The sequence below is a fragment of the Bradyrhizobium sp. WSM2254 genome, from assembly GCF_000472645.1.
Lineage (GTDB): Bacteria > Pseudomonadota > Alphaproteobacteria > Rhizobiales > Xanthobacteraceae > Bradyrhizobium > Bradyrhizobium niftali.
Genome location: NZ_AXAB01000047.1, coordinates 1 through 57,671, shown reverse-complemented (window position 1 = coordinate 57,671; position 57,671 = coordinate 1). Strand labels below are relative to the sequence as shown.

Genomic DNA, 57,671 nt, shown 5'->3' with positions numbered 1-57,671 from the left:
ATGCGCCGCGACCATGATGTCGTGCCAGGTCTGCGCCGGCAGCGAGCCGCCGGTCATGCGGTTGGTCGGCGAATAGTCGTCATTGCCGTACCAGACCGCGCAGGTGAAATTGCCGGTGTAGCCGACGAACCAGGCATCGCGATACGCATTGGTCGTGCCGGTCTTGCCCGCGGTCGGAATGCCGTCGAGCGCGGCGCGGCGCGCGGTGCCTTCGCTGACGACGTGGCTCATCATGCCGGCCATGTCGGCGGCGATGTTCGGCGGAATGGCCTGCTTCGGCTTCGGGCCGTCGCGGTCCCAGCGCCAGACGAGATCACCGGCGCCGGTGCGCACCTCCAGCACCGAATGCGGCGTCACCGACTTGCCGCGATTGGGGAAGGTCGCGTAGGCGACGGCGTGCTCGAGCACGGTGACTTCGTCCGAGCCGATCGGCAGCGACGGCGTGTCGGGCAGCGGCGCCTTGAGGCCGAAGCGGCGGGCGACCTCGACGATCTTGGCGCGGCCGATCTTGGCCGGGTTCGGCGCCTTCGGCTGTTCCTTCTGCCCGATCGCGATCGACAGTTTTACGGGAACGACGTTGATCGAGCGCGTGATCGCCTGCGTCAGCGTCACCGCGCCGGAATAGGAATGGCCATAGTTCTGCGGACACCAATTGCCGATGCAGACCGGGCCGTCGACCACGATCGAGTTCGGCGTGAAGCCGTTCAGAAGCGCGGTGGTGTAGACGTAAGGCTTGAACGAGGAGCCGGGCTGGCGGTAGGCGTCGGTGGCGCGGTTGAACTGGCTGGCGCCGTAGTCGCGGCCGCCGACCATGGCGCGGATGCCGCCGTCGAGATCGGACACGACGGTCGCGGCCTGCGTCGCGTGATAGTCGCGGCCGAATTGGCGCAGCTGGTTCTCGATCGCGTCTTCCGCGGCCTTCTGCACGTTGGCGTCCATCGCGAGGCGCACCACGAAGACGCGCTCGGTGTACGACTTCGGGAAGGTGTCGACCAGCTTGCGCATCTCGTCGAAGGCGTAGTCGAGATAGTAGTTCGGCGAAGCCTCGTCGCGGCGGTCGACGGCGAAGGCGGGGTTGCGGCGGGCGCCGAACACCTGGCCCTCGGTCATGAAGCCGGCATCGACGAGGTTGTCGAGGACGACGTTGGCGCGGGCACGCGCGGCGGGCAGGTTGATGTGGGGGGCGTATTTGGTCGGCGCCTTGAACAGGCCGGCGAGCATCGCCGCTTCCGCCAGCGTCACGTCGCGCGCGGATTTGTTGAAGTAGAAATGCGCCGCGCCGTCGACGCCGAAGGTGCCGCCGCCCATATAGGCGCGGTCGAGATAGAGCTTGAGGATCTCGTTCTTGGTCAGGCGCCATTCCAGCCAGACCGCGAGGAACGCCTCGTTGACCTTGCGCTCGATGGTGCGCTCGTTGCTCAGGAACAGGTTCTTGGCGAGCTGCTGCGTGATCGAGGAGCCGCCCTGGCGGACGCCGCCCGCCTGGGCGTTGGTGACGAGCGCGCGCGCGGTGCCGGCGATGTCGATGCCGAAATGCTCGTAGAAGCGGCGGTCCTCGGTCGCCAGCGTCGCCTTGATCAGCACATCGGGAAAATCTTCCAGCGGGATCGAGTCGTTGTGCTTGATGCCGCGGCTGCCGATCGGGTTGCCGTAGCGGTCGAGGAAGCTCACCGCGAGATCGGACTTCTTCAGCCAGTCCTCGTCCGCGGTCTCGCGGAAGGCGGGGATGGCGAGCGTGAGCATGACGACGAGGCCGCCGAGGCCGAGGGTCGCGGCCTCCGACAGCGGCTCGATGAACACCCAGCGCTTCCACCGCCCGACATAGAAGCGGTCCATGAAGGTCGAGTAGCGCTCGTAGAGCTCGCGGATGCCCTTGGCCGAGGAGAACAGCGAGGAGTCGATGCGCGCATCGAGATCCAGGAAGAAAATCCGGACCCTGGCCTTCCAATGCGGTGGTATGATCTGGCGCACCTAGAACCCTTGAGGCTCGGTTCGAAAGCGTTCAAGCACCCGGCCGGGGCGGCATCGAGACGTCTTGAGGGAATGTTGCGGCAAACCCAAGGCGCCCGGTTCGCGTCCGAGGGGACTTGCTGTTCCTTCTAGCCGAGCAGGGCCTATAAACCAATGGTCAGGCTCGCGATTTTGAACAACAGGCCTAATTGACCCCGGTTCATTACGGGCCTCTCGGAGGGGTTGCTTGCAGCATCGCAGGCACACGCCCTAGATGGGGTCAGCCGTAGCTCTTTCGAACCCTTGTTGAGGCGCATGACCGCAGCTCCCAAACGACCTTCAGGCCAGGAAGGATTCTTCTGGAAAACCAAGACGTTGGAAGAGATGTCGGGGGACGAATGGGAGAGCCTGTGCGATGGCTGCGGCCGCTGCTGCCTGAACAAGCTCGAGGACGAGGACACCGGCGACATCTATTTCACCCACGTCGGCTGCAAGCTGCTCGATGCCGGGACCTGCGGCTGCAAGGACTACCCGAATCGTTCCGACAAGGTTCCGGACTGCGTCCGCCTGACCCCGGCCAATGTCCGCACCCTGAACTGGCTGCCGCCGAGCTGCGGCTACAAGCTCGTCGCCGAGGGGCGCGATCTCTATTGGTGGCATCCGCTGGTATCCGGTGATCCCAACACCGTGCATGAAGCCGGCGTCTCCGTGCGCGGCCGGGTCGAGGGCAGCGAGGAGGAGATCCCGGACGCTGATCTCGAGGACCACATCGTGCAATGGCCGGCCCTGCTGCCGAAACGGGCGCGCCTGAAGCGACGTCCGAAGGACTGACCCGCCGTACGGATCACGTGTTCGGGATGACCCGGCGGCGGGATGCACCCATGCGCCGCGGTGCCTGCCTGGGAAGAACTTTGCTGTCTACATTGGGCTGCATAGAACGAATCCCTCGCGGCGTTGCGCCGCCCCACGGCTTCCGATCGAGATGAACAAGTTCGACCGGCAGAGCAGTTCTGCCGACATCCAGGCGTTGCCCGACGACATTGCCGAAGAGCTGTCCCGCCTTCCGAGCGAGGTCATCAGCGTCGATGACGCGCCGTCCATCGCGCCGCCGGTGCCGCTGACCTCCGACGAGGTCCGCACCATCGTCATCAGCCTGATGCTGACGATGTTCCTGGCGGCCCTCGACCAGACCATCGTCGCGACCGCACTGCCGACCATCGGGCGCCAGTTCCAGGACGTCTCGAACCTGTCCTGGGTGATCACGGCCTATCTGCTCGCCTCGACCGCGGTCGCGCCGGTGTTCGGCACGCTCAGCGACATCTACGGCCGCCGCGTCATGATCATCATCTCGCTCAGCCTGTTCGTGGCGGGCTCGGTGCTGTGCGCGATCGCGCCGAACATGCCGATGCTGATTCTCGCGCGCGGCCTCCAGGGGCTTGGCGGCGGCGGCATCATGCCGGTGGTGCAGACGGTGATCTCCGACGTCGTGAGCCCGCGCGAGCGCGGCCAGTACCAGGCCTATTTCTCCAGCGTCTGGATGGTCGGCGGCATCCTCGGCCCGGTCATCGGCGGCGTGTTCGCCGAGCATCTGCACTGGTCGATGATCTTCTGGATCAATCTGCCGCTCGCCGCCGCGGCGATCGCGATGCTGCTGCCGAAGATGAAGAAGATTCCGGTGTTCCATCGCAAGCGCAAGGTCGACTGGCTCGGCGGCGTCCTGCTGATGGCCTCCGCCGTCGTCTTCATGCTGGTGCTGACCTGGGGTGGCACGCGCTACGCATGGCTCTCGCCGACCGTGCTTGCGATGGTGGGCGGCGCTGTCGCGCTCGCGGTCACCTTCGTCTGGCACGCGCGCCGCGCCGACGAGCCGTTCCTGCCGCTGAAGCTGCTGACGGGATCGGTGGCGCCGTTCGCGCTGACGGCCGGCGGCTGCGGGCTCGGCGCGATCACGGGCCTCACCGTGCAGCTCCCGCTTTATTACGAGTCGGTCTATCATCTCAGCGCCAGCGAGGCGGGGCTTGCGCTGATTCCGCTCGCGGCGGTCTCGACCTGCGGCGCGGCGATTGCCGGCCGCACCATGGCGCGCGCCAGGCATTACAAGCGCGTCGCCATTGTCGGCACGTCCTGGGCGGCGATTTGCGCGCTGGGCCTGACGCTCACCACCTTGCCGCTCTGGGGCCTGCTGACGCTGATGGCTGCGTTCGCGCTCGGGCTCGGCACCACCTTCCCGGTCTGCGTGGTCTCGCTGCAGAATTCGGTCGCGCGTCCGCAAGTCGGCACCATCACCGGCGCGATGAACTTCTTCCGCTCGCTGATGTCCTCGTTCACGGTCGCGGCCTTCGCCGCCATCCTGCTGATCGCGCTCGGCACCGACATTCCGCTCGCCGGTGAGCATCACGCGGCAGGCAGCATCCCTGCGATCCCCACTGAGGACATGCGGCACGCGTTCCGCTACGTCTTCGGCGCCGCCACCGCGCTGATGGCCACCGCCGCGCTCTGCCTGATCATGATGGAGGAGCGGCCGCTGGCAGGCCCGACCGTCGCAACGCAGGTGGAGATGGCGGAGTAGCAGTTAGCCGCCGCGATCGGGATCATCGTCGGCATTGCCTGCGCCCGTCTTCCGTGCTTTCGCAGCGAGCTGCTGCTTGAGCTGCGCCAGCGCGTCGGCAGACCAATCACGGACATCGGTAACCGCGACCCAGGCATCGACGTAATGCTCGGGTGCGTAGACATGGCCAAAGCCCATCGGTGTGCCGTTCGCGACCGCCATGTCGACGGCGAGCTGCAGCATCGTGACGATGGGATACCATCGCAACTCGGGTGATACGTCGGGCCCACGCGGCGCCCTCATCCAGGCCGGAGCCTGATAGGCGTCGCGGTAGGCGAAGAACGTGATCGCGTCACTGGCATATTGCAGATAGACGACGCGCATCGGGCCCCAGGGCGCATCTGCCGGCACCGTCGGCCCGTTCTGGCTCATGAAGCGGACGACGCGGCCGTCGCGGAATTCCGGCAGCCAGGCCGGCGAGCCCTGATTGCGGTTCGCGGTGACCGAGCGCCAGATGCGGCTTTCGAACGGTGGCCCGCTCCATAGCGCGCCAGCGATGGGATCGCCGATCGTCTCGAACAGTTCTGCGGATTTCTCCGAGTTCATGGCGCCGAGGCTAAGCCCGTGCAGATACAGTTTTGGCCGCTTGTCCTTCGGCAGTGTCGTCCAGTAGCCGTAGATTTCCGCGAACAGGGCGCGCGCCGCCTCCGCGCCGTATTCGGGCTGAAACATCAATGACAGCGGGCTGTTGAGATAGGAATACTGCACCGCGACGCTGGCGACATCGCCATGATGGAGATATTCGACCGTATCCATCGCGGCCGGATCGATCCAGCCGGTGCCGGTCGGTGTAATGACGATCAGGATCTTTCGCTCGAAACCGTGCTGGCGCTTGAGCTCATCAAGCGCGAGCCGGGCGCGCGCTTGCGCGCTGTCGCGGCTGCCGAGGCCTACATAGACGCGCACAGGATTCTGCGCGAGCCCTCCCGCAACGGCGCCGATTTCCCTCGCGGTCGGGCCTGAGGCAATGAACCGGCGCCCCATGCGCCCGAGCTCCGTCCACTTCACCAGCGACGCAGAACTTCCTGTTTGATCGGGGGCGGCCGGTTGCGGCCGCTCGGGCTCCTGCAAGGCGTCGAGCTCGCGGAAGGAGGAGTCGAGCGCGTTGAACGCCGAGCGGACCAGGACATTGCTGGCGATCGACCAGAACAGCAGGCCTGCGACCAGCACGCCGAGGACGTTGGCGACCTTCCGCGGAATCACGAGCCTCGCGCGCGTAGCGAGGAAGCGGACCACAACCGCGAACAGTCGCCCCAGCACCAGCAGCACTGCGAACGTGATCAGTGCGATGACGCAGACCTTGAGTGGATGTGCGGTCTCGACCGGAGCCATCTTCATCACAGTGCGGATCGAGTTCTGCCATTCGGCGGCGCGCCAGAGGAAGACGATGACGATGAGCAGGCAGATTGCTGCCGCCAACGCATTCGCAATCGATCTCGCGCGCGCCGAAGGCTCGGGCAGCTCGAGATAGTGCCACAGCCGGCGCCACAGGATTCCGGCGAAATAGCCGATCGCAAAGCAGCCACCGGCGAGGGCACCTTGCGTGAGATAGCTGCGCGGGATCAGCGTCGGCGTCAGCGCGGCCGCGAAGAACAGCGCGCCCAGCATGAGGCCGATACCTGATAGCGAGAGGAGTTGTCGCCGAATGAACCACGCGAGACTCTTCAAGGCATCCTCCGGAGTGATGCTATCCCCTGTTGTTCTCCGCAAAGCTGCTCTTCCGCGGCAGCAGGATCGTGAATTCCGTGAACTTGCCCGGCTCTGTCGTGACGTCGATCGTGCCGCCGTGCTGCTTCACGATGATGTCGTGGCTCATCGACAGCCCGAGGCCGGTGCCTTCGCCGGCCGGCTTGGTGGTGAAGAACGGATTGAACATCTTCTCCCTGACCTCGTCTGCAATGCCGGTGCCGTTGTCGCGGATGCGAATCTCGATGGTGTCGCCGCGGTCGCGCGTCGCCGCGATCACCACCGGCTCGTAACCGGATGCACCGCCATCGGCCTTGCGCTTGGTGACGGCGTGGAAGCCGTTCGAGATCAGGTTCAAGAGCACCCGGGTGATCTCCTGCGGAAACACTTCGGCCTGCCCGGCCGCCGGATCGAGCTCGCTCCTGAGCGTCACGTCGAACTGCGGCGTCTCGGCGCGAGCGCCGTGATAGGCGAGGTTGAGGCTCTCCTCGACCAGAGCGTTGATGTCGCTGAGCCGGTGCTCGCCGCCGCCCTCGCGCGAATGCAGCAGCATGTTCTTGACGATGGAATCGGCGCGCCGACCGTGCTGCACGACCTTCTCCAGATTGTCCTTCAGGAGCGCGGTCAGTTCGTCAACCTCGGCACGGACGTCGCCGGCGAGCGGAACCGGCGCGAGCACCTCGTTCAGCTCGTCCGTCAGCTCGGCGGAGAGCGAGGCAAAATTGTTGACGAAGTTGAGCGGGTTCTTGATCTCATGTGCAATGCCGGCGGTGAGCTGACCGAGGGAGGCAAGCTTCTCGGTCTGGATCAGCCGGTCCTGCGCTGCGCGCAAATCGTCGAGCGATTTGGCGAGCTCCCGCGTGCGGTCCTGCACCTCATTGAACAGGCGTGTGTTCTCGATGGCGATCACGGCCTGGTCGGCAAAGGTCTTGAGCAGGTTGATCGCCTTGTCCGGGAAATGGCCGGCCTCCGGCCGCGTCACGGCGATGGTGCCGATCGCAGCGCCGTCGCGCAGCATCGGCGCCACCAGAATGCTGCGATAGCCCCTGGTCCGCGCCAGCTCCTTCATGGCGTCCGTGAGGCCGGTTTCGTTCTGCATGTCGCTGCGGAACGCATATTCCCCGCTTGCCGCCACCCGGCTGTGGATGCCCGATGCCGACAGCGGCACCGGGAAGGAGCTGAGCAGATCGGCGTTGCCCGCTTCGTTGTCGGTGGTGAACGCGGCCAGATGCAGCATGCCGTCGATAAGGCGGGTGACGGTGGAGGAATGTCCTCCGATGAGCGCCTTGGCACTGTCGGAGATCGCCTGGAACACCGGCGTGACGTCCGCCGGCGAGGCCGCGATCACCTTCAGGATGTCGGCGGTCGCGGTCTGCCGTTCCAGCGCTTCCCGGGTCGCGTTGAACAGGCTGACATTCTTGATCGCGATCACCGCCTGGTCGGCGAAGGTCTGAAGCAGTCCGACATGGTGCTCGCCGAACGCGCCGGTCTCCCGGCGCGTGGCGATGATGACGCCGATGGCCTCGCCCTCGCTCATCAGGGGGGCGAACAGCATGCTGCGGTAGCCGCGGGCGCGCGCGATGTCGCGTGCGGCCGGCTCGAGCTCGGTGTCGGGCAATTGCGCCGCCGCACCATTGGCCACAAGCTGGTAAGGCGGAAACCGTGCGAACGGCACCGGGAACGAGGCCTGGAGCACACGATCGCCGGCCGGATCGGTCGGCGTGAACGCTGCAAGGTGCGCGGAACCGTCGACATAGCGCAGCACCGCGGTGGAGAAGCCACCGATCAGCCGGTTGGCGTTGGCGGCGATGGCGTCGAACACCGGTTGCACGTCGGACGGCGAGGCGGCCATCACCTTCAGGATGTCGGCGGTGGCGGTCTGGCGCTCCAGCGTTTCCTTCGTCTCGTTGAACAGCCGCGCATTCTCGATCGCGATCACGGCCTGGTCGGCGAAGGTCTGGAGTAGCTGTACGAGATCGGGCGCGAACGCGCCGGGCTCGGCGCGTGTGACACTGATCATGCCGACCGCCGTGCCCCGGCTCATCAGCGGCATGAAGAGCACGCTGCGGAAGCCGCGCAGCCGCGCCAGATTGCGGTTCAGCTCCGGGACGTGCTCGGCCTCGCTGTCGGGAAACTGGATCGTCTCGCCGCCGCGAACGAGGGCAAAGGTCGGAAAATCCTCGATCCGGCGCGGGAACGATGCCTTCAGCCCTTCGTCCCCGTCCGGGCTGGTCGGCGTGAACGCCACGAGGTGCAGCTCGTCGCCGATGAACTGAAGCACGGTGGCGGAGAAGCCGTCGAGCAGGCGCTTCGAGCTGGACGCGATCGCAGCGAACACCGGCCGGGCATCCGAGGGAGATGCCGCGATTGTGCGCAAGATCTCGGCACTGGCGTTTTGCCGATCGCGCAGCCGCGTGTTCTCGGCGGCGGCCGACTGCAATTGCCGTTTGAGCTCGTCGATCCCGGCGACATCGTTGGAAGGGGTGGTCATTCGCAATCCGGCTTGGTGCCGCGACGGGCGCGGCACCGGGCCGGATTATCACATCTTCTGCGGCCGGAGCCAGCGCCCGCCGCCCAGCCGCCGAGACCCGGCTGCCTCACGTGCCCGGCCGCGACACCTCGGTCTCCTTGCTGGTGATGAACTCCAGCAGCACCGGGGTGCCTTCCTTCGTCTTCTGGATGCCGCGCCTGATCGCCGGGATGATGTCCTCGGGCTTCAACACCCGCTCGCCATAGCCTCCGAAGGCGCGCGCCATCGCGGCATAGTCGCCGGAAATGTCGGTCGAGCGATATTTCTCGGTCGAGACCGGCATCACCTTCAACTCGATCGCCATCGAGAAATTGTTGAGCAGGATCGACATGATCGGGATGCGCTCGCGCACCGCGGTCTCGAAATCCATGCCGGTGAAGCCGATCGCGGCATCGCCCCAGACATTGATGCAGAGCTTGTCGGGCCTTGCGAGCTTGGCGCCCATCGCGAGGCCAAGACCGTAGCCGAGCTGCGTCGTCTTGCCCCAGCCGAGATAGGAGAGGGGTTCCACCGCCTTCCAGAATGGCGACAGCTGGTCGCGCGGGCTGCCGGCATCATGGGTGATGATGGTGTTGTTGATGTCGACGGTGTGTTGGAGGTCCCACAGCACCCGATAAGGGCTCAACGGCGCGTCGTTGCTGGTCAGCTTCGGTATCCACTTTGCCAGCCACTCCTTGTGCGAGGCGGCGATTTCCGCCGCGACGGCCGAGGCGTCGCGATCCTTCGTGACGGTCCTGCCGATTTCCTCCAGCAGCGCATCGAGCACGAGGCCGGCATCGCCGACGAGGCCGATCCTCGCCTCCACATCCTTGTTGAGGTGGTTGGGATCAAGCGTGGAGTGGATGATGGTCTTGCCCTTCGGCATCGCGATGCCGAAACTGGTCTCGGTGAAGGAGCAGCCGACGCCGAAAATCACATCGGCCTCGCTGAGGAACTTCGTCACCGCGCGCGGCACCGCAAGACCGCCGGAGCCGAGCGACAGCGGGTGTGTCTCCGGAAACGACGACTTGCCTCCCAGGCTGGTGGTGACGGGAATGGCGAGACGTTCCGCAAGACGTTTCAGTTGCGGCCACGCCTGCGCATAGTGCACGCCCTGGCCGGCATAGATCACCGGCCGTTTGGCGTTGACGAGCAGGGCGGCTGCTTCCTTCACATGCACGGGATCGGCGCCGTAGCGGGTGCGCAGCACCGGCGTGTAGTTCAGCGGTTCCGGCACCTCCTCGTTCCACATGTCGGAGGGGATTTCGACGATCACGGGCCCGCCGCGGCCGTTCTTGAGTTTCGTGAAGGCACGGCGGAAGATGTTGGCGACTTCCGCGGCGAGGATGATCGGCTCCGAGGACTTTGCAAACGGCTTCATCGCCTCGCTGGAATTGAAGTTCGGCTCGATGTGCGCGAGCCGGCGCTGATAGCCCATCGGCAGCACCAGCACGGGCACGGATTCGCCGAAGCACTGCGCGACGCCGCCCATCGCGTTCTCCGCGCCCGGCCCATGCTGCATGCAGAACGCGCCGATCGTTCGTCCCGACGTCACGCGCGAGATCGCGTCCGCCATGTGGATGCCGACGCGCTCCTGCCGCACCATGACGGGGCGGATCTCGGCCTGCGCCGCATGCTCGATCAGATGGTTGACGGGATAGCCGCAGAGGATCTCGATGCCTTCGCGCCTCATGATTTCCGCAATGGCGGTGCCGAGCTTCATGACGTCTCTCTCCCTGGCGAGGCCGGTTGCTCCGGCTGGTTGGGGAGAGAGGATCAGGAATTTGGGGAAGGGTAAAGCGCGGGGGTGCGAAGGAGGCGGTAGGTCAGGTATGCAGCGCCGGCGTCCATCCGCACGGACCCGCCAGCCATTGCATCAACGCTTCGCGGCCTCCTACTTGCAGCTTTTGCAGATCGTCAGCTTACGCTTTAACGCTTCATCTTCTTGATCGATCAATTGCTGCGCCGTATCCGGATTGTGCTGCGCCGTATCCGGATTGGGCTTGGAACCCTTTGCTGCGCGCGACGTCATGGGGCGCGTCGTCTGCTCCGGAGTATCATTGTCGTCGACGGCGTTAAAGCCGTCATAGTCAGCGGCTGGATTCGGCGATTGTGGAGGTCCGCCAGTCGCTGGTGTCGACGACACCCTGTCGGACGCTGCCGGGGAATTCTTGGCGCTCGCCCGTGGCGGCGATGCCTTGGGCGGAGCAAGCGAAACCGGCGGCGCGGCCGAAGTCTGGCCTCTCGCGCTGTCGTGCGACCATGCGCCCACAAACATGAGGCCGAGAGCCAAGAGCGTCACGCTTCTCATCCGCATCCTCTCGGCAGTTCTGGTTCAACGATCGATGGCATGGCCCGCCGAGCCGCGACGGCGTTCAGAGTATCAGGACTCACATGGCCGTCAAAGCGCCGTAGCCCGGATGGTGAGCGGCCTAATCCGGGACGGTCGCATCGATTCGCGGGCCCGCGATTGCCTGCCGCGCCATCCGGGCTGCGCCCGACAGGCAAGACACACGATCGCCGGGCGACCGCGATCGTCGGCCTCAGATCAACGTCCCCGAGTGGACGCTCGCATGGGCGAGCAACGACTGGATCACGATGTTGTCGCCGGGACCTCCGTCCAGCACGTCGACGCCGCCGCCGCCGATCAGCACGTCATCGCCGAGCCCACCGAGCAGCGTATCGTTGCCCGCGCTGCCGATGAGCACGTCGTCGCCGGCGCCGCCGTCGAAAACGAGGTGCGGCCCGCCGGGACCGACGCCCGACGCCTCGATCACGTCGTCGCCGCCGAGTCCGTTGATGGTGATGGTGTCGTTGAAGTCGAAGTTCTCGATCACGATCTGGCTGGCGAGACCGTCAATCACCAGCGCGCCATTGCTGTTGAGCGATAGCGAGATGACGTCGTCCCCGCCCGTGCCGTTGATCACGATCTTGTCGGCCGCGCCGTCGCCGCCTGCGGTGCCGGGAACGCCGCCCAGATCGATCTTGACCTCCGTCACGTCGGTGCCGCTCATGTCACCGACATTGATCGTGTCGGCGCCGCCGCGGGCATTGAACGCGATCGTTTCGACGCCGTGCGTGTCCATCGTGATCGAGGCGACGTCCCGCGTCAGCTCGGCACGCCCTCCATTCGCGAAGATGTTGATGGTTTCGGCGATGTTGGCGCCGTTGAACAGCAGCGTGTCGGTGCCGCCCTGGCCCTCGATCGTGTCGTTGTCGTCGCCCGGATTCCAGACGAAGGTGTCGTTGCCCGCGCCCATCAGCGCGACGTCGTTTCCGTCGCCGCCATTGATCAAGTCGTCGCCCTGACTGCCGCGGATGGTGTCGTTGCCGAGTCCGCCGTTGATCGTGAGTTGCAGCACGCCGGCCGCAAGCCCGCTCGCATCGATCACGTCGTCGCCGCCGAGGCCATTGAGTGTCAGCTGGTCGGTCGCATCCATGAAGGTCAGGTTGGTGGTCGCATGGAGGCCGAAGACGGTCACGCCGCCGGCATTGCCGGTGACGCCGAACGTGTCGGCGCCCTGGGTGGCATCGACCGTGACGGTGTCGACGGCGCCGTCGGGCGTTCCGGCCGAACCGCCGAGGTCGATGTTCACCCGCGTCACATCCGTCCCGGTCAGGTCGCCCACCACGACATGGTCGGCGCCGCCCAGCGCGTGGATATCGACATGCTCGACCCCGTGCAGGTCCATCGTGATGTTGCCGACGTCGCGCGTGAGCAGGGCGTGATCGCCGTTCGCCGTTATGGTGAGGTTCTCGGCGATGTTGGCACCGGAGAACCGCAGCGTGTCGACGCCGGCGCCGCCTTCGATGGTGTCGCTGCCATCGCCCGGATTCCACTCGAACACGTCGTGGCCGGCGCCGAGCTGCACGAGGTCGTCGCCGCGGCCGCCGACGACGGAATCATTGCCGTCGCCGCCGATCAGCGTATCGTTGCCGGCGCTGCCGACGATCGTATCGTTGCCGGCGCCGCCGTCGATCGTCAGGTGTACGATTCCCGCGGCAAGCATGGCCGCCGAGATCGTGTCGTTGCCGCCGAGGCCGTCGATGACGAGCGCGTCGTTTGCGCCTTCCGCGTTGGTAATGGCAAGAGCGGCGGGCAATCCTGTGACCGAAACTGACGCGCCCGAGCCAGCCACCTGGATCGTATCGGCTGCGCCCGTGCCGTTGAGCGTCACCGTATCGGCCGCGCCGTCCCCGGTCCCGTTCGATCCGAGATCGACATTGACCTGCTTGACATCGGTTCCCGCGAGATTGTTGACAACGATGTTGTCGCTGCCGCCGCGCGCATTGATCGTGATGGTCTCGATGCCGTCCAGGTCCATCGTGATGTTGCCGACATCGCGGGTCAGCAGCGTGCGTCCGCCATTTGCAGCGGAAACAACGATGTTCTCGCCGATGTTCGAACCATTGAACAACAGCGTGTCGGCTCCGGCCTGTCCTTCGACCTTGTCGCTGCCGTCGCCCGGGTCCCACTGGAAGGTATCGTTGCCGGCGCCGAGCAAGGCGGTGTCGTTGCCCTGGTTGCCGTCGATGAAATCGTTGCCGTCGCCGCCCAGCAGGCGGTCCGCACCATTGCCGCCGAGGATCGTGTCATTGCCGGCACCGCCGTCGATCGTCAGATTGATGAGCGCGGCGAGATTGCCGGTGGCGGTGATGACATCGTCGCCGCCATTGGCATGGACCACGAGATTTTCTGTGGTGCCGATGTCCAGCGAGAACGGCGCGGGGTCGACGCGGTCGAAGCGCACGCGCGTGCCATTGGCCGTGATGGCGAAGGTCTCGCTGCCGTTGCCGCCGTTCACCTCGGCGGTGTCGATGCCTTCGCCGCCTTCCATCAGGTCGCTGTCGTCGCCGGGGTTCCAGATCATGCGGTCGTTGCCGGCCTCACCGAACATCTGGTCGTTGCCGTCGCCGCCGATCAGCACGTCATTGCCGGCGCCCCCGAACAGCAGATCGTTGCCGCCTTTGCCGAGCAGCGTGTCGTTGCCGGACTGCCCGAACAGCATGTCGCCGCCGGACCCGCCCGTCAGCGTATCGTTGCCGGCACCGCCGAACAGATTCGCCGCGGGCATCGCGCCGTTACTCTCGTCGATCGTGATGGTGTCGTTGCCGTCCTGGCCGAAGGCCTGGATCAACTTGGTGTTGGCGACCGTCGCGGGGCCGCCTTTGATCGCGACCGCGCCGCCGTTGACGACGATCGTTCCGGCCGCATTGCGGCCCAACGCGATCGTGTTGTTCTGGCCGTTGCCAAAGGTTGTGAGAATTCCGGCGGAAAAGTTTGCTGTGACAGCCATGTGCGCTTCTCGCTCGCGTCATCCTCGGAACGGACCGTATGGCAGGATCGTGACGCGTTTCGCGATGCCACCGGGGGTGAACGGCAAACGACAAGGGCTGTAGGCCGAGATGCAAGTTCTTGCTTGGCCGAATCCTCCGGAAGGGCTTCTGTTTGTCTTGAGAACAGCTTGATTTTCCGGAGAGCGCCGCATGCCCGGCTGATGGATCTTCGCGGCGGGAAGGATGCGTCCGCCCAGCGTCAGGAACATGGTTCACAAACGGTAACCAGCCCGCCCTGCGCTCGGCCAAGCGCGGTGAACCTCGAAGAAGAATTTAACGCTTGCGCCTTAACTTGCGCTCGCCATGAGTGAGCAGGTCGTGCACAGCGAGGTTCAACCGTTTTCAGCGCGTGCGGCGCTCCCCTGGCTGGTGAGCCTTGGCGTCTATGCCGTGGTGCTGATCCTTGGACAGCGGCTGCTCAACGATCCCGACAGCTATTCTCATATCGAGGTCGGCCGCTGGATCATGGCGCATGGCGCCCTGCCGGCGAGCGACCCTTTTTCCTTTTCGATGCACGGCGCGCCCTGGATCACTTTCGAATGGCTCTCGGAGATCGTCTACGCCGGAGTCTACGCGCTTGCCGGCTGGCCGGGCGTCCTCGTCGTCGCCGCGGCGGCGATCGCGCTCGCCTTCGGCCTGTTGACGTTCTTCCTGCAGCGCGAGCTTTCGCCCACCCTGACGCTGCTCATGGTGATCGCGGCCGTCATCTTGTTGGCGCCGCATATGCTGGCGCGGCCACACGTGCTGGTGCTGCCGGTGATGGTGATTTGGGCGGCCGCTCTGGTGCGCTGCATGGATCGTGGGGGGCCGCCGCCCTACTGGGCCCTGCCGCTGCTGGTCCTATGGGCCAATCTGCATGGCAGCGTGGTGCTGGCGCTTGGGTTGATCGGCCCTATTGTGCTCGAGGCGCTGCTGCGTGAGGGGCGAAGCGGATGGTCGCGCGTGCTGTTGCGATGGTTGCCATTCACGGCGCTTGCACTCGCAGCGTCCTGCCTGACGCCCTACGGGCCGGAACCGCTGCTGATGCCGCTGACGACACTCGGCCTCGGCCCCGCGCTCGCCTGGATCTCGGAATGGCGGCCGCAGGATTTCAGCCGCATCGGTGGCTTCGAGTTACTGCTGCTGGCCGGCATCTTTGCGCTGTCGCGCGGTGTGACGCTGCCGCTCGTGCGGGCCCTGGTGGTGATCGGCCTGCTCCATTTCGCGCTGGCGCAAGTACGCAATGCGGATCTGCTGGCCATGCTGGCGCCGCTTTACCTAGCGGCTCCGCTGGGTCGGATGTTCGGCGGACCGACCGGGGACGATGCGGCCGGCTCGTCGCGCGGCCTGACTCTGGCCGCGTTCGCCGGGTTGATCGCGGTGAGCGGGGCGGCCCTGGCGCGTGACATCCGGCCGGCTCCGATCATCACCCCTCACGCTGCCATTGCTCAAGCCGACCTCGCCAAGGCGGGGCCCGTGCTCAACGATTATTCCTTCGGCGGCTATTTGATCTTCGCCGGCATTCCGACCTTTATCGATGGTCGCGGCGAGCTGTACGGGGGACCGTTCATCGACCGCTACAACCGCGCCGTAGCGCTGGTCGACCTCGGAGATTTTCTCAAGTTGCTCGATGAGTACAACATCGGCGCGACGCTGCTCGCACCGCGGACACCGGCGGTCGCGATGCTCGACCGGCTGCCCCAGTGGCAGCGCGTCTACAGCGACGATGTGGCGGTCGTGCACAAGCGGCGAGATGCGCCGCAGAGATAAGTCAGGCGGTCCCGAAGGCCGCGTATTGGCCTCCGAGCGACACGCCGTTCAAGGCACCTTCCAGGCGCCGCGCCGGTTTGGTGTCCCAGGGGAGCAACAGGAAATGGCGCGAGCCGACCTCGCGTAATCCGTCCGCAGCCATCAACTTCCGGGTCGTGCCGGCGCTGAGCAGGACGGCGTCCCGGTCGAACTCACAGCGCGCAACGGCGAGGCGTGTCAGCGGGTTGTACGGATTGTGCTCGATCACGCAGACGAGCCCCCCGGGGCGCGTCACGCGCCGCATCTCGGCGATGAACTGCGCCCATTCGGCCGGCACGATATGGTGCATCACGCAGACGGCCGTGACCAGATCGAAGCTGGCGTCGTCAAAAGGAAAGGTGCGGCCGTCGAATTCACGGTAGTCGACCCCGCGGTTGTCGGCGCGAGCCTGCACCAGGCTGGCCGAAGACACGTCGATACCGCTCAAGCGGCCGACCATGCCGTGCAGCAGGGGATGAAGGCTGCCGACGCCGCAGCCGACGTCCAGCATTTCGGGCCGCTCTGCGTCCAGCCGCTGCGCGATCAGATCGCGCAGGAGATCGGCCTTGGCGCGCATGAAGAAATGATGCGGCAAGCCCGAAAAGTCGATCGATGACTGGACCACGTCACGGTAGTTGTCGTGATAATCGTCGAAGAGTTCGGTCATGCGCCGATCACTCGTTAACAGCGTGGATCGCGGGTGCCGCGGCCGCGGCCTCGCTGCGATCGAAGCCGGCGCGCGTCTGCACCACGTAGAGCGGACGGCGTTTCACCTCGGCATGGATGCGGCCGACATAAAGCCCCACGATGCCCGTCATCAGCATGTTGATTCCGCACAGCAGGGACACGACGACGATCGTCGAGGACCAGCCGGTCACGAGATGGCTGTCCTTGCTGAGCCACAACAGGATCACCCAGCCGCCGTAGAGGAGTGCGAGTCCCGAGACCGTCAATCCGCACCAGACTGCCAGCCGCAAGGGCAGATCCGAAAAACCGAGCGCGGCGTTCATCGCGAGCCGCACCATCTTGAACAGCGGGTATTTGGTTTCGCCCGCTGCGCGCTCGAGGCGGTGGAAGGTGACCTCGGTCTGCCGGAAGCCGAGCCAGGCGATCATGCCGCGGACGTAGCGGTCCTGCTCCGGCATCTGCCGCAGGGCGTCGAGCACCTTGCGGTCGATCAGGCGGAAATCGCCGACATCGGCGGGGATGCCGACAGAGGACATCCTGCCGAGAAGCCGGTAGAAGAGATGCGCCGTCGCGCGCTTGAATCGGCTTTCGCCGTCGCGCGACAGGCGGCGGGCGTGGACGATGTCGTTGCCTTCCTGCCATTTTGCGATCAATTGCTCGATCACTTCGGGAGGATCCTGCAAATCGGCATCCATGACGATGATCGCTTCACCTTGCGCGGCGTCCATGCCGGCGGTGATGGCGACCTGATGGCCGAAATTGCGCGACAAGCCGATGTAGCGAAAGCGCGGGTCGCGCGTGGCGAGCGCCCGCAGCACGATCGAGCTGGAATCGCTGCTGCCGTCGTCGACGAAGATCGCTTCTGCCGGCCCGTCGAGCCGGGACAAGACCAGGTCTAGCCGGCGCAGTAGGATCGGCAGCACGGCTTCCTCGTTGAACACGGGGATGACGAGGCTGTAGCGGATCGATTTGAAACTGGCCGCCATGCGAGGGTGTCCAACTCGGTTGCAGGGGCGCAAGTCTAATTCGCCGGTGGTTAAGGTGGCCTTGCCGCAACTGTTAAGGATCTAGGGCTCCCGGGCGATGCGGCCGGCCCGGGGGCGGCCGGGGCCGGGAGGGAGCGGGGATGTTGATGCCCGATTAACCACGCTGTGCAGCTGTGGCTTCGGCCTAGGACCTGTGGCGGATCTTGTAGAGAACAAATCGTTCCGAGGTGTCCAGCTCGTCCAGCAGATCAGGCAGCGGGTTGGGCCCGGGCGGTCCAAGCACATAGAGATAGTCGAAATCCTGGTACCAGGAGCGGACGAACGGCGGAACGTCCGCCCGCGGCTGGCTTGTCGCAATCGCCGTCAGCAGGCTTGACGGCACCGGCCCTCCGTAGGGAATGGCAAGACGGCGCACGGCCCCGCGTGGCCGCACCGGCTGCTTGCCCTCTTCCGTGAATAAATTGGGCACGAAGGCGTTGGCATAGTGCACGGCCAGCGTCGGCGCATAGAACATTGGATAGGACGTGAGGTCGGCGAAGGGCGGGTCTCCGGGATCGCCCGTGCTGCCAACGAGGACGCGTGAGCCGCGATCGATCTTTTCGAACGACCTGATGATGGCCGCATAGTTAGTGCGGTAAGGCAGCCACACCGCGAGGACGACGGCGAGATTGATCAGGATGATGCCGCTGATCGCAGCGAGCGCGGCCATTCTCCAGGTACGGTTGGGCAGGGACAGCGAGCAGAAGGCCGGCAGGATCAGAGCCGCGGCGGGAATCACGCGGAGGTCGACAAACGATGTTCCGAACAGCTTCGATGGAATGACGAGGTACAAGAGCGCAAAGCCGATCGCGAGCCAGATTCCGGCCGGGTCGAGCTTGAGCACGCCGCGTCTTGCGGCGAAGAGCAACGAGATCATCAGCGCCAGCCCGGTCATTGCCGATAGCGTCAAATTGTAGCCGTTCATGATGCGCAGCGGCCAGATCGGCTTGAATCCGAGGAACCAGCTCGTACCTTCGCTTCCGATCGAGCCTGCAGTCATATGCATGATCCCGAGCAGGATCAGCGCCGGCATGGCCAGCGCGCCAAGCCGCGCGGCCGCGACCCGGTACGATATTCCGTGGTGGCGGATGCGCCAGAGCTCGTAAAGGCCCAGCGTCGCGCCGTAGATGCCGAGGGAGAAGAAATGCGCCGCATACAGCGCAGCGACGAAGACCGTGTTGACGACGAAGCGCCGTGGCCATGGGCCGTCTGCCAGCATCAGATAGACGGCAATGCCCCAGAGGGCGAGGCCCAGTCCGAACTCGAAATTCACGAAGCCCCAGCTGAACGGCAGACAGTAGAGGAAAGCGAGCGCCGCAAAGCCGGCGAGATGGACACGTCCCTTGCGGGCCCATTCGAGCAGAAGCGCGCCCCCTACGATCAACAATTGGCTCAGGAGCAGAAACAGCCGTGTGGCGTTCTCGACGCTCATCAGCCGCGCTATCTGCGGGACCAGCAGGTCCATTCCAAGGTTGGGATAGAATGCCCAGGCCACCTCGTAATGCGGATTGGCGTTGGGAGTGCCGCTCTGGCTCAAAATATACATGCGGGCGAGGTGATTGGGATAATCGACCATCGCGGGAATAGGGGTCAGCAGCACCGGAAGAAACGAGACGGCCGCCAGCATTGCAAGAACGGTGATCGTCACCGATCGATCCGAGCCAAGATGAGCCCGGATCGTCAAGGTCGGCCTGTCGGAAGATGCCATGTGATCGGGCCGCTGGAGTTTGAGCCTGCGCTCTGCAAAGGTGCAATTGCACGACACAACGTGCATAGCGCGAACATCGTAAAGATCAAAACGTCACGCAGCAGCAGGGCACCGTTGCCGTATGCACAGCGCTAATGAAAAGGAAATTCTGTGATGTTCGTGTTGTTGCATTAACGGAGGCTCAATACCACCGCGCGCGCGACGATGCGGCCGTGGCAACCAGGGCCGTCCGTCGGGTGCGCCACTGCCGCACTACCGCCCATTCTCCTGCAATGCGCGCCGCAGCCTGCGGATGATGACGTCGCGGGCGCGGTCGTCGGCGGCGGCTGCGACCTTGTCGCTGATGTCGAGCATCAGCTCCGACATCTCGTTGTGCCAGTCGAGGCGCGTCACGGCCTCGGGCGCCAGCCGGCGGCGATGGTCGACGTCGAGCACGCGCGGCTCGGGCGCCTCGAGCTCGTAGATATCGTCGAGCACCGGCTGATAGATCTTCGCGGCCGGAAGGATGCGTTCGCCCAGCTGCTCGGCAAGACCGGCGATCGCATCCTGCTCGCCGTGGGTGAGGAACAGGCCGCGGGCGATCGGGCGGCGCGCCGCGATCCAGCCGGCGAGGCCGGCGGCGTCGGCATGTCCGGAATATTCGTCGATCATCCGGATGCGTGATGCGACCCTGATCTCCTCACCCTGGATCCGCACGGCGCTGGCGCCGTCCTGGAGAAAGCGGCCGAGCGTGCCGTGCGCCTGGAAGCCGGAGAGGAGCACGGTCGCGCGCTCGTTCCACAGCCAGCGCTTGAGGTGATGGCGGATGCGGCCCGCATCGCACATTCCGCTGGCGGCGATGATGATGTGAAAGCCGCTCAGGCGCATGATCGCCTTGCTCTCGGCAACCGTCTCGGTGAATTTGAGGTGCGGCGAGTTGAGGAGGCGGTCGACGTCGACGCCGGGATCGAGGCTGGCGGCATGCTGGCGGAAGACCTCGGTCGCATGGATCGCGAGCGGGGAATCCAGGAAGATCGGCGCCGCCGGAACTTCGCCGCGCTCCATCAGGTGGACGATGTCGACGATCAGCTCCTGGGTCCGCTCGACCGCGAAGGCGGGGATGAGCAGGGCGCCTTTGGCCGCGGCGGCATCGCGGATCTCGCTTGCGAGATGCTGCCGGCGTTGCTCGGGCGTGGTGGCGGCCCGCACGCGGTCGCCATAGGTGGACTCGCAGATGACGTAGTCGAGGTCCACCGGCGCCTCGGGATCGGGCTGGAGCAGTTTTGCTTCCGGCCCGACGTCGCCCGACAGCAGGACGCGCAACGGGCGTTCCCGGCCGTCTTGGTCGAATTCCAGCTCGATCGAGGCGGAGCCGAGCAGATGGCCGGCATTCCAGTAGCGCGCGCGAACGCCGGGGATCACGTCGGTCCAGTGCTCGTAGTCGACCGGGCGGAACGATTGCAGCGATGCCGTCGCGTCGGCCTGCGTGTAGATCGGCGTGACCTCCTTCCATCGCCGCGCCGCGTTGCGCCGGTTGAGCTGCGCGACCTCCGACTCCTGGATGCTGCCGGCGTCAGGCAGCATCCAGGAGCAGAGGTCGATGGTGCCGCGCGTCGCCAGGATCGGTCCGTCAAAACCCTCGCGCACGAGCTTCGGCAGCAATCCGCTGTGGTCGATATGGGCGTGCGTCAGCAGCACCGCCTGGATGTCGGCGGGGCGGAAGGGAAAGGCGCCGTAATTGAGTGCCTTGAGCGTCTTCTGTCCCTGGAACAGGCCGCAATCGATCAGGAAGCGCCCCTTTGCGGTCTGGAACAGGTAGCTCGAGCCGGTCACGGTGCGGGCGGCGCCGCAGAATCGAACAGTCACGCTCATGTCGTCGTCTCCGGCGGAAGTGTCGGGTTGAGCTCGCGCTTGAGGGCGGCGGCTAGAATTTCGTCGAGCGCGATCGCGTTGGTCGGATGTGGCACGCTGTCGCTCGATCGAATGGAGCGGATGCCTGCATCGGCGAATGCGGTGAGCATCGCGGGTGGAAACAGCGCATGCGTCACGACGGAATCGACGGCGCTTGCGCCCGCTGCCTTCAACGTCCTTGCCGCGACCGTCAGCGTCGTCCCGGAGGAGACGATGTCGTCGACCATCAGCGCCGGCCGACCCGCGAGCAGGGCGGCATCGGCAAAGTCGATCTCGACGGAGCGATCGCCGCGCCGTTGCTTTCGCGCGACCGTGTGCTGCAAGCCCAACCGCCCCGCGAGGTCTCTCACCCATGGCTCGGATTCGGCATCGGGGCCGATCACGACGGTTGCCGGATCGATGCCGGCCACCGCAAGCGCGTTCGCGATCGCCGGCATCGCGGACAGGTTCTCCGCCTCGATGCCGGGAAACACGGCGGCGATGTCGCGGGTGCGATGCAGGTGCGCATCCACGGTGATGACGCGGTCCACGATCGTCGCAACGAGGCCACCCATGGTGCGCTGGCTGATGGCCTCACCCGCATGAAACGCAATGTCCTGCCGCATGTAGCAGAGATAGGGCGCGACCAGCACCAGCCGCTTGGCGCCGCCGCGTCGCAGCGCCTCTGCGGCGAACAGCAGGGCGATCAGCTTGTCGTTGGGTTGGTCGAGCGCGGCATAGAGGATGGTGGTGTCGGCGGCCGGCGCGACCGTGACGCGCAGCTCGCCATCCGGGAAGCGGTGCAGGATGATCTCGTCGCAGGCAAGCCCAAGCCGCGCTGCGAGACGCTGCGCCGCTTCGGTGCCGAACGGCAGGCTCTGGAACGCGACCGTGCTCACGGCGCTGCCTTGCCCGGGAGGGCGTCCTGACCATTGACGGCGTAACCGTTCTCCGCAGCGGCGGCGGAGGCCACGAGATCATGCTCGGGCCGGTCGAAGGCGTAGACGCGGTAGAGCGGCTCGCCCTGCTCGACGCGGTCGCCGATCTTCTTGAACAGGCGGATGCCGGCGCCCTTGTCGAGCGGCGCGCCGGCGGAGCGGGCGAGCCGGTTCAGCCGCAGACAGTCGATCGCGGACACCGTGCCGTCATGCGCCGCCTTGACGTCGAAGCTGAGCGATCCCAGTTCGGTGCTGCATGTCGAGGGGCCCTGGGCGTCGATGATCTTCTGCATCTGCTTCAGCGCCGCGCCGCTATCGAGCAGTTCGCGCGCCCGCGCATAGCCGGCGCCACCGCGCAGCTTCGGATCGTATTCCAGCAGATGGGCGGCGAGCCGCAGCGACTTCTCGCGCAGGTCGCGCGGCGCATCCTTATCGTTGCCGAGCACCGCCATCACGTCGTTGGCCTCGAGCACCGGCCCGATGCCGTTGCCGATCGGCTGGCGGCCGTCGGTCGTGATCACTTCGACCGTGCGGCCGAACCGGTCGCCGACGAATTCGAACAGCTTTCGCAGCCGCATCGCCTCGACGGCGCCGGTGACCTTCGCGGTCGGCCCGACCGGAATGTCGATCAGCAGATGCGTCGAGCCCGCCGCGATCTTCTTGGACATGATGGAGGCGACCATCTGCTCGCGGGTATCGAGGCTCAGCGGGCGCTCGACCGAGATCAGGACGTCGTCGGCCGGCGACAGGTTCACGTGGCCGCCCCAGATCAGGCAGCCGCTGCAGGCCGAGACGATCGCCTTCATCTCCTCGACGCCGACATTCACCCGCGCCAGAACCTCCATGGTGTCGGCGGTGCCGGCGGGCGAGGTGATGGCGCGCGAGGAGGTCTTGGGGATCGGCAGGCCGTGCGCGGCGACGATCGGCACCACCACCATCGAGGTGCGATTGCCGGGAATGCCGCCGATGCAGTGCTTGTCGACGACGACAGCGTCCGGCCACACCAGCTGCGTGCCGGCCTGGGCCATCGCCCCGGTGAGGGCCAGGAGCTCGTCGCTGGTGATGAAGCTCGCCGAACCGATCAGGAAGGCGGCGATCTCCATGTCGGAGTAGCGATAATGCGCGAGGTCGTTGATGATCGCGCCGATCTCCGCCTGGCTCAGGGTTCGCCCGCGGATCTTCGCGCGCACCGCTTCAAGGCTCTCCGGTGGCGTGGCGGGCGTCACCGAGACCAGCGTGCCGACCGGTTCGGCGAAACGGCGGAATGCGGGCTCGGAGAGGCCGATCTCGTCCTGGGCCGCCAAGGTGTCGTCGTCCGTGATCAGCAGCGTCGCCAGCAGCACCTTGCCATTGAGTCGGAGCTCGACGCGGCTGAAGCCGCGAAAGATCTCCGCGCGCAGCGCCTTCGATTGCCTGGAGATGACCACGACGTTCTCGCGGCCGGTATCGAGGCGAACGCGACGGATCTTCAGTTGGGAGTGCGGGAGGTCTGGGTGCATGGACGGGCCGGCAGGGAGGAAGCTCGGCCTCCATGCTGAGCCATCGCGGTCCTGGTGCTGTTGACCCAGATCATGGTCTGCCACGCCGGCAGGCCTGCGCGCCGTCGCGGTCTCGCCGATGTCGGAAGGTTACCTCGGGCCGGGATATGCCGCCTACTTCGTGGCCGTTTCGATCGACTTGAACTTGTTGTTCAGAAGCGCGCTGCCCGTGTTGTTCACGACCGTGACGATCGCGAGCGCGATGCCGGCGGCAATCAGGCAATACTCGATAGCGGTAGCTGCACTTTCATCGGCAAGAAAGGACCTGAGCAATGCCATCGTCAACTCCCGTTCATCCGACCAACCTAGGCTGGCGCCGTTTTCGGAATGGTAAATTGATTCACTAACTTTTGCAGGGGGCGCGTTAAATTGCAGGCGGGGGCGGACCGCGACCTCAGGCCTTATATGCTGGCATTTATTGACTTAAGGTTTCGTCACCCAATTCGGGTGGATTTGACGGCGTCGTCGCTTTCAGGACTCGATCGCGCGCCCAGGTGCGGCCTTGCCGGGGCGTCTCAGCACCGCTGCGAGGCGCCCGACCAGATTGCGCATGACGCGCGGCTGTGACCGCGCCGCGCTGTCTGCGCGGCGCTTGTCCTCGCACGTGTCGTTCACGAGGCCGATGTAGTTCTTTCTGGCGTCCTGCTGCTGCACGGCGTGCAAACCCTGGTTCGATCGACGGCGCGACCTTGTGGCGCGCAACGGGAATCGACGGTTAATTTTGTCTACCGTAGGATTACTTGCTGCCTCGCTGGCGGGCGCCGAAAGCGATGGCACCGCTTAACGGATTGTTGAGGCTATGTCTCAGCAGGGCAAAGGCTGCAAGGCGACGCCGCGCCAGGGAGGGCCTACTTGCGACCGATGTCCGCGTTCAGCGCCCGCAACATCGCGATGCGGGCGAACATCATCCAGCCGCCGCCCGTCTCGGCCGCATGGATCAGGGTCTCGATCGCGGTCTGCCAGTGGCTCGCGTGCTGCGCGTCCTCGGGCAGCTGCATGATGTGATCGGCCGCCTGTTGCAGCGTCCGCAGCTTGCGCCCGTTGCGCAACGGGATCGGATCGTCGAACGCCGTCGACCAGGGCATGTCAGGCCAGCCGACCGGCGAGGGGAGACATCACGGCGCGATCGTAAGGTGCGTGCAGCTAGCCGGCCTTCTTCGCCCGCGCCGGCGCGCGCACCGGCTTGTCGGCCTTCTTCGCAGCTTCCTTGGGGGCCGGCTTCGCCGCAGCCTCCTTGCCGCCCTTGCCTGATATCGGCAGCAGCATCTCGCGCTGGCCTTCGGCGCGCTTCTTCGGCTTCTTGCCCTTGACGGCCTCCCTGACGGTCTCCTTGGCGACCTTCGCGGCCGGAGCTGCGTCCTTCTCGCTCGCGAGGCTCTTCTTCAGCGCGTCCATCAGGTTGATGACGTTGCCGCCCGTCTTCGGCGCCGCCTTGGCCGCGATCGGGGCGCCCGCGCGCTTCTTGTTGATGAGATCGATCAGCGCGGCCTCGTAATGGTCCTCGAACAGCTCGGGCTCGAACGCGCCGGACTTCTTCTCGACGATGTGCTTTGCAAGGTCGAGCATGTCCTTCGTCAGCTTCACGTCCTGGATGTCGTCGAAATATTCCTTCTCGCTGCGGACCTCGTAGGGGTAGCGCAGCAGCGTGCCCATCAGGCCGCTCTCGAGCGGCTCCAGCGCGATGATGTGCTCGCGGTTGGTCAGCACCACGCGGCCGATCGCGACCTTGTCCATGCTGCGGATGGTCTCGCGGATCACCGCAAAGGCGTCGTGGCCGACCTTGCCGTCCGGCACGAGATAATAGGGGCGGATCAGATAGCGGTTGTCGATGTCGGCCTTCGGCACGAACTCGTCGATCTCGATCGTGTGCGTGGAGTCGAGCGCGATCTCGTCGAGCTCGTCCTTGGTGACCTCGATATAGGTGTCGGTGTCGACCTTGTAGCCCTTGACGATGTCCTCGGAGGTCACCTCGTCACCCGTCTCGGCGTCGACCTTGAGGTACTTGATCCGGTGGCCGGTCTTGCGGTTGATCTGGTTGAAGGAAACCTTCTCAGTATCCGAAGTGGCCGGATACAGCGCGACCGGGCAGGTCACGAGCGACAAACGCAAAAAACCCTTCCAATTGGCGCGGGGGGCCATGGGCTACTCCAAACGCAACGGGGACCGACTTACGAGGATACCATCGGGGAACACCGAATCATACACGGCTCGGCGCGGAATCTTGCAACTGCGTTAACCGGCCGCCCCGCATGCGGTTGCTGCCTGGGCCCAGGGCAAAAGCCGGAACATCGCATCGGATCGGGCGTTGGCTCAGGACACAGGGCCGTGAGGAGGTTGCGGTCATCGGAGGCGAGACGCAGGGGCGGAGATTGAGGGCATCATGGCAACCACGCGAGACCAGCATCAGATCGTCGAAACTGCAACCGAGGCGCGCCAGGGCGAGCCCGGGCCGTCGGTGGCCGCGCTGCTCGCCATCTCGACCGGGCTCGCGATCCTGATTCTCGCCGTCATCTGGTTCGTATTCTTCCGGACCTGACGGCCGGATCCGAAGGTCCCGGGCCTTCCGACTCGCCGCGTAACGCGGCACATTGCGCCCGCCATGCCGCCGGCTCGTCCGGCTGCCTGGCGGGCGCAGTCGCGTCGGCGCGTGACAGGGCGTATATGACCAAAAAGTAACGCAGGCAGTTCCCCGCGTTCATATTCAGTTCACGCCGGAATTGTTCATCTGAGGCTGTCATTCATGCGGCCTATCTTTGGAGAGAAGCGTGCGCCTGCTCGTTGTTGAGGACGACCCCGATCTCAATCGCCAGCTTACCAAGGCGCTGACGGACGCCGGCTATGTCGTCGACCGCGCCTTCGACGGGGAGGAGGGGCACTATCTCGGCGACAACGAGCCGTACGATGCCGTCGTGCTCGACATCGGCCTGCCGAAGAAGGACGGCATCTCGGTGCTGGAGGCCTGGCGCCGCAACGGCCGCACCATGCCGGTGCTGATCCTGACCGCGCGCGACCGCTGGAGCGACAAGGTCCAGGGCTTCGATGCCGGCGCCGACGACTACGTCGCAAAGCCGTTCCATCTGGAGGAGGTGCTGGCGCGCATCCGTGCGCTGCTGCGCCGCTCCACCGGCCATGCCCAGAGCGAACTCAGCTGCGGCCCGGTCACGCTCGACACCAGGACCGGGCGGGTCAGCGTCTCCGGCAATCCCGTCAAGATGACCTCGCACGAATATCGGCTTCTGGCCTACCTGATGCATCATTCCGGGCGCGTCGTGTCCCGCACCGAGCTGGTCGAGCATCTCTACGACCAGGACTTCGACCGCGACTCCAACACCATCGAGGTCTTCGTCGGCCGCATCCGCAAGAAGCTCGACGTCGACATCATCCAGACCGTCCGCGGCCTCGGCTATCTCCTGACCCCGCCGCCCGCTCCGGGCGCTTGAGGCCTTCTCGGACTTGACGGGAGGCCGAACAGGGGGCCTTGGTCCGGTCATGACGTTCGACACCCTTCCATCCTGCGCCTCCCGGGATCGTTCCGATGGCCGCTAGCTCGCTTGCGACCCGCCTGTTCCTGTCGGCGACGGCATGGCTCGTGGTGATCCTGGCCATCACCGGCGTGGTGCTGTCGTCGGTCTACAAGAACGCGACCGAGCGTGCCTTCGACCGCCGGCTCAATCTCTACCTCCGCACGCTGATCGCGGAGGTCGCGACCCCGGACGAGCCGCCGGACCGCCAGTTCCAGTCGCTCGGCGAGCCCCTGTTCGAACTGCCGCTGTCCGGCTGGTATTGGCAGATCACGCGCACCGACACCGAAAAGCCGGAGGTGCGCTCCTCGCGCTCGCTCTGGGATAAGAAGCTGCCGAAGCTGGAGGAGCAGGGCGCAGACCTCACCGCCGCCGGCATCCGGCTCGGCTATGTCGACGGTCCCGAGGGGCAGAACCTGCGGATGGTGGAACGACCGGTCGATCTCGGCGCCGACGGCAAATATCTGGTCAGCGTCGCCGGCGACGACACCGAGATTTTCGACGAGACGCGCAGCTTCGACTATTATCTCGGCGGCACCTTCACCGCGCTCGGCGTCGTGCTGCTCCTGACCACGGTATTCCAGGTCCGCTTCGGCCTCGCGCCGCTCAAGCGCATCTCGGAATCGATCGCCGACATCCGCTCCGGGCGGGCGGAACGGCTCGAAGGCGAATTCCCGGTCGAGATCGCGCCGCTCGCGCGCGAGACCAACGCGCTGATCGACGCCAATCGCGAGATCGTCGAGCGCGCGCGCACCCATGTCGGCAATCTCGCCCATGCGATCAAGACGCCGCTTTCGGTCATCGTCAACGAGGCCGGCGTACACGCCGCCGATCCCTTCGCGGTCAAGGTGATGGAGCAGGCGGACGTGATGCGCGACCAGGTTGCCCATCACCTGGAGCGGGCGCGCATCGCCGCGCGCGTCTCGGTCGTCGCGACCGTGACCGAGGTGGCGCCCGCCATCGAGGCGCTGCGGCGGACGATGGAGAAGATCCACCGTGACCGCAGCATCATCGTCGAGGCCAAGGCCGATCCGTCGGCGAAATTCCGGGGCGAGCGGCAGGATCTGGAGGAGATGGTCGGCAATCTCGTCGACAATGCCTGCAAATGGGCCGCCTCCCGGGTCTTCATCGAGGTGCTGGTGGAAGCGCCGCACCAGGCAGGCGCGGGCCCGCGCCTGCGGATCATCGTCGATGACGATGGCCGTGGCCTGTCGGAGGCGGAGCGCACCCAGGTCTCCCGGCGTGGCCAGCGGCTCGACGAGTCCAAGCCCGGCTCGGGGCTCGGGCTTTCCATTGTGGTCGACCTTGCCGCGCTCTATGGCGGCAACCTCTCCCTCGGCGGCGCGCCGATTGGCGGCTTGCGGGCCGAGTTGGTCCTCCCCGGAATATAATCCTTTGTTGCAACGGGATTTTCTGGCTCCGGAACCACCGATCCGCAAGCAAACGGGAGGATTCGGGCCAACGTCCTCAACGGCTTCTTAAGGCGCAGCCTCCTATGATCGCGCCCCGGACGCATCCCATGTCCGCCACTTTACCGTGCATTATCCCGGGCGCATGAGCCAGACATCGATCGAGCGGCTGAGGGAATATCTCGCGCAGCTCCCGCCGCAGTCGCAGGCGCTGCTGATGCGGGAGTTCGAGCGCGCGCTCGAGCGTGGCCAGGACACGGCTGTGGCGACCCTCGTGCTCGAGCAGCTGCGCAAGATTGTCCGCAAGACGGAAGCCGACGAAACCCCGCCACCGCGCACGGACGACCTGTCGCGGCTCCTGTTCCAGGTGCTGGAACCGTTCCTCGTCGAGGCGGGCGCCCCGATCCGGGTCGGACAGATCCGCCGCTCCTCGCTGCATCCGATCTGGCAATGGCTCGGCCGTGACGGCGCGCCGGACAAGGTGAACGAATTCGAGGCGACGCTGGCGCGCATGCCGGCTGCCGACAGCGCGGGGCAGGTCGAAGCGCTCGCCCAGAAGCTCCAGACGGTGGCGGCGGACGCCATCGTCCAGCTGACCGGACCGGGCGGCGGCGACAAGTCGCGTGCGCTGGCCCGCGTCGGCCCGCCCAACGTGATCGAGGACCTCTATTCGGTCGGGGCGGTGCTCCAGGTCCGGGACGCCATCGCCACCCTGAACGAGAAGCTGCCGCGCTTCCTGCGCGCCTTCGGCGACTCCCAGATCGCCTCGGTGTCGTCAGCGCTCAACATCCCCGTCCTCCAGACGCCGCAGATGCTGCCCTTCGCGCTGTCGATCGTCGTGCAGCGCATGACCGCGCCGTGGCAGATCATCCGCCTCGCCATCAAGATTGCCGCATCGGACGACGAGATCCGCGTGGCGGCAACGCCCTATGGCGTCGCCGTCACGATCGCGCTGCACGATCTGTCCTGCGTGGCCGCGATCCTGCGCATGGACATCAAGCGCGGCCATTTCGACAACGTCGCCGACAATCTCAAGGCGCTGCATGACGGCGTGCGCGGCCTGCGCACCGAACTCGACCTGCGCAACGATTCCGCGTGGGGCAAGCAGCTGACCTCGATCCGGGCCGATATCTCCAATGCCCTGCAATCCGAGATCGACAGCGTTCCCGGCCGCGTTCGCCGCATCCTGCGCCAGCGCCCCGAGAAGGACATTCCGCCGGGCGCGCGGATCGACAGCACCGAGGTGGAGGAAACCGCGGCGCTGATCGATTTCGTCGCGACCTGCCGCAACTACGCCAGCGAGCTCGCGATCAACGAGGTGACACTGCGCACCTATTCCGACCTGCAGCAATATGTCGAGCGCTCGACCGAGCAACTGGTGCAGGCGCTGCGCGCCGCCGATCACAAGGTCCGCGCCTATCGGCAGCAGCAGGTGCAGGCCGCGATTCGCTTCTGCCAGGTGCTGTTCGGCGATGACTACGCGTCGCTGATGAGCCGCGCCGCGGAGAACGCACTCACGGGCGAGCGCAAATCGTCGCGCGCAAGCTGATCCAAGCGCATATTTTGCAACCACAATTTGTAGTTGACGCTACCGGTGACGAGCCCTACGGTCCCGGTGCAAGTCCGGGGAATTTCTATTTGTGGGCGCATGAAACCCGTTATCAGCTCCATCGAAATCGAGAACCGCGTCATTGTTGCCAAATATCAAAGACTGATGGTCGGCGCGAAGGTGGTGCTGGTCGAGAAGGTAAGCGGTCGGCAACTGTCTGAAACGGTCACGAGGGTTGCGTCTCCGGTTCCGGTCGGAGCATTGCGCATCAGATTGCCTGACGCCATCGAGCCGGGAACATACTTCCTGAAGGCCTTCAACGGTCACGGCGAGGACGCCGCTCGGAGCGCGGACTTCGAGATCGGCTAAGCCGTTGGATTTTCGCCGTTTCGGGGCTGTGGCCGGTCGCGCCAGATTGATAATTGTCAATTGCCGCATCGTCCGGCCGTGGTGTAAAGCGACCTATGGGCGCGGATAGCGCTGCCGGAAGCTTGCCAGATGACGTTATGGTTCGTGTTCGCGCTGATGACGGTCGCGGCGATTTTCGCCGTGCTCTGGCCGCTCGGCCGCAGCGCGCGCGCGCAAAATCAGGGCAGCGAGGTCGTCGTCTACAAGGACCAGTTGACCGAGATCGAGCGTGACCTTGCCTCGGGACTGATCGCTGCGCCTGAAGCCGAGGCTGCGCGTGTCGAGATCAGCCGCAGGCTGCTCGCTGCCGCCGGCAGCGAGACCGTGTCAGAGCCGACATCGAGCCTCAAATGGCGCCGCACGGCAGCCGTATTGGCGCTTGTCGGTCTGCCGCTTGTTGCGATCGGCGTCTACATGCCGCTCGGCTCACCCCGGCTTCAGGACTTTCCGCTGGCGCAGCGGGAGCGCGGGTCCGGTTCCGGCATGGCGCGATCGCTGGAGAACCTCGTCGTGCAGGTCGAGCAACATCTGGAAAAGAATCCGGCCGACGGACGCGGCTGGAACGTGCTCGCGCCGGTGCTGCAGCGGCTCGGCCGCTTCGACGATGCCGTGCGGGCCTATCGCAACTCGCTCACCTACAATGGTGAGAGCCCGGAGCGCAGATCCGATCTCGGCGAAGCAATCTCGGCCGCTGCGGGCGGCGTGGTGACCGCCGAGGCCAAGACCGAGTTCGAGCGCGCGCATGCCCTGGACGCGGACGATCCCAAGGCGAACTACTTCCTCGGTCTCGCCGCCGAGCAGGACGGCCGCAAGGACGAGGCCGCCACCATCTGGCGCGCGCTGCTGGCCAAGGCCCCGGCGGATGCGCCGTGGCGGCCCCTGGTGCAGTCCTCGCTGGCGCGGGTCGGCGGCGGCACGATGCCGGCACTGTCGGACGAGACCATTGCAGCCTCCAAGGACATGAGCGAGGGCGATCGCGGCGCCATGGTCCGCGGCATGGTCGAACGTCTGGCGACGCGCTTGAAGCAGAACGGCGACGATGTCGAGGGTTGGTTGCGCCTGGTGCGCGCCTATCTCGTGATGGGCGATCGCGACAAGGCGGTCGGCGCATCGAGCGATGCCCGTCAAGCGGTCGCCAAGGATGGCGAACGGCTCCGCCAGCTCAACGAAGGCCTCAAAACTCTCGGGCTCGACGGATGACGATGTCAGGACGAGACGAGCGGAGAACGGATACGCCATGACCCGCAAGCAGCGACGCATGACCATCATCGGCGGCTCGCTCGCCGTGCTCGCGCTCGCCGCCGCGCTGGTGCTCAACGCACTTCGCGACTCCATCGTGTTCTTCTCGACCCCGACCATGGTCGCCGAGAAGCACGTTCAGGCCGGCAAGAGGTTTCGTCTCGGCGGCCTGGTGCAGCCGGGCTCGCTCCAACGTGGCGACAATCTCGCAGTGAGCTTCGAGGTCGCCGACGGCAACGCCAAGCTGCCGGTCGCCTATAAGGGCATACTGCCCGACCTGTTCCGCGAAGGGCAGGGCGTTGTCGCCGAAGGCGCGCTCGATGCCAACGGCGTGTTCAGAGCCGATACCGTGCTCGCCAAGCACGACGAGACCTACATGCCCAAGGACGTCGCAGATGCCCTGAAGAAGCAGGGGCACTGGAAGGACGATTACGGCGGCAAGGCTTCTGATGGCGTCAAGCCTGCAGCCACGACAGCGCAGGGCAACCCGCAAGGAGCAGTGCGTTGATCGCGGAATCCGGGCATTATGCGCTGGTGCTGGCGCTCGGGCTGGCGCTGATCCAATCCATCGTGCCGCTGATCGGCGCGCGGCTGCGCGACGATGCGCTGATGAACGTGGCGCGCTCCACCGCGCTGGCGCAGCTGCTGTTCGTCGGCGCCTCGTTCGTGGCGCTGGTGATGCTGCATGTGAATTCGGATTTCTCCGTCGCCAACGTCTACGAGAATTCCCACTCCATGAAGCCGCTGCTCTACAAGATCACCGGCGTGTGGGGAAACCATGAAGGCTCGATGCTGCTGTGGGTGTCGATTCTGGCGCTGTTCGGCGGATTGGTCGCTGCGTTCGGCAACAATTTGCCGCTGTCGCTGCGAGCGCATGTGCTCGCCGTGCAGGCCTGGATCGCCAGCGCCTTCTATCTCTTCATCCTGGTGACCTCGAACCCGTTCCTGCGTATCGCCAGCCCGCCGATCGAGGGACGCGATCTCAATCCGGTGCTGCAGGACATCGGTCTCGCCGTGCATCCGCCGATGCTCTATCTCGGCTATGTCGGCTTCTCGATCTCGTTCTCCTTTGCCATCGCGGCGCTGATGGAGGGACGGATCGACGCCGCCTGGGCGCGCTGGGTGCGGCCGTGGACGCTGGTTGCCTGGATCTTCCTGACGCTCGGTATCGCGATGGGCTCCTACTGGGCCTATTACGAACTCGGCTGGGGCGGCTGGTGGTTCTGGGATCCGGTCGAGAACGCCTCGCTGATGCCGTGGCTTGCCGGCACCGCGCTGCTGCATTCGGCGCTGGTGATGGAGAAGCGCAACGCGCTGAAGGTCTGGACCATCCTGTTGTCGATCCTGACCTTCTCGCTGTCGCTGCTCGGCACCTTCCTGGTGCGGTCCGGCGTCATCACCTCCGTGCATGCCTTTGCCACCGATCCGACCCGCGGCGTGTTCATCCTGCTGATCCTCTGCCTGTTCATCGGCGGCAGCCTGTCGTTGTTCGCGGGCCGCGCGACGTCGTTGAAGCAGGGCGGCCTGTTCGCGCCGATCTCGCGCGAGGGCGCGCTGGTGCTGAACAATCTGCTGCTGACCGTCGCCTGCGCGGTCGTGCTGTTCGGCACGCTCTATCCGCTGGCGATGGAGATGCTCGCCGACTTCAAGATGTCGGTCGGCGCGCCGTTCTACAACCTCACCTTCGCACCGTTGTTTACGCTGCTGCTGCTCGCCGTGCCGTTCGGGCCGATGCTGGCGTGGAAGCGCGGCGATCTGCTCGGCGTCACCCAGCGCCTGCTCGCGGCTGGCGTTGCCGGGCTCGTCGTCGTTGCGATCGTCTGGGCCTGGACGCGTGGTGGCAGCGCGCTGGCGCCGCTCGCGATCGGGCTTGGCGTCTTCGTCATCGCCGGCGCCGTCACCGATCTGGTCGAGCGGACGGGCCTGGTTCGTCTGCCGCTCGCAACGGCGCTGCAGCGGGCGCGCGGCCTGCCACGTTCGGCCTGGGGCGCGGCTTTGGCGCATGCCGGCCTCGGCGTCGCGCTGATCGGGATCGTCTGCGAGACCACCTGGAACAGCGAATACATCGCGACGATGAAGCAGAGCGACGTCGCCCATGTCGCCGGCTATGACGTGAAGCTCGACGGATTGTTTCAGCGTCAGGGCCCGAACTACCGCGAGATGATCGCCGAGTTCAACGTCAGCCGCGACGGTGAGGCGCTGAGCGTCATGACGCCGTCCAAGCGCAGCTTCACCACCCGCGGCTCCTCCACCACGGAGGCAGCGCTGCTGACCCGTGGTGCGAGCCAGCTCTACATCTCGCTGGGCGATGCCAACGCCGAGGGCGCGATTGCCGTGCGCATCTATCACAAGCCGCTGGTGCTGCTGATCTGGTGGGGTCCGGTGCTGATGGCCTTCGGCGGCGTGCTGTCGCTGTCCGACCGCCGCTTGCGGGTCGGCGCGCCAAAACCGGCGCGGGCCAAGCAGCGCCTGCAGCCGGCGGAGTGATCCGATGCGCTGGATGATGGCCGCGTTCGTCGCGCTTGCGCTGCTGGCTTCGCCTGCGGTGCATGCCGTGCAGCCCGACGAGATCATGTCGGATCCGGCGAAAGAGGCGCGCGCGCGCGACCTGTCGCGCGAGCTGCGCTGCATGGTCTGCCAGAACCAGTCGATCGACGATTCCGATGCGCCGCTGGCGCGCGACCTGCGGCTCCTGGTGCGCGAGCGCATCGCGGCCGGCGACAGCAACTCGCAGGTGCTCGACTTCCTGGTCGCGCGATATGGCGAGTTCGTGCTGCTCAAGCCGCGCTTCGAGCGGCAGACCATGCTGCTGTGGTTGCTCGGGCCGTTGCTGCTGACGGGTGGCGGCCTTGCGCTGTGGCTGCAAATCCGGCGCCGCGCGCGGAGCGGTGCAGACCTACCTGCGCCGCCGCTCACGCCGGATGAAGAGGCGAGGCTCGCGGCATTGATGTCGGACGAGGCCAAATCGTCCTAGCTGCTTTCAAGTCGTCCCGGCTTACGTAATGATACGTAGGCCGTCTGGCGTTGCGTGTTTCATGCTCTGTTGACCTTTGTCTGGAAGCTTGTCGCGAAATTCGATTCCAGACGTTTGAGTCCTCAGCGATGTTCACGAACAGCAATCTGACGATCCGCTTCCTGGTCGGCGCCGTCGTCGCTGCATTATTGTTCCTGCTGGGAGTCGGCGGCGGCACCGGATTCGTCGCGGTGCTCTATCTCAACAACGAGATCACCAGCCTGTCGTCGGACTTTGCTGCGCTGAGCGGACCCGCGCGCGATCACGCGATGCAGATCTACCAGCAGGCGCAGGCCGCATTCTCCTATTTCCTGATCGCCTGCGGCGTGATCGCGGTCGTCGCCTGCGCGATCTGCCTCACGACCTGGTTTGCCGTGCGCAACGGCATCCTCAGTCCCTTGGCGGCGATCGTGCATGCCATGCGCGAGGTCGCCGACCAGAAGTTCGAAACGCCCGTGCCCGGGCTCGGCGGCACCAACGAGATCGGCCTGCTCGCCGGCGCGCTGGAGGTCTTCAAGACCAATGGGCTCGAACGGCGCCGCCTCACGGAGCGGCAATTGCATGAAGCGCAGCACCAGGCCGAGCGGTCGACATTCCTCGACGACCGGATCAAGCGCTTCAACGATCTCGTCGCCAGCGTCGTCGACAGCGTGGCCTCGTCGGCCGTGCATCTGAAGAGCAATGCCGAGACGCTGTCGCGGACGGCCAACGACACCAGCACCAAGGCGAGTGCGGTGGCGAGCGGAGCGAGCCAGGCCAGCGCCAGCGTCCAGACGGTCGCGGGCTCCGCCGAGGAGATGACGAATTCGATCGGCACGATCAGCCGCCGCGTCACCGATGCGACCCAGCGCGCCGAGGGCGCGGCGGCGCAAGCCGAGAAGAGCCGCGACACCATTCACACGCTGTCGGATGCCGCCGACAAGATCGGCGAGGTCGTGCAGCTCGTGCAGGCGATCGCATCGCAGACCAACCTGCTGGCGCTCAACGCCACCATCGAGGCGGCGCGTGCAGGGGACGCCGGCAAGGGGTTTGCCGTCGTCGCTTCCGAGGTGAAGAGCCTCGCGCACCAGACCAGCAAGGCGACCGAGGAGATCACCTCCCATGTCGCCAGCATCCAGGGCATCACCGCAGAGACGCGCGGGGCGATCGACGGCATCTCGAAGACGCTGTCGGAGATCTCATCGATCATGTCCGGCATCGAGGTCGACACCGCCCAGCAGCGCAACGCCACCCAGGATATCTCGCGCAGCGTCCAGGACGCCGCGCGCGGCACGCGCGAGGTGTCCAATCACATCGTCCAGATCACCTCCACCTCCGCCGAGACCGGTCGCATGGCGGCCGAGGCCCGGGATTCCGCCGTCGATCTGTCGCAGCAGGCCGAGACCCTGAAGCGTGAAGTCGACGAGTTCATCGTCAGCGTCAGGGCGAGCTAAGGTCGCCAAAAACCTCGCCCCGGGGCCGGTCACCGGAACTCGAATAAGTTCCTGTAAGACCACAACTTTCGGTCTGCGCTAAACTGCCGCATCGGCATCGCCCCTTCATTACGAAAGTTTAACCCAGCCGCCAGCGCGCGGTAAGGCGGGAGTCCCCATCTTCAGGTCCGCAAGGTGCTGGCATCCGGCACCAAATCGATTTCAAGGCCCTGGAGATCTCTGCATGACCGAACGTCCCGACCTCTCGAACCTCCCGTCCTACCGGCAGCCGCGCCGGTCGGTCTTTTCCGCGCACAAGATCGCGCTGATGGCCTCGGTCGTCGCCGGCCTCGGCGCCGCCGTCTACGGCTTCAGCCCGTCGGTGTCGCCGGCCGACCTGTTCTCCAGCCCGGCGCATGCGCAGGTCAACAACGAGGTCCGGAAGGTCGAGCGCCCGGTCGGTTTCGCCGACATCGTCGAGCGCGTGAAGCCGTCGGTGATCTCGGTGAAGGTCAACATCAAGGAGAAGACCGCGAGCAACGATGACGGCGATGATTCCTCCTCGCCGTTCCAGCCGGGCTCGCCGATGGAGCGCTTCTTCCGCCGCTTCGGCGGTCCGGACGGCATCCCCGGTCTGAAGGGCGGCGGCCGTGGCCGCGTCGTGCAGGGCCAGGGCTCCGGCTTCTTCATCTCGGCCGACGGCTTTGCCGTGACCAATAACCACGTGGTCGACGGCGCCGACAAGGTCGAGGTCACCACCGACGACGGCAAGACCTATACCGCCAAGGTGATCGGCACCGATCAGCGCACCGACCTTGCCCTGATCAAGGTCGAGGGCGGCTCGAACTTCCCGTTCGCCAAGCTTGCCGACGCCAAGCCGCGGATCGGCGACTGGGTGCTCGCGGTCGGCAATCCGTTCGGCCTCGGCGGCACCGTGACCGCCGGCATCGTCTCGGCCAGCGGCCGCGACATCGGCAACGGTCCCTATGACGATTTCATCCAGATCGACGCGCCCGTGAACAAGGGCAATTCCGGCGGTCCCGCCTTCGACACCAATGGCGAAGTGATGGGCGTCAACACCGCGATCTACTCGCCCTCCGGCGGCAGCGTCGGCATCGCGTTCTCGATCCCGGCCTCCACCGTGAAGACGGTCGTTGCCCAGCTCAAGGACAAGGGCTCGGTCAGCCGCGGCTGGATCGGTGTGCAGATCCAGCCGGTGACGTCCGACATCGCCGACAGCCTCGGCATGAAGAAGGCCGAAGGCGCGCTGGTGGCGGAGCCGCAGGCGAACGGTCCGGCCGCTAAGGCCGGCATTGAGTCCGGCGACGTGATCACCTCGGTCAACGGCGAATCCGTCAAGGATGCCCGCGAGCTCGCCCGCACCATTGGCGGCTTGGCCCCCGGCGCGACCGTGAAGCTCAACGTGCTGCACAAGGGCCAGGACAAGGTCGTGAACCTCACCCTGGGCCAGCTGCCGAACACGGTCGAGGCCAAGGCCGACACCGACAATGACAGCGGCAAGGGTGCGAGCAAGGGCACCGACGTGCCCAAGCTCGGCATGACGGTTGCGCCCGCCAATTCCGTGGCCGGCGCCGGCAAGGAAGGCGTCGTGGTCACCGAAGTCGATCCGAAGAGCGCCGCGGCCGAACGCGGCTTCAAGGAAGGCGACGTGATTCTCGAAGTCGGTGGCAAGAGCGTGAGCACCGCCGGCGATGTCCGCGACGCCATCAACACGGCGCGGTCCGACAGCAAGAACAGCGTCCTGATGCGTGTGAAGAGCGGCGGCCAGTCGCGCTTCGTCGCGATTCCCCTCGCCAAGGGGTAACCCTCAGGAGGCCTACGCAATGAAGGGTGTCGCCCGGCATCAGTCGCCCCAGCCGCCGGCGCCCTTCGGGGGAGCAGCGTAACATTCGCTTCCCCAGTCTACCTTCCGGTGGAATTACGCCCCCCTCCGTCGGAAGGCCTAGGGCGGTGAGGTCCCCCCAGCTTCACCGCCCGCCTTTTTCTCGACCCGAGACTCTCCCACTCGGCTTGCATGCGATTGCCGCTCGCGCCATGTTTAGAGAAGGTGACCTCCTTGACCGCCGCCGAACGCACGATGCGCCTCCTCATCATTGAAGACGACCGCGAATCCGCCGACTACCTCGTGAAGGCATTTCGCGAAGTCGGACACATTGCCGACCACGCCGCCGACGGCGAGGAAGGCCTCGCCATGGCCGAGAGCGGCGATTACGACGTGCTGGTGGTTGATCGCATGCTGCCCAAGCGCGACGGCCTGTCGCTGATCGGCGCGCTGCGCGACAAGGGCAACACCGCGCCGGTGCTGATTCTCTCCGCGCTCGGGCAGGTCGACGACCGCATCAAGGGCCTGCGCGCCGGCGGCGACGATTACCTGCCAAAGCCCTATTCCTTCGCCGAGCTCCTGGCGCGGGTCGAGGTGCTGTCGCGCCGCCGCGGCGGCCCGGCCGAGGACACGCTCTATCGTGTCGGCGATCTCGAGCTCGACCGGCTCTCCCATCGCGTCGCCCGCGGCAAGGACGAGTTGACGCTTCAGCCGCGCGAATTCCGTCTGCTCGAATACCTCATGAAGCATGCCGGCCAGGTGGTGACGCGCACCATGCTGCTGGAGAACGTCTGGGACTATCATTTCGATCCGCAGACCAACGTGATCGACGTGCACATTTCGCGGCTGCGCTCCAAGATCGACAAGGGATTCGAGCGGCCGCTGCTGCACACGATCCGCGGCGCCGGGTACATGATCCGTGACGGCATTCGGTAAACTCGTCCGCACCACGGCGTTCCGGCTGACGCTGGTCTATCTGCTGCTGTTCGCGATGTTCGCAGCCTCGCTGCTGGCCTATTTCGCCTGGAATACGCGCCGGCTGATCACCGAGGAAATCACGCAGACGGTGAACGCCGAGACCTCGGAGATCAACGAGATCTACGGCCGCCGCGGCTTGCGTGGCCTGGTCCTGGCGATCGAATCCCGGGCGTTGCGACCCGGCGCCAACCTCTATCTCGTGACCACGCCGACGGGGCAGGCGATCGCCGGCAATGTCGGCTCGCTCGCGCCCGGTGTGATGGCGACGCGCGGCTGGTCGGAAACCGCCTACCGGCGCATCGAGGACGCGGATGACCGCGACCATCGTGCGCTCGTACGCGTCACCGAACTGGAAAACGGCTTCCGGCTCCTGATCGGCCGCGACCTCGCCGAGCGGCGGCGGCTGTTCGGCATCGTCGCCAAGGCCGCGCAATGGTCGATCCTGATCGTGGTCGTGCTCGGGCTCGGCGGCGGCGTCTTCGTCGCGCGCAGGGTGCTGAGGCGCATCGACGCGATGAGCGGCACGGCGCATCGCATCATGACCGGCGATCTCAGCGAGCGCCTGCCGGTGGGGCGCAGCGGCGACGAGCTCGACCGCCTCGCCGAAAACCTCAATGCCATGCTGGAGCGCATCGAGGCGCTGATGGCGGGGCTGAAGGAGGTCTCCGACAATATCGCCCACGATCTCAAGACGCCGCTGACACGCTTGCGCAACCGCGCCGAGGAGGCGTTGGCGAAATCCGGCTGCGAGGCCGACTATCGCGCCGCGCTCGAGCGGACCATCGAGGAATCCGACGGGCTGATCCGCACTTTCAACGCGCTGCTGATGATCGCGCGCGCCGAGTCCGGCCAGGCGCGCGGCAACATGGACGATTTCGATGCCGCCGAAGTCGCAGGCGGCATCCACGAGCTCTACGAGCCCCTGGCTGAAGACGACGGCATGACCTTGAAGGTCAAATGCGAGCCGACGCCGGTTCACGCCAACCGCGAATTGATCAGCCAGGCGCTCGCCAATCTGGTCGAGAACGCGATCAAATACGGCAAGCCGGTCGCGCAGACCGGTGGAACCGTGGTCAGCATGGACTCGGGGCAGATCCTCATCGAGGCCAGGCGCGAGGGCGACCAGGTGCTGCTCAGCGTTACCGATCGCGGCCCCGGTATTCCCGAAGCCGATCGCAAACACGCCGTCGAACGATTCGTGCGGCTGGAGGCCAGCCGCACGCTGCCGGGCTCCGGCCTCGGCCTCAGCCTCGCCGCCGCGGTTGCCACATTGCATGGCGGAGAATTGCGGCTGGGCGATGCCCATCCCGGCCTCGTCGCCACGCTGGTGCTGCCGGCGCGTGTGGGCGCTGGCGACAGGGTTGCTCCTCCAATACCGGATGTGCCACAGAAGGTGGCATGAACCACTCCGCGCCGGGAAACGCGGACAAGCATGGTGAGAGCCTGGCCGCGCGCTTCGTGGAGGCTCCCCATATTGCCGCTTCCACAACCGACGAACGACGTTTCGAAGACTGGCTGGCCGCGCTCGAGCCGGCACAATCGGCTCGTCTCGAAGCGCTGCTGGTTCATCCCTTCGCCCGGAATATCCTCGCCGGCATCGCGGAATTCTCGCCCTATCTGTTCGATCTGGTGCGCGCCGATCCGCTGCGCCTTATCCGGCTGCTCGAATGCGATCCGGATCTTCATCTCGCCGCACTGATCGCGGAGGCGAGAGGCGCGGTGCTCGCGGCACCTGACGAGGCCGAGGTGATGCGGCTGCTTCGCCGCATGAAGGCGGAGGCGGCGCTTCTGACCGCGCTGTGCGACATCGGCGGAGTCTGGCCGGTGATGCGGGTGACGGCGGCGCTGACCGATGTCGCGGTCTCCTCCGTGCAGGCGGCGCTTCAGTACCTGCTGCGGCAGGAAGCCGCACGTGGGAAACTTTTCCCGCCCAATCCCGAGGCACCGGAAGAGGGCAGCGGCCTGATCGTGCTCGCGATGGGCAAGATGGGTGCAGGCGAGCTGAACTATTCCAGCGACATCGACCTCATCGTGTTCTTCGATCCTGACGCCACGACGCTGGCGCCGGATATCGAGCCGCAGCCATTCTTCGTCCGCGTGACGCAAGGCATGGCGCGCATTCTCCAGCAGCGCACCTATGACGGCTACGTCTTCCGCGTCGATCTGCGGCTGCGCCCCGATCCGTCCTCGACGCAGGTGGCGATCTCACGGGACGCCGCGCTGCATTACTACGAGCGGGAAGGGCGCACCTGGGAGCGCGCCGCGATGATCAAGGCGCGCGCCTGTGCCGGCGATGCCAGGGCAGGCGAGGCGCTGCTCGCCGAGATCGCCCCCTTCGTCTGGCGCAAGCATCTCGATTTCGCCGCGCTTGCCGACGTGCACGACATGAAGCGGCAGATGCAGACCTATCGCGGCCAGAGCGAGGTCGCGGTCGAAGGCCACAACGTCAAGGTCGGTCGCGGCGGCATCCGCGAGATCGAGTTTTTCGCGCAGACCCAGCAGCTGATCGCCGGCGGCCGCCATCCGGAATTGCGGGTGCGGCCGACGCTCGCCGCGCTCGATGTGCTTGCCGCCAGCAAATGGATCACCCTCGCGGCGCGTGACGAGCTCACCAGGGCGTACGAGTTCCTGCGCCGGGTCGAGCATCGCCTCCAGATGATCGCGGACGAGCAGACCCATGCGCTGCCCGACGACAAGGAGGCGGTCGGGCGCTTTGCGCGGTTCTTCGGCTATCCGGATCGCGAGGCCTTTGCCCGCGATCTGTTGCGGCAGCTCGAGATCGTCCAGGGGCACTACGAGAAGCTGTTCGAGGGCGACGATCCGACCGGCACGGCAAAGCTACCGGCGCTCGACTACAGTGCAGGTCCCGACGATCCGCGCCTGCTCCAGCACCTGACGACGCTCGGCTTCAAGAAGCCCGCCGCCGTGGCGCAGACCGTGCGCGACTGGATCACGGGCGACTATCGCGTGTTCCGCAATGGGGCGACACGAAGCGCCTTCATCGAATTCGTGCCGGCGCTGATCGACGGCCTCGCCCACGCCGAGGAGCCGGACCGCGCCGTCGTGGCGTTCGATCATTTCCTTGGGGCGCTCCAGCGTGGCGGCCGGCTGATCACGCTGCTTGGCCAGAACCGCGATCTCGTCGCGCTGGTGGCGCTGGTGCTGGGCGCGGCGCCGCGGCTCGGCGAGATGCTGGCGCGGCAGCCGCAGCTCATGGACGGGCTGATCGATCCGCGCTTCTTCGGCGCGATGCCGGACCGGCGGGAATTGTCGGGGCGGCTCGCCGCCACCGTGCAGGATGCCACCTCGTATGAGGAGTTCCTGGATCGCCTGCGCCTGTTCGGGCAGGAGAGCCTGTTCCTGATCGGCACGCGCATCCTCTCCGGCACGGTCTCGGCGCAGCAGGCGAGTACGGCCTTTGCCGACGTCGCCGAAGGAATCGTCCACACCGTGCATGGCCTCGTCGCCGATCGCTTTGCCGCCCAGCACGGCCGGATCGAGGGGCAGGAGACGGCGATCATCGCGATGGGCCGGCTCGGCAGCCGCGAGATGACCGCCTCGTCCGATCTCGACCTGATCCTGCTGTACGATTTCGACAGCGAGAATCCGGACTCGGATGGGCCGAAGTCGCTTCAAGGCGCGCATTATTTCGCCCGCTTCACCCAGCGCCTGATCAGCGCCTTCACGACGCGTACCAATTACGGCGTGCTGTATGAGATCGACATGCGGCTGCGCCCGTCAGGGCGCGCCGGCCCGGTGGCCTCGAGCCTTGCCTCCTTCGCGGATTACCAGGCCAACGAGGCCTGGACCTGGGAGCACATGGCGCTGACGCGTGCCCGCGTGGTGTCGGCTTCGCCTGAATTCGGCGACCGGATCGCGCGCGTCATCCGCGATGTCCTGACCCGCCGCCGCGACCCTGCCACGATCGCCAACGACGTCGCCGACATGCGGCGCGCGATCGGCCAGGAGAAGGGCGAGACCGATTATTGGGATCTCAAATACGCCGCCGGCGGCATGATCGACATCGACTTCATCGCGCAATATCTCCAGCTCGTGCATGCCCATCACAAGCCGGATATCCTCGACGTCAGCACGCTTCAGGTGCTGGACAATGCGGCCAGGCTCGGCGTGCTGCCGCAGTCGGAGGCCGAGATCCTGCGTGCCGCAGCGCGGCTCTATCACGACCTGACGCAGATCCTGCGGCTCTGCGTCAGCGACGGCTTCAAGCCGGAAACCGCCGGCACCGATCTCCAGCGCGTGATGGCGCGAGCCGGCGATGCGCCGGATTTCTCGTCGCTGGAGGCGCGTGTGAAGGAGACGCAGAGCGAGGTGCGGCGCGTGTTCAGGGCGCTGCTGGAAGGGACGTCGCCGGCTTCAGCGAGGTGATGGCCTCGCGGACATCAGGCTCAAGGCCCGCGCCGCCGGCGTCGAGATGGGCGAAGATCGCGCGTTTCATCCGGGGATCCCAGAATTTCTTGATGTGCTCGGCGATTCCCGGCACGGCCTTGTCGTGGCCCTGGCTGCGGAAGAACGTGCCGATCTGGTTGGCCATGTAGATCAGGCGGTCAGGCGACATCGGCAACCTCCGTGGCATGGCAGGCGACGATGCGGCCGCCATGCGTAAACACTTCGAACCCGTCTTGCCGGGCAATGGCGATCAGCGTGATGCCGGCGGCTTCCGCCGTGCGGACCGCGAGCGCGGTCGGCGCGGAGACCGCGACCATCAGCGGCGCGCCGATCGCGGCGGTCTTCTGCACCATCTCGACCGAGACGCGGCTCGTCAGCAGCACCATGCCGCCGCGCGCATCCGTCCGGCTGCGCGCCAGCGCACCTGCGAGCTTGTCCAGCGCGTTGTGGCGGCCGACATCCTCGCGCAGCGCGGCGATGTTGCCGGAAGGAGACCAGAACGCGGCGGCGTGAACGGCGCGAGTTTGCATGTTGATCGATTGGAGCGGCGCGATGGCCTGCATCGCCGTCATGATCTGCTCGGGCGTGAAGGTCTGCCCCTGCGGCACGACGGCCGCAGGCCGCACGGCTTCGGCAATGGACTCGATGCCGCAGATGCCGCAGCCGGTCGGGCCGGCGATATGACGCCGCCGTTCGCTGATGCGCGCGGCCTCGTCCGGCGCAAGCCACATGCGCAACTCGATGCCGTCGTCGAGGCGGACGATTTCGAGCGAGCGGATGTCGTCGACCGATCCGACGATGCCTTCGCTGAGGCTGAAGCCGACGGCGAAGTCTTCGAGGTTCTGCGGCGTCCCCATCATGACGCCATAGGTGCCGCCATTATAAGTCAGCGCCAGCGGCGTCTCCTCCGGGATCAGCCGCGTCCCTTCGGACGCCGCGCCGTCGCGCCAGATCTCGCGGTCGATAGCCTGAACCGGCACGTGCATGCGGTTACTCCGCAGCTTCGGCAGGCGCGATGCGGCGGGAGTGCCGCGCCTGCGCATCATAGGACTTCTGCCAGTCGGACGGGCCGTTCGACGGCGAAATCTGCACCGCCGTGACCTTGTATTCGGGACAGTTGGTGGCCCAGTCCGAATACTCCGTCGTGATGACGTTGGCCTGCGTGTCCGGGTGGTGGAAGGTGGTGTAGACGACGCCCGGCGCGACGCGATCGGTGATCTCCGCGCGCAACGTGGTCTCGCCGGCGCGGCTCTTCAACCGTACCCAGTCGCCGTCGCGCACGCCGCGCTGCTCGGCATCGTGCGGGTGGATCTCCAGCCGATCCTCGGCATGCCAGACCACGTTCTCGGTGCGTCGGGTCTGCGCGCCGACATTGTACTGGCTGAGGATGCGCCCCGTCGTGAGCAGCAGCGGGAAGCGCGGGCCGGTCCGCTCGTCGGTCGCGACATATTCGGTGACGATGAACTTGCCCTTGCCGCGGACGAAGCCGTCGATATGCATCACCGGCGTGCCCTCGGGCGCCTTCTCGTTGCACGGCCACTGCACCGAGCCGAGCTCGTCGAGCTTGGCGTAGGAGACGCCGGTGAAGGTCGGCGTCAGCGCCGCGATCTCGTCCATGATCTCGGACGGGTGGCCGTAGTTCATCTCGAAGCCCATCGCCTTGGCAAGGCCGATGGTGACCTCCCAGTCGGCCATGCCGTTCTTCGGCGTCATCACCTTGCGCACGCGCTGGATGCGGCGCTCGGCGTTGGTGAAGGTGCCGTCCTTCTCGAGGAAGCTCGAGCCGGGCAGGAAGACGTGGGCGTAGTTCGCAGTCTCGTTCAGGAAGAGGTCGTGAACGATGACGCATTCCATCGACGACAGCGCCGCCACGACGTGCTTGGTGTTGGGATCGGACTGGAGGATGTCCTCGCCCTGCACATAGATGCCCATGAACGTGCCCTCGATCGCGGCATCGAACATGTTTGGGATGCGCAGGCCCGGCTCGGGGTTGAGCTTGACGTTCCAGAGCGCCTCGAACTGGTCGCGCACGGCATCGCCCGAGATGTGGCGGTAGCCCGGCAGCTCATGCGGGAACGAGCCCATGTCGCAGGAGCCCTGCACGTTGTTCTGGCCGCGTAGCGGGTTCACGCCGACGCCGGGACGGCCGATATTGCCGGTCGCCATCGCAAGGTTGGCGATCGCGATCACCGTAGTCGAACCCTGGCTGTGCTCGGTGACGCCGAGGCCGTAATAGATCGCCCCGTTGCCGCCGGTGGCATAGATGCGGGCGGCTTCGCGCAGCGCCTTGGGGTCGACGCCGGTGAGGATCGCCGTTGCTTCCGGGCTGTTGTTCGGCTGGGCGACGAAGGCGGCCCATTCCTCGAACTCGGTCCAGTCGCAGCGCTCGCGCACGAAGGCTTCGTCGACGAGGCCCTCGGTGACGATGACATGCGCCAGCGCGGTCACGACCGCGACGTTGGTGCCGGGCATCAGCGGCAGATGCAGCGCCTTCACGTGCGGCGATTCCACCATCTCGGTGCGGCGCGGATCGATCACGATCAGCTTGGCGCCCTGGCGCAGCCGCTTCTTCAGGCGCGAGGCGAAGACGGGGTGGGCGGAGGCCGGATTGGCGCCGATGATGACGGCGACGTCGGTGTTCTCCACGGAGTCGAAGTCCTGGGTGCCGGCCGAGGTGCCGAAGGTCTGCGACAGGCCATAGCCGGTCGGCGAATGGCAGACGCGTGCGCAGGTGTCGACATTGTTGTTGCCGAAGCCGGCCCGGATCAGCTTCTGCACCAGATAGGTTTCTTCGTTGGTGCAGCGCGACGAAGTGATGCCGCCGATGGCGTCGCGACCGTACTTCTTCTGGATGCCGCGCATCCTGGCGGCGGCGAAGGAGAACGCCTCATCCCAGGACACCTCGCGCCAGGGATCCTCGATCCGTTCGCGGATCATCGGCTTGAGGATGCGTTCCTTGTGGTTGGTGTAGCCCCAGGCGAAGCGGCCCTTGACGCAGGAATGGCCGCGATTGGCCTTGCCGTCCTTGTACGGCACCATGCGCACGACTTCCTCGCCGCGCATCTCCGCCTTGAAGGCGCAGCCGACGCCGCAATAGGCGCAGGTGGTCACGACCGAATGTTCGGGCTGTCCGATCTCGATCACCGACTTCTCCGTCAGTGTCGCGGTCGGGCAGGCCTGCACGCAGGCGCCGCAGGAGACGCATTCGGAGCCGAGAAAGCTTTCGCTCATGCCGGGCGAGACGCGGCTGTCGAAGCCGCGGCCGGAGATGGTCAGCGCGAAGGTGCCTTGCACTTCCTCGCAGGCGCGGACGCAGCGCGAGCAGACGATGCACTTGGAGGGATCGTAGGTGAAGTAGGGGTTGGACTCGTCCTTCGGCATCCAGTTGTCGTTGGTGCAGCCATCCGTCTTGGCGAAGATGTGGTTCTCACCCTCATAGCCGTAGCGCACGTCGCGCAGGCCGACGGCGCCGGCCATGTCCTGCAATTCGCAATCGCCGTTGGCGCCGCAGGTGAGGCAATCGAGCGGATGGTCGGAGATGTAGAGCTCCATCACGCCCTTGCGCAGCTTCTTCAGCCGGTCGGTCTGGGTGTGGACGACGAGGCCCGGCATCACCGGCGTGGTGCAGGAGGCCGGCGTGCCGGCGCGGCCCTCGATCTCGACGAGGCAGAGGCGGCATGAGCCGAATGCATCGACCATGTCGGTCGCGCAGAGCTTCGGGATCTGGTGGCCGGCCTCCATCGCCGCGCGCATGATCGAGGTGCCCTCGGGCACCGAGATCTCCTTGCCGTCGATGGTCAGCGTCACCATCGTTTCCGATTTGGCGCGCGGCGTGCCGAAGTCGATTTCTTCGATCAGAGACATTGTCGTTCTCCTATTCCGCGGCCTGAAGCGTGGTCGGCGCCGGGACGAAATCCTCCCGGAAGTGCTTCAATGCGCTGAGCACCGGGTAAGGCGTGAAGCCGCCGAGCGCGCAGAGCGAGCCGAATTTCATGGTGTTGCAGAGGTCTTCGACGAGCGCGAGGTTTTCGCTGACGCGCTCGCCGTTGATGATCTTCTCGATGGTTTCGACGCCGCGGGTCGAGCCGATGCGGCAGGGCGTGCACTTGCCGCAGGATTCGACGGCGCAGAATTCCATCGCGAAGCGCGCCTGCCTGCGCATGTCGACGCTGTCGTCGAACACGACGATGCCGCCATGGCCGATCAGCCCGTCACGCGCGGCGAAGGCCTCGTAGTCGAACGGGGTGTCGAACAGGGCGCGGGGGAAATAGGCGCCAAGGGGCCCGCCGACCTGCACCGCACGGACCGGGCGGCCCGTGAACGTGCCGCCGCCGATGTCGTCGACAAGCTCGCCCAGCGTCACGCCGAACGCGGTCTCATACAGGCCGCCATAGCGGATATTGCCGGCGAGCTGGATCGGCATCGTGCCGCGCGAGCGGCCCATGCCGAAATCGGCATAGGCCTTGGCGCCTTCGGCGAGGATGAAGGGGATCGCCGCGAACGACAGCACGTTGTTGATCACGGTCGGCTTGCCGAACAGGCCGTGATGGGCCGGCAGCGGCGGCTTGGCGCGTACGATGCCGCGGCGGCCTTCGAGGCTCTCCAGCAGCGACGTTTCCTCGCCGCAGACATAGGCGCCGGCGCCGACGCGGACTTCAAGGTCGAAGCTGGTGGTCGAGCCGCCGATCTTGTCGCCGAGATAGCCGCCGCGCTTCGCAGCCTTGATGGCCGCGTTCATCGCCTCGACCGCGTGCGGATATTCGCTGCGGATGTAGATGTAGCCCCTGGTTGCGCCGACGGTGATGCCGGCGGTGGTCATGCCCTCGATCACCAGGAAGGGATCGCCTTCCATGATCATGCGGTCGGCGAAGGTCCCGCTGTCGCCTTCGTCGGCGTTGCAGACGATGAACTTGCGGTCGGCCTTGGCCTGGGCAACCGTCTTCCACTTGATGCCGGTCGGAAAGCCAGCGCCGCCGCGGCCGCGCAGGCCCGATGCGGTGACCTCCGCGAGGATCGCGTCCGAGCCGAGCGACAGCGCGCGCTCCAGGCCCTTGTAGCCGCCATGGGCGCGGTAATCGTCGAGCGAGCGCGGATCGATCACGCCGCAGCGGGCGAAGGTGAGGCGGGTCTGGCGCTTCAGCCAGGGAATCTCCTCGGTCGCCCCTAACCGCAGCAGATGCGGCGTATTGCCGGCGAGCGCGTCGAGCAGGGAGGGTACATCGGCCCCGGTGACCGGGCCGAACGCGATCCGGCCCTGCGGCGTCGCGACCTCGACCAGCGGCTCCAGCCAGTACATGCCGCGCGAGCCGGTCCTGATAATCTCGACGGCGACGCCGCGCTTGGCCGCGGCCTGTTCCAGCGCCAGTGCAACCTCATCGGCACCGACGGCGACCGCACCCGCATCGCGTGAGACGAAGAGACGCATGCTCATCGCTGCGCCTCCGCAACCAGCGCATCGAGGCGCTTCTCGTCGAGCCGGCCGACGAGGCGGCCGTCGAGCATCGCCGACGGCGCAGTCGCGCACAGGCCGAGGCAGTAGATCGGCTCCAGCGTGACGCGGTCATCGGCCGTCGTGTTGCCGAGCGACACACCGAGCCTGGCCTCGGCACGCGCCGCCAGCGCATCGCCACCCGCAGCCTGGCAGGCCTCGGCGCGGCAAAGCTTCAGCACGTGGCGGCCGGCCGGCTTGTGCCTGAAATCATGATAGAACGTGAACACGCCATGCACCTCGGCGCGCGACAGATTGAGCGCCTGCGCGACCATCGGAATGGCCGCCTCCGGCACATAGCCGAACGCCTCTTGAAGGGCGTGCAGAATGACCAGCGTCGCGCCCTCCTGCCTTGCATGTTCGGCGATGATCTCGGCGCCGCGCGTCTCGTTCCAAGGCTCGTAACAAGGCTCGTAAACCGCTGTCATTCTTCGTTCTCAAATTGAGCGTTCCTGCATCGCAAACTATTTGGAATCATTCGAAGATCAATAAAGCTGTCTCATGCTGCGATTGCGAATTCAGATCGATTGGCGGATGCAATCGACTGATACGGAAACGCAATTAATCGCGTTCTGCGTGCCGGTTTTTCCGTGTTGGCAGGGACCGGCCGTGCTAGCTTGCATGCCACGACAGAATTCGAGGGGGCGTCCGGTTGATCGACAAGCTTGAACTGCTGCTGGCGCTGGCGAAGGAACGGCATTTCGGACGCGCGGCGGAAGCCTGCGGGGTCACCCAGCCGACGATGTCGACCGGGCTCAAGCAGCTCGAGGAGATCCTCGGCGTGATGCTGGTCCAGCGCGGATCCCGCTTCCAGGGTTTTACGCCGGAAGGCGAGCGGGCGCTGGACTGGGCGCGGCGGATCGTGGGCGATGCCCGCGCGATGCGCCAGGAGATCAACTCGCTGAAGGAGAAGCTCTCGGGCGAGATCCGCATCGCGGCGATCCCGACCGTGCTCGGCATGGTGGCCGCGCTGACGACGCCGTTCCGGGCCAGGCATCCCGAGGTGCGCTTCCGCATCCAGTCCACGACTTCATCGGAGGTGCTGGGCCTGCTCGAAAATCTCGAGGTGGACGCGGGGCTGACCTATATCGAGAACGAGCCGATCGGGAAGGTGCGCACCATTCCGCTCTACAACGAGAGCTATCGTCTCCTCACCGCGCCGGATGCGATGTTCGGTGATCGCGAGACGGTAACCTGGACCGAGGTCGGGCAGGTGCCGTTGTGCCTGCTCACGCCCGACATGCAGAACCGCCGCATCATCGACCGCGCGCTGCGCTCGGTCGGCGCGGAGGCGACGCCGACGCTGACCTCGAACTCGCTGCTCGTGCTGTTCACGCATGTGAAGACGGGACGCTGGGCGAGCGTGATGCCGGCCAAGCTCGCCGAGACGCTCGGCCTGTCCGATACCGTGCGCTCGATCCCGATCGTCGACCCCGAGGTCAATTACAGCATCGGGATGGTGATCCCGCAGCGCGATCCGATGACGCCGCTGATCGCAGCGCTGGTCAATGTCGCGCGTGAAGTCGCGCCGACGCTGCAATTGTAGGGGCCAGAGCTGGAGGGCCCGAGCAAGCGCCTCGTCCTTCGAGACGCCCGCTTCGCGGGCTCCTCAGGATGAGGCTCCGTTGCATCGGTGTTCGTTGAAACTGCTGCCGCGTATTCGGCCCTCATCCTGAGGGCCCGCCGGAGGCGGGCGTCTCGAAGGATGGCCGCAGGCGAACTTCCCGCCGTGTGCTAGGCCGCGGCCGATATCCCGGACGCCGCCTTGATTGCGTCGCGCGGCAGCGTCACGCGGACGACGGTGCCGACATCGATCTTCGAGCGCAGCCGCATCGAGCCGCCGTGGAGCTGCGCCAGCGAGCGGGCGATGGCGAGGCCCAGCCCCGAGCCGTGATAGGTCTTCGTGAGCTGGCTCTCGACCTGTTCGAACGGGCGTCCGAGCCGCGCCAGGGAGTGCGGTGCGATCCCGATGCCGGTGTCGGCGATCATCAGCACGATCCGGTCGTCGAGCTCCCGGCTGCGCACCACGATGCGGCCGCCGTCGGGCGTGAATTTCACCGCGTTCGACAGCAGGTTGACGATGATCTGCTTGGTGGCGCGGCGGTCGGCGACGACGGAAATCGATTTCGCGATGTCGGCATCGAGCGTCAGCTGCTTGTCCTGCGCGCGGCCGGAGACGACGCGCAGGGATTCCGCGAGCGTCCGCGCAAGATCGAGCTCTTCCATGTCGAGCTTCATGCGGCCGGCCTCGATCTTGGACATGTCGAGGATGTCGTTGATGACTTCGAGGAGGTAGTGGCCGCTGGTCAGGATGTCCTGGCAGTATTCCTGGTACTTCTCGCTGCCGAGCTCGCCGAACAGGCCCGAGCCCATGATCTCGGAGAAGCCGATGATGGCGTTGAGCGGCGTGCGCAGCTCGTGGCTCATATTGGCGAGGAATTTCGACTTGGTCTGGTTGGCTTCCTCGGCGCGGGTCTTCTCGCGCTGGTACTTTTCCGCGAGATCCGCAAGTTCGTTGGTCTGGCGTTCGAGCGCGGCCTGCGAGCGCTTCAGGTCGATGACGGTGGCGCGCAGGCGCAGATCGTTGTCGACGAGCTTCTGCTCGTGCTCCTTGATGCGGGTGATGTCGGTGCCGACCGAGACGTAGCCGCCGTCCTTGGTGCGGCGCTCGCTGATGTGCAGCCAGCTGCCGTCGTCGAGCTGCGCCTCGAAGGTGCGCGCGCCCGGGCCCTGGCTCGCCGTCTCGTTGTGGCGGGTGCGCACCTCCGGCATGCGGCCGACCTCGAGCACGGTCTCGTACGAGGTGCCGGGAATGACGGCGCTGTCGGGCAGTTTGTGCAGGCGCTGGAAGTGCGAGTTGCAGAGCACGAGGCGATCGCTCGCGTCCCACAGCACGAAGGCCTCCGGAATGGTCTCGATGGCGTCGCGCAGGCGCAAATCGGCTTCCACCGTCCGCTCGGCGAGGCTCTTCTGCTCGGTGATGTCGACGGCGATTCCGATCAGGTGAACGCTGGAGTCGGTCGCGCCGCTTGTCTTCTCGCAGCGGACGCGGAGCCAGATCCAGTGGCCGTCGACATGCTGCATGCGGAAGGTCTGGTCGATGTGGTCGATCTTCTCGGAGATGAGCTGGTCGGCGATCTCGAACAGGTCGATGTCGTCCGACTTCACCAGCGCGTTGACCTCGCCGAAGGTGAGGAGCTCGTTACGGCCGTCCAGGCCGAGCATCGAGAACATCGACTGCGACCAGAAGATCCGGCCGCGCGACAGGTCCCAGTCCCAAAGGCCGCAGCGGCCGCGGTTGAGCGCGGTATCGATGCGGCCGCGCACCGCGTCGTTGATGAGATCGCCCTCGCGGGCGCGGGTCGACTGCCAGTGGAAGGCGAAGCCGAGGATCAGGACGACGAAGCCGGTGGTGGCCGACAGCGTCACCGAGAGCGCGGCGTCCGAGCCCCAGATCGGCTCGTTGCGCTCCTGGATCACGGTGACGAAGCCGGGCAGCGACTTGATCTGCCGCGATGTCGCCATCGCGGCGTTGCCGTTCGGCAGCGTCATGTCGGAGATGTCGCCGTCGCGCGGCGGCGCCGCGAGCAGCTGCGCCGTGGTGATGGAATCGAGCAGGCGGTCGTTGCCCGAGGAATCGCTGTCGATGGGAATGCGGGCGAGGATGCGGCGGTCGACGCCGGCCGAGGTGACGATGACGTGGCGGCCCGTGGCCGTGCCCCAGGACGGGATCAGGTCGGGCAGCAGCGCCGGCAGGCTCTCGATGTTCTTCAGCCGTTCCTGCCGCGAGGAGGTGAGGCGGTCGATGCGCTCGGCGAGCAGATCGGCGAGTGCCGAGATGTCATGGCGGAGCACCAGCCGCTTCTGGCGCGTCTGGTCGACGACCTGCACGAACGCGCCGAGGCAGATCGTGATCAGGAACGCGATGATGAGCGTCGGCACGGCGCGACGCAGCGCCGGCTCCGCGATCAGCAGCCGGTGATAGGCAGGTTTCGCGATCGATTGCGCCAATCCTTTGATCGAATCGGATTGGACGCACGCGTTCGCGGCGTCTGCACGCGACATGCCTTCGGCCCCCTGGAAAACTTGCTTGCAACTTGAGTTCGGAAGCAGCCCCACATCGCTTCCGAATCACACCGATTTGAATCCAGTTTTGCCGGGCTGTCGAGAGTCAACGAATCGTTAACGCGAATTTATTCTTATCCAACGCGCAGTTTGCGCGTCGAGAGTCCGCAAACTCACGTGCACAGCGAGTCCGAAACGAGAACGTGTGACTCCTCGCACATTCTGCGTCACGCGCGCGGCGGCTCGGCGTGGCTGATCACGCGCTTCACGCTCGGGAACGCGCGGCGCAACGCGCGCTCGATCGCGTCGACATGCTCGTGCACCTTGATCACGCTCATCGACGGCGCGGCGCGGCAGTGGAAGTTGACGATCTCGCCGGCATCGGTGTTGCGGACGCGCACATTGTGGATGTCGTGGATCTCGCCCTCACCGGCGAATTCGGCCAACGCGGCGGCGATGGTCTGCACCCGTTCCGGCGCGGCATCAACGCCGAACGGCAGTTCCGGTTCCAGAGGCTCGATATGGACGTCGACTTCGACGTCGGCGCCGAACTCCTCCTGGATGTTCCGCTCCAACGTGTTGGCGATGTCATGGGCGGCGTCGAGCCGCATCCCGGCGTCGACCTCGAGGTCGATGCCGACGATCAGCTTGGCGCCGAGGTCGTGCACCGTGACGTGGTGGACGGCGAGGCTCGAATTGCGGGCGATCACCATGATGCGGTCGCGTACGGTCTCGTTGTCGCGCGCGACGGGGACCGGGGTGAAGGTGAGGTCGGCATCGCCGAACGCCTTGTCGACGGCGGCCTGCACCTTGCGCTTGATCTCCTCGACGCGGTCGATCGGATAGGTCCGCGGCACCTTTGCGATGGTGTCGATGAAGGTGGTCGCGCCGACCATGCGCACGCGCAGCCGCTCGACGCCGATCACGCCGGGCACGCTGCGGATCGCGGCCGTGGCCTTCTCCTGCGCGCCCTCCGGCGCGCGGTCGACCAGCGTCTGCACGGTCGAGCCGGCCATGCGCAGGCCGAGAGCGGCGATCATCACGGCGACCGCAGCGGCGGCCGCCGCGTCGCCCCACCAGAAGCCGAGAGCGGCGAGGATCAGGCCCACGATCACGGCGAAGGAGCCCATGACGTCGGAGGCGAAATGCAGCGCGTCGGCGGCGAGCGCCTGGCTGCGCGTTTCCCGCGCGGCGCGGTGCAGGGCGCGGGCGCGCCACAGGTTGACGACGATGTCGATCACCAGCACCACGAACGGCACGGCCGAAATGGTCGGCGGCGGGGTTCCCTCGCGCAGCCGGCTGTAGGACTCGACCAGGATGCCGCCGGCGAGCACGTAGAGCAGGGCGGTGACGCCGAGCGCGGAGATGCTCTCCAGCTTGCCGTGGCCGTAATGGTGCTCGTCGTCGGCCGGCTTGTCGGACACCCGCACCACCGCCCAGGTGATGATGGTCGCGATCAGGTCGACCGAGGAGTGCAGCGCTTCCGAGATCAGCGCGAGCGAGCCGATGGCCACGCCGACCACGAACTTGGCCGCCGCCATGCCGCCGCTGGCGAAGATCGAGATGGCCGCGACCGAGGTCTTGCTGTGCTGTGCGCTCATGGCCGGGGATTTAGCAGCCTAGGGCTGAACATCAAGCGATGATCCACAGCTGTAGTCGCAAGTGAGTTGCAGGAGCGAAGCTATTGCGAATGCTTCCGAATTGAATGCTCGCCGATGCCGCTTGCTCAATCTCGTAGGGTGGGCAAAGCGAAGCGTGCCCACCATGGGTCAGCGAGTGTGGAAGAATGGTGGGCACGGCGCTGCGCGCCTTTGCCCACCCTACGGGACCGGGCGCTCGTCGCCCGGCCAGGGATCACACCGTCACGACGATCTTGCCGAGATGCTTGTTCGCCTCCATGTGCTCGAACGCCTTGTCGATGTCGGCGAACGCAAACACCTTGTCGATCGGCAGTTGCAGCTTTCGCGATTCCACCGCGCCCCAGATGTCCTTGCGGACCTCCTCGAAGATCTCGCGGACCTCCTCGACGGTGCGGGTGCGGAAGGTGACGCCGACATAGTCGATGCGGCGTGCGGCATGCAGGTCGAAGTTGAAATCGGCGTGGGTGCCGCCGAGCCGGCCGACATTGACGATGCGGCCCTTGATCCTGGTGGCGGCGAGGTTCTGGTTGGCGACCGTGCCGGAGACCTGGTCGACGATGAGATCGACGCCTTCGCCGCTCGTCGCCTTCAGCACCTCCTCGACCCATTTGGGGTCGGAGGAGTCGACGGCGAGGTCGGCGCCGTACTCCGTCAGCCGGCCGCGCCGATAGGCATCGGTCGACGAGCCGATCACCAGCCTTGCGCCCTTGAGCTTGGCGATCTGCATCGCCATCAGGCCGACGCCGGAGCTGGCGCCCTGGATCAGCACGCTCTGGCCCGCCTGCACGCCGCCGACGGTGACGACCGCGTTGTGCATGGTCGCGAGCGCGACGGGCAGGGTGGCGGCCTCCTCGAAATTCATGTTCGACGGCGCGCGGAACAGCCGGCCGTGATCGGCCAGTGTGTATTCCGCGAAGGCCGCACCGCCCGAGCCCATGATGCGGTCGCCGACCTTCACGCCCTTGGCATCCGGTCCGAGCTCGGCGACCTCGCCGGCCCATTCCATGCCGAGCACGGTGCCGACCCCGCCGGCCGCACCATGGGCGTGACCCTTGCGCATGCCGGTGTCGGCGCGGTTCAGCCCGCAGGCGCGGACGCGGACCAGCACCTGTGTGCCTTTAGGCTTTGGTTGAGCGACGTCGGAAATTCGAGCGCCCTCAGGGCTGTAGACGTAAGCTTTCATGAATTACTCGATGGCGTTTGAGGAACTGGTTTAACCGGACGTAGGACTCTTCGCCTCTCCCCGCTTGCGGGGCGAGGGAGCATACCTTCGGCGTGGCGAGCGCCGCGCTCAAATCAGATCGCGATCATTCGGCCGCCTGCGCCGCGGGGCGCGTGATCATGCCCTCGAGCCGGCTTCGGATGATGGCTTCCGCTTCGCGCACGATGCGGGAGATGAGCTCGGCGCAGCTCGGGATGTCCTGGATCAGGCCCTGGACCTGGCCGGCCGACCAGATGCCTTCGTCGGAGTTGCCGGTGGCATAGACCATCTTGCCGCGGGCACCGGCAACGAGCTCGCGGATGTCCTCGAACTTGGCGCCTTCCTTCTCCATGGCGACGACCTTGGTCGAGACGGCGTTCCTGGCGACGCGCGAAGTGTTGCGCATGGTGCGGAAGATCAGCTCGGTCTCGCGCTCGTCATTGGCGACGATCTTCTCCTTGATGGATTGGTGGATCGGGCTCTCCCTGGTGGCCATGAAGCGGGTGCCCATGTTGATGCCCTCGGCGCCGAGCGCCAGCGCCGCGACGAGGCCGCGCGCGTCGGCGAAGCCGCCCGAGGCGATCATCGGGATCTTGATCTTGTTGGCGGCGGCCGGGATCAGGATCAGGCCGGGCGTGTCGTCCTCGCCGGGGTGGCCGGCGCATTCGAACCCGTCGATCGAGATGGCGTCGACGCCCATGCGCTCGGCCGAGAGCGCGTGGCGGACGCTGGTGCACTTGTGCACGACCTTGACACCGTGCTTCCTGAACTCGTCGACATGCTCCTGCGGCTTGTTGCCGGCGGTCTCGACCACCGTGATGCCGGCCTCGATGATGGCGGAGCGATATTCGGCGTAGGGCGGCGGCTTGATCGCGGGCAGGATGGTGAGATTGACGCCGAACGGCTTGTCGGTGAGGTCGCGGCAGCGCGCGATCTCCTTGGTCAGGTCCTCCGGCGTCGGCTGGGTCAGCGCGGTGATGAAGCCGAGCGCGCCGGCGTTCGCGACGGCCGCGACCAGCTCGGCGCGCCCGACCCATTGCATGCCGCCCTGGACAATCGGGTGCTGGACGCCGACGAGTTTGGTGAACCGTGTCTGCAACATGATGCGTTTCCCCGCCTGCGCGGCAGGCCCTGTTATTGGTTGATGACGGCAGGATGCCGCCCGGGTCGGCAAAAGTCTATTGCGCCGGCGTGCGGTGAGGGCGGGGCGATCATGCGGGACGCGGGGGGATTCCGTGGGGCGGATAATCTTGGGGGCTGCAGTATTCGTCCCGTCATCCTGAGGTGCGAGCTGCGCGGTGCGCAGCGCCGTGCAGGGAGCCTCGAAGGATGAAGGGCCGAGATGCAGCCGGGCCGTCGCCCTTCGAGGCTCGCCTCGCGGTGCATTCGCACCGCGCTGCTCACACCTCAGGGTGACGGTCATAAAATTAAGCTCGCGGCCACAACTCGCTCCCATACCGCAAGACACGCCTCCGCGCTCTCGCGGCGCATTCCGCCCGAGCGTTGCTTCGTCGCGTTGCCCTTGTCGAGACAAGGGCGCAGGGAAGGCCGGGCGCCGGCTGGCACCCGCAGGTCCGTGCGCCACAAAAGATGCACACGGGGTGGACCACAGGTTTCGCCGGATCGCCCGGCCTTCCCTGCGCGAATGGTTTTAACGGTGTCCTTCGTGCTCTCCCCGGGGAGCGATGCACTATTGCCCCCGTCGCCTCGCGGATGGCTGATGTGCGCGTCCGNTCGGGCAGCGCACATCACCACGAGACTTGACGCACAGACCCCGGGCGTCAGGACCACACGACTTCGCCGTCCGCGCACGTCCTCGCTGGGCCTTCGAGAGCTGGCGTGTGCTCGCACCCGAAGCCATGCGAAGACGCTGTCG

General features: G+C 66.1%; 43 protein-coding genes (1 of these 43 running past the window's edge). 18 read left to right on the top strand and 25 right to left on the bottom strand.

Features of this window, described 5'->3' with window-relative positions:
* On the bottom strand, positions 1–1,971 hold the 5' portion of the coding sequence (locus A3M7_RS0130105; protein WP_027547262.1) for a transglycosylase domain-containing protein. The gene continues 315 nt to the left of window position 1, outside the view; only the first 1,971 of its 2,286 coding nucleotides appear in the window; it begins with the start codon at positions 1,969–1,971; its stop codon lies beyond the left edge, outside the window.
* A gap of 294 nt (positions 1,972–2,265) precedes the next feature.
* Between A3M7_RS0130105 and A3M7_RS0130100 the strand changes: the two genes are divergently transcribed.
* Positions 2,266–2,781: a YcgN family cysteine cluster protein gene (locus A3M7_RS0130100; protein WP_027547261.1), complete on the top strand. Its 516-nt coding sequence runs from the start codon at positions 2,266–2,268 to the stop codon at positions 2,779–2,781.
* 151 nt (positions 2,782–2,932) lie between these two features.
* On the top strand, positions 2,933–4,519 hold the full coding sequence (locus tag A3M7_RS0130095; protein WP_027547260.1) for an MDR family MFS transporter: 1,587 nt from the start codon (positions 2,933–2,935) through the stop codon (positions 4,517–4,519).
* A 3-nt stretch (positions 4,520–4,522) separates the two neighbouring features.
* Here the strand turns inward: A3M7_RS0130095 and A3M7_RS0130090 are convergent, their stop codons facing one another.
* The 5 genes from A3M7_RS0130090 to A3M7_RS0130065 form a co-directional block, all read right to left on the bottom strand.
* Positions 4,523–6,166, bottom strand: coding sequence for an alpha/beta-hydrolase family protein (locus A3M7_RS0130090; protein ID WP_084302640.1), 1,644 nt, complete (start codon positions 6,164–6,166; stop codon positions 4,523–4,525).
* 79 nt (positions 6,167–6,245) lie between these two features.
* Positions 6,246–8,735 (bottom strand): GAF domain-containing protein, encoded by a 2,490-nt coding sequence (locus A3M7_RS0130085; RefSeq protein WP_027547258.1) that lies wholly within the window; start codon positions 8,733–8,735, stop codon positions 6,246–6,248.
* A 106-nt stretch (positions 8,736–8,841) separates the two neighbouring features.
* Complete coding sequence (locus A3M7_RS0130080; RefSeq protein ID WP_256374897.1) at positions 8,842–10,530, bottom strand: thiamine pyrophosphate-requiring protein; 1,689 nt, start codon at positions 10,528–10,530, stop codon at positions 8,842–8,844.
* 117 nt (positions 10,531–10,647) lie between these two features.
* The gene (locus tag A3M7_RS45095; protein WP_049823758.1) at positions 10,648–11,064 is read right to left on the bottom strand and encodes a hypothetical protein; all 417 of its coding nucleotides are present in this window, start codon (positions 11,062–11,064) and stop codon (positions 10,648–10,650) included.
* A gap of 232 nt (positions 11,065–11,296) precedes the next feature.
* Entirely contained in the window at positions 11,297–14,050 is a 2,754-nt protein-coding gene (locus A3M7_RS0130065) for a calcium-binding protein (protein ID WP_027547256.1), read from the bottom strand.
* A gap of 430 nt (positions 14,051–14,480) precedes the next feature.
* Between A3M7_RS0130065 and A3M7_RS0130060 the strand changes: the two genes are divergently transcribed.
* Positions 14,481–15,839, top strand: a complete 1,359-nt coding sequence (locus tag A3M7_RS0130060; protein WP_245284351.1) for a hypothetical protein — start codon at positions 14,481–14,483, stop codon at positions 15,837–15,839.
* Between the two features lies 1 nt (position 15,840).
* On the opposite strand, the gene A3M7_RS0130055 is transcribed toward A3M7_RS0130060, so the two are convergent.
* From A3M7_RS0130055 to A3M7_RS0130010, 10 genes are all read right to left on the bottom strand, one after another.
* Complete coding sequence (locus tag A3M7_RS0130055; RefSeq protein ID WP_027547254.1) at positions 15,841–16,524, bottom strand: class I SAM-dependent methyltransferase; 684 nt, start codon at positions 16,522–16,524, stop codon at positions 15,841–15,843.
* Between the two features lie 7 nt (positions 16,525–16,531).
* A complete protein-coding gene (locus A3M7_RS0130050) occupies positions 16,532–17,530 on the bottom strand; it encodes a glycosyltransferase family 2 protein (protein ID WP_027547253.1) in 999 nt (332 codons plus the stop codon).
* Positions 17,531–17,714: 184 nt separating this feature from the next.
* The gene (locus tag A3M7_RS0130045; RefSeq protein ID WP_049823757.1) at positions 17,715–19,277 is read right to left on the bottom strand and encodes a hypothetical protein; all 1,563 of its coding nucleotides are present in this window, start codon (positions 19,275–19,277) and stop codon (positions 17,715–17,717) included.
* A gap of 252 nt (positions 19,278–19,529) precedes the next feature.
* A complete protein-coding gene (locus A3M7_RS0130040) occupies positions 19,530–21,128 on the bottom strand; it encodes an MBL fold metallo-hydrolase (protein ID WP_027547251.1) in 1,599 nt (532 codons plus the stop codon).
* Positions 21,125–22,045, bottom strand: a complete 921-nt coding sequence (locus tag A3M7_RS0130035) for a ribose-phosphate pyrophosphokinase (RefSeq protein WP_027547250.1) — start codon at positions 22,043–22,045, stop codon at positions 21,125–21,127. Before A3M7_RS0130035 ends, A3M7_RS0130040 begins: the two co-directional genes overlap by 4 nt.
* The gene (locus A3M7_RS0130030) at positions 22,042–23,583 is read right to left on the bottom strand and encodes a thymidine phosphorylase family protein (protein WP_027547249.1); all 1,542 of its coding nucleotides are present in this window, start codon (positions 23,581–23,583) and stop codon (positions 22,042–22,044) included. The genes A3M7_RS0130035 and A3M7_RS0130030 overlap by 4 nt, the downstream gene beginning before the upstream one ends.
* A gap of 153 nt (positions 23,584–23,736) precedes the next feature.
* Complete coding sequence (locus A3M7_RS0130025) at positions 23,737–23,901, bottom strand: Flp family type IVb pilin (protein WP_027547248.1); 165 nt, start codon at positions 23,899–23,901, stop codon at positions 23,737–23,739.
* A 192-nt stretch (positions 23,902–24,093) separates the two neighbouring features.
* Positions 24,094–24,276 (bottom strand): hypothetical protein, encoded by a 183-nt coding sequence (locus tag A3M7_RS0130020; protein WP_027547247.1) that lies wholly within the window; start codon positions 24,274–24,276, stop codon positions 24,094–24,096.
* Positions 24,277–24,470: 194 nt separating this feature from the next.
* Positions 24,471–24,707: a hypothetical protein gene (locus A3M7_RS0130015; protein ID WP_027547246.1), complete on the bottom strand. Its 237-nt coding sequence runs from the start codon at positions 24,705–24,707 to the stop codon at positions 24,471–24,473.
* A 58-nt stretch (positions 24,708–24,765) separates the two neighbouring features.
* The gene (locus A3M7_RS0130010) at positions 24,766–25,761 is read right to left on the bottom strand and encodes a Ku protein (RefSeq protein ID WP_027547245.1); all 996 of its coding nucleotides are present in this window, start codon (positions 25,759–25,761) and stop codon (positions 24,766–24,768) included.
* 241 nt (positions 25,762–26,002) lie between these two features.
* Here A3M7_RS0130010 and A3M7_RS49930 point away from each other — a divergent pair, with 241 nt between their 5' ends.
* From A3M7_RS49930 to A3M7_RS0129940, 14 genes are all read left to right on the top strand, one after another.
* On the top strand, positions 26,003–26,158 hold the full coding sequence (locus tag A3M7_RS49930; protein WP_165448146.1) for a hypothetical protein: 156 nt from the start codon (positions 26,003–26,005) through the stop codon (positions 26,156–26,158).
* Between the two features lie 229 nt (positions 26,159–26,387).
* Positions 26,388–27,062, top strand: a complete 675-nt coding sequence (locus A3M7_RS0130000) for a response regulator transcription factor (RefSeq protein WP_011085905.1) — start codon at positions 26,388–26,390, stop codon at positions 27,060–27,062.
* A 95-nt stretch (positions 27,063–27,157) separates the two neighbouring features.
* Positions 27,158–28,534: a sensor histidine kinase gene (locus A3M7_RS0129995; protein ID WP_027547244.1), complete on the top strand. Its 1,377-nt coding sequence runs from the start codon at positions 27,158–27,160 to the stop codon at positions 28,532–28,534.
* A 163-nt stretch (positions 28,535–28,697) separates the two neighbouring features.
* Positions 28,698–30,101 carry a hypothetical protein gene (locus tag A3M7_RS0129990; RefSeq protein ID WP_027547243.1) on the top strand — a complete coding sequence of 468 codons (1,404 nt, stop codon included), beginning with the start codon at positions 28,698–28,700 and terminating at the stop codon, positions 30,099–30,101.
* 99 nt (positions 30,102–30,200) lie between these two features.
* Positions 30,201–30,470 carry a hypothetical protein gene (locus tag A3M7_RS0129985; protein WP_027547242.1) on the top strand — a complete coding sequence of 90 codons (270 nt, stop codon included), beginning with the start codon at positions 30,201–30,203 and terminating at the stop codon, positions 30,468–30,470.
* A gap of 129 nt (positions 30,471–30,599) precedes the next feature.
* A complete protein-coding gene (ccmI, locus tag A3M7_RS0129980) occupies positions 30,600–31,709 on the top strand; it encodes a c-type cytochrome biogenesis protein CcmI (RefSeq protein ID WP_027547241.1) in 1,110 nt (369 codons plus the stop codon).
* Between the two features lie 37 nt (positions 31,710–31,746).
* Complete coding sequence (gene ccmE, locus A3M7_RS0129975; protein ID WP_027547240.1) at positions 31,747–32,256, top strand: cytochrome c maturation protein CcmE; 510 nt, start codon at positions 31,747–31,749, stop codon at positions 32,254–32,256.
* Positions 32,253–34,235, top strand: a complete 1,983-nt coding sequence (locus A3M7_RS0129970; RefSeq protein WP_027547239.1) for a heme lyase CcmF/NrfE family subunit — start codon at positions 32,253–32,255, stop codon at positions 34,233–34,235. The genes ccmE and A3M7_RS0129970 overlap by 4 nt, the downstream gene beginning before the upstream one ends.
* 4 nt (positions 34,236–34,239) lie before the next feature.
* Positions 34,240–34,722, top strand: a complete 483-nt coding sequence (locus A3M7_RS0129965) for a cytochrome c-type biogenesis protein (RefSeq protein WP_027547238.1) — start codon at positions 34,240–34,242, stop codon at positions 34,720–34,722.
* A gap of 128 nt (positions 34,723–34,850) precedes the next feature.
* The gene (locus tag A3M7_RS0129960; RefSeq protein ID WP_027547237.1) at positions 34,851–36,194 is read left to right on the top strand and encodes a methyl-accepting chemotaxis protein; all 1,344 of its coding nucleotides are present in this window, start codon (positions 34,851–34,853) and stop codon (positions 36,192–36,194) included.
* Positions 36,195–36,417: 223 nt separating this feature from the next.
* A complete protein-coding gene (locus tag A3M7_RS0129955; RefSeq protein ID WP_027547236.1) occupies positions 36,418–37,998 on the top strand; it encodes a Do family serine endopeptidase in 1,581 nt (526 codons plus the stop codon).
* A gap of 273 nt (positions 37,999–38,271) precedes the next feature.
* Positions 38,272–38,952, top strand: a complete 681-nt coding sequence (locus A3M7_RS0129950) for a response regulator transcription factor (protein WP_035965648.1) — start codon at positions 38,272–38,274, stop codon at positions 38,950–38,952.
* The gene (locus tag A3M7_RS0129945; RefSeq protein WP_027547235.1) at positions 38,936–40,396 is read left to right on the top strand and encodes an ATP-binding protein; all 1,461 of its coding nucleotides are present in this window, start codon (positions 38,936–38,938) and stop codon (positions 40,394–40,396) included. Before A3M7_RS0129950 ends, A3M7_RS0129945 begins: the two co-directional genes overlap by 17 nt.
* A complete protein-coding gene (locus A3M7_RS0129940) occupies positions 40,393–43,380 on the top strand; it encodes a bifunctional [glutamine synthetase] adenylyltransferase/[glutamine synthetase]-adenylyl-L-tyrosine phosphorylase (protein WP_027547234.1) in 2,988 nt (995 codons plus the stop codon). The genes A3M7_RS0129945 and A3M7_RS0129940 overlap by 4 nt, the downstream gene beginning before the upstream one ends.
* On the opposite strand, the gene A3M7_RS0129935 is transcribed toward A3M7_RS0129940, so the two are convergent.
* The 5 genes from A3M7_RS0129935 to A3M7_RS0129915 are packed head-to-tail and all read right to left on the bottom strand — an operon-like array spanning position 43,337 to position 49,317.
* Positions 43,337–43,570, bottom strand: a complete 234-nt coding sequence (locus A3M7_RS0129935) for a formate dehydrogenase subunit delta (RefSeq protein ID WP_027547233.1) — start codon at positions 43,568–43,570, stop codon at positions 43,337–43,339. The genes A3M7_RS0129940 and A3M7_RS0129935 overlap by 44 nt on opposite strands.
* Positions 43,560–44,387, bottom strand: coding sequence for a formate dehydrogenase accessory sulfurtransferase FdhD (gene fdhD, locus A3M7_RS0129930; protein WP_027547232.1), 828 nt, complete (start codon positions 44,385–44,387; stop codon positions 43,560–43,562). The genes A3M7_RS0129935 and fdhD overlap by 11 nt, the downstream gene beginning before the upstream one ends.
* A gap of 4 nt (positions 44,388–44,391) precedes the next feature.
* Positions 44,392–47,265: a formate dehydrogenase subunit alpha gene (gene fdhF, locus A3M7_RS0129925; protein WP_027547231.1), complete on the bottom strand. Its 2,874-nt coding sequence runs from the start codon at positions 47,263–47,265 to the stop codon at positions 44,392–44,394.
* 10 nt (positions 47,266–47,275) lie between these two features.
* Positions 47,276–48,832, bottom strand: coding sequence for an NADH-quinone oxidoreductase subunit NuoF (locus tag A3M7_RS0129920; RefSeq protein WP_027547230.1), 1,557 nt, complete (start codon positions 48,830–48,832; stop codon positions 47,276–47,278).
* Positions 48,829–49,317, bottom strand: coding sequence for a formate dehydrogenase subunit gamma (locus A3M7_RS0129915; protein WP_027547229.1), 489 nt, complete (start codon positions 49,315–49,317; stop codon positions 48,829–48,831). The genes A3M7_RS0129920 and A3M7_RS0129915 overlap by 4 nt, the downstream gene beginning before the upstream one ends.
* A 224-nt stretch (positions 49,318–49,541) precedes the next feature.
* Here A3M7_RS0129915 and A3M7_RS0129910 point away from each other — a divergent pair, with 224 nt between their 5' ends.
* Positions 49,542–50,435, top strand: coding sequence for a LysR family transcriptional regulator (locus tag A3M7_RS0129910; RefSeq protein ID WP_027547228.1), 894 nt, complete (start codon positions 49,542–49,544; stop codon positions 50,433–50,435).
* Between the two features lie 188 nt (positions 50,436–50,623).
* Here the strand turns inward: A3M7_RS0129910 and A3M7_RS0129905 are convergent, their stop codons facing one another.
* The 4 genes from A3M7_RS0129905 to A3M7_RS0129890 all read right to left on the bottom strand — a co-directional run bounded on the left by A3M7_RS0129905 (position 50,624) and on the right by A3M7_RS0129890 (position 56,897).
* A complete protein-coding gene (locus A3M7_RS0129905; RefSeq protein ID WP_027547227.1) occupies positions 50,624–52,954 on the bottom strand; it encodes a PAS domain-containing sensor histidine kinase in 2,331 nt (776 codons plus the stop codon).
* Positions 52,955–53,181: 227 nt separating this feature from the next.
* The gene (locus A3M7_RS0129900) at positions 53,182–54,555 is read right to left on the bottom strand and encodes a cation-efflux pump (protein WP_027547226.1); all 1,374 of its coding nucleotides are present in this window, start codon (positions 54,553–54,555) and stop codon (positions 53,182–53,184) included.
* Between the two features lie 253 nt (positions 54,556–54,808).
* The gene (locus tag A3M7_RS0129895; protein WP_027547225.1) at positions 54,809–55,777 is read right to left on the bottom strand and encodes a zinc-binding dehydrogenase; all 969 of its coding nucleotides are present in this window, start codon (positions 55,775–55,777) and stop codon (positions 54,809–54,811) included.
* Positions 55,778–55,901: 124 nt separating this feature from the next.
* Positions 55,902–56,897, bottom strand: coding sequence for a nitronate monooxygenase family protein (locus A3M7_RS0129890; protein WP_027547224.1), 996 nt, complete (start codon positions 56,895–56,897; stop codon positions 55,902–55,904).
* Positions 56,898–57,671 lie beyond the last annotated feature (774 nt).

Excerpts from the sequence above, each read along its gene's own strand:
- A3M7_RS45095 (WP_049823758.1), bottom strand. The coding sequence starts at position 11,064 with ATGAGAAGCGTGACGCTCTTGGCTCTCGGCCTCATGTTTGTGGGCGCA.
- A3M7_RS0129935 (WP_027547233.1), bottom strand. The coding sequence starts at position 43,570 with ATGTCGCCTGACCGCCTGATCTACATGGCCAACCAGATCGGCACGTTC.
- A3M7_RS0130055 (WP_027547254.1), bottom strand. The coding sequence starts at position 16,524 with ATGACCGAACTCTTCGACGATTATCACGACAACTACCGTGACGTGGTC.
- ccmE (WP_027547240.1), top strand. The coding sequence starts at position 31,747 with ATGACCCGCAAGCAGCGACGCATGACCATCATCGGCGGCTCGCTCGCC.
- A3M7_RS0129985 (WP_027547242.1), top strand. The coding sequence starts at position 30,201 with ATGAAACCCGTTATCAGCTCCATCGAAATCGAGAACCGCGTCATTGTT.
- A3M7_RS0130050 (WP_027547253.1), bottom strand. The coding sequence starts at position 17,530 with ATGGCGGCCAGTTTCAAATCGATCCGCTACAGCCTCGTCATCCCCGTG.
- A3M7_RS0130010 (WP_027547245.1), bottom strand. The coding sequence starts at position 25,761 with ATGGCCCCCCGCGCCAATTGGAAGGGTTTTTTGCGTTTGTCGCTCGTG.
- A3M7_RS0130040 (WP_027547251.1), bottom strand. The coding sequence starts at position 21,128 with ATGAGCGTGACTGTTCGATTCTGCGGCGCCGCCCGCACCGTGACCGGC.
- A3M7_RS0129950 (WP_035965648.1), top strand. The coding sequence starts at position 38,272 with ATGCGCCTCCTCATCATTGAAGACGACCGCGAATCCGCCGACTACCTC.
- A3M7_RS0129890 (WP_027547224.1), bottom strand. The coding sequence starts at position 56,897 with ATGTTGCAGACACGGTTCACCAAACTCGTCGGCGTCCAGCACCCGATT.
- fdhD (WP_027547232.1), bottom strand. The coding sequence starts at position 44,387 with ATGCACGTGCCGGTTCAGGCTATCGACCGCGAGATCTGGCGCGACGGC.
- A3M7_RS0129920 (WP_027547230.1), bottom strand. The coding sequence starts at position 48,832 with ATGAGCATGCGTCTCTTCGTCTCACGCGATGCGGGTGCGGTCGCCGTC.
- A3M7_RS0130095 (WP_027547260.1), top strand. The coding sequence starts at position 2,933 with ATGAACAAGTTCGACCGGCAGAGCAGTTCTGCCGACATCCAGGCGTTG.
- A3M7_RS0130100 (WP_027547261.1), top strand. The coding sequence starts at position 2,266 with ATGACCGCAGCTCCCAAACGACCTTCAGGCCAGGAAGGATTCTTCTGG.
- A3M7_RS0129895 (WP_027547225.1), bottom strand. The coding sequence starts at position 55,777 with ATGAAAGCTTACGTCTACAGCCCTGAGGGCGCTCGAATTTCCGACGTC.
- A3M7_RS49930 (WP_165448146.1), top strand. The coding sequence starts at position 26,003 with ATGGCAACCACGCGAGACCAGCATCAGATCGTCGAAACTGCAACCGAG.
- A3M7_RS0130045 (WP_049823757.1), bottom strand. The coding sequence starts at position 19,277 with ATGGCATCTTCCGACAGGCCGACCTTGACGATCCGGGCTCATCTTGGC.
- A3M7_RS0129900 (WP_027547226.1), bottom strand. The coding sequence starts at position 54,555 with ATGAGCGCACAGCACAGCAAGACCTCGGTCGCGGCCATCTCGATCTTC.
- A3M7_RS0129960 (WP_027547237.1), top strand. The coding sequence starts at position 34,851 with ATGTTCACGAACAGCAATCTGACGATCCGCTTCCTGGTCGGCGCCGTC.
- A3M7_RS0129995 (WP_027547244.1), top strand. The coding sequence starts at position 27,158 with ATGGCCGCTAGCTCGCTTGCGACCCGCCTGTTCCTGTCGGCGACGGCA.
- A3M7_RS0129915 (WP_027547229.1), bottom strand. The coding sequence starts at position 49,317 with ATGACAGCGGTTTACGAGCCTTGTTACGAGCCTTGGAACGAGACGCGC.
- A3M7_RS0130015 (WP_027547246.1), bottom strand. The coding sequence starts at position 24,707 with ATGCCCTGGTCGACGGCGTTCGACGATCCGATCCCGTTGCGCAACGGG.
- A3M7_RS0129990 (WP_027547243.1), top strand. The coding sequence starts at position 28,698 with ATGAGCCAGACATCGATCGAGCGGCTGAGGGAATATCTCGCGCAGCTC.
- A3M7_RS0130090 (WP_084302640.1), bottom strand. The coding sequence starts at position 6,166 with ATGCTGGGCGCGCTGTTCTTCGCGGCCGCGCTGACGCCGACGCTGATC.
- fdhF (WP_027547231.1), bottom strand. The coding sequence starts at position 47,265 with ATGTCTCTGATCGAAGAAATCGACTTCGGCACGCCGCGCGCCAAATCG.
- A3M7_RS0130085 (WP_027547258.1), bottom strand. The coding sequence starts at position 8,735 with ATGACCACCCCTTCCAACGATGTCGCCGGGATCGACGAGCTCAAACGG.
- A3M7_RS0129940 (WP_027547234.1), top strand. The coding sequence starts at position 40,393 with ATGAACCACTCCGCGCCGGGAAACGCGGACAAGCATGGTGAGAGCCTG.
- A3M7_RS0129905 (WP_027547227.1), bottom strand. The coding sequence starts at position 52,954 with ATGTCGCGTGCAGACGCCGCGAACGCGTGCGTCCAATCCGATTCGATC.
- A3M7_RS0129965 (WP_027547238.1), top strand. The coding sequence starts at position 34,240 with ATGCGCTGGATGATGGCCGCGTTCGTCGCGCTTGCGCTGCTGGCTTCG.
- A3M7_RS0130025 (WP_027547248.1), bottom strand. The coding sequence starts at position 23,901 with ATGGCATTGCTCAGGTCCTTTCTTGCCGATGAAAGTGCAGCTACCGCT.
- A3M7_RS0129955 (WP_027547236.1), top strand. The coding sequence starts at position 36,418 with ATGACCGAACGTCCCGACCTCTCGAACCTCCCGTCCTACCGGCAGCCG.
- ccmI (WP_027547241.1), top strand. The coding sequence starts at position 30,600 with ATGACGTTATGGTTCGTGTTCGCGCTGATGACGGTCGCGGCGATTTTC.
- A3M7_RS0130065 (WP_027547256.1), bottom strand. The coding sequence starts at position 14,050 with ATGGCTGTCACAGCAAACTTTTCCGCCGGAATTCTCACAACCTTTGGC.
- A3M7_RS0130030 (WP_027547249.1), bottom strand. The coding sequence starts at position 23,583 with ATGCACCCAGACCTCCCGCACTCCCAACTGAAGATCCGTCGCGTTCGC.